We start from the raw sequence: 57,671 nt of genomic DNA, 5'->3' as shown, positions 1-57,671 counted from the left end.
CAATCTCGGTGCGTCCACAGTGCTGCTGACCATACTTGGTTTTGTGGCGATCTATACGGTTCTCTTCATCATCGAGATGGGCCTGATGATCCGCGCCATCAAGGCCGGACCTGAGCCCGACAGCAAGCCGGAAGCAATTCTCGCCCCGGCCAGCATCGCACCTGCGGAGTAAGGATCATGATACTCAGCGATTTGTTGGACTATGAAACCCTGCGCATCATCTGGTGGGTACTGCTCGGCGTATTGTTGATCGCCTTTGCCGCCATGGACGGGTTCGATCTGGGCGTGGACATCCTCATGCCGGTCGTCGGCAAGACCGATGTCGAGCGGCGGATCATCATCAACACGATTGGTCCGGTCTGGGAAGGCAATCAGGTCTGGTTGATTCTGGGCGGCGGTGCCATTTTTGCTGCGTGGCCGCCTTTATATGCGGTGTCGTTCTCGGGCTTTTATCTGGCGATGTTTGCCATCCTGTTCGCGCTCATCCTGCGTCCGGTCGGCTTCAAATATCGCTCCAAGCGCGATAGCGAAGCCTGGCGAGCGGGCTGGGACTGGGCATTGTTCATCGGCGGCTTCGTTCCCGCACTCATCTTCGGCGTTGCGGTGGGCAACGTCCTCCAGGGTATTCCGTTCCGTCTGGCTGACGATCTCCAGATATTCTATGAAGGTTCGTTCTTCGGTCTGCTCAATCCGTTCGCGCTGCTTTGCGGCGTGCTTTCAGTGACGATGCTCTCCATGCATGGCGCCTCGTGGCTGGTGCTGAAGACGACCGGCGATGTTCAGGCGCGCGCGCGGTTCTACGGCAGCGTCGCGTCGGTTCTGACCGTTGTGCTCTATATACTGGCAGGGGTGATCAGCTGGCTCTGGATTTCGGGCTACCGGATCACAAGCGCCATCGTCATGGATGGCCCGTCCAATCCGCTGCGCAAGACAGTGGAACTGGACCACGGCGCATGGTTCGCCAATTATGCGAACTATCCAATCCTGCTGATCGCTCCGGCGCTCGGCATCCTTGGAGCGCTCGCGGTCTTTGTGACATTGCGCAGCCGCGGGGAAATTGCGCCGCTGCTGTTCGGAAAGCTGTCGATCTTCGGCATCATTTCTTCCGTCGGCGTGTCCATGTTCCCGTTCATCTTGCCATCATCTATCGATCCGCGCGCCAGCCTCACGGTGTGGGACTCCTCCTCCAGTCATATGACGCTGTTCATCATGCTGGTGGTAACGGTCATCTTCCTGCCGGTGATCGTTGTCTACACGTCCTGGGTCTACAAGGTTTTGTGGGGCAAGGTCGAAAAGGACATGATCGAAGACGACAGCAACCACGCCTATTAGAGCGGCTGCAGAAGCCGTTCTATCCATTGGTTTTAACGCATTAGCCGACACAAAACCGCTTCACGCTTGTGCCGGAAATGCTCCGATCAGAAAGGAAGCAAGATGTGGTATTTTTCCTGGCTATTGGGACTTCCGCTTGCAGCCGCTTTCGCCGTCCTCAACGCCATGTGGTATGAGCTGATGGACGACCGGGCGCGCAAGCGTCTGACAGCCGACCCGACGGTGGAACTGGCTCGCGAAGGCAAGAAACATCATTGACGCGAATAAGGAACGGCCCGGAAACGGGCCGTTTTCGCCGTTACGACTCATGGTTGGGGGATTGTCAGTTCGGCGACGAAATCATAGGCATCGCCGCGATAGAGCGATTTCGTGAATTCGACCACGCGACCGGACGGCAGATAGGAAATGCGCTCGATGGACAAGCCTGCATCTCCTTCCTTGACGCCGAGAATGCGCGCATCCGGGTCCTTGATGTTGCAGGCCGCAATGCGCTGGACAGCACGAACAGGCCGAAAGCCGGTGCGGCTCAGTTCGGCATAAAGCGATCCCTTGACCAACTCCGGGTCGGGCAGGATTTCGCTTGAAAGGCTGGCTCGTTCGATCGCCAGCGGCAAATCGCTCGCCATGCGCAGACGGCCAAGTCGGGCAACACGAGTTTCGGAAGAAACGCCCAGTTTCATCATCTCTTCCGGTGAGGGATAATAAAGGCCGCGTTCCAGCCATTTGGATTGTGTGGTGATGCCGCGACGCGCCATGTCTTCCGTAAAGGAGGTCAGCATCGAAAGCGATTGCTGCACGCGCTCGCTCGGACGCACGACGAAAGTGCCGGAACCATGGCGACGCACAAGAAGCCCGGCCTTCACCAGATCATCCACGGCCTTGCGCACCGTGACGCGGCTTATATTGGCATATTCGGCAATGTCGCGTTCCGGCGGCAGCGCTTCGCCGTCGGCCAGTTGTCCGGCGCGGATCGCAGCCTCCAGCGATTGGCGCAGCTGCATGTAGAGAGGCCCCCCGGAAGACGGGGCGGAACCTTGCAGGTTCTTTGGCAGGAAGGCGCTGAAATTTCCGCTCATTCACGCGCCTTTCCATTTTGCGGCCCATATCGCTTCAGTGCGAGTTGGAGAGCGCCGGTCAGCGCATCCGCCGCAGGCTTGACGAGAAGTTTCTGCTGATGGGACGGCAGCCATTCGACATAGAGCGGCGCCATGCCGCCGAGCAGGCTGATGCGTTCGGCTCCCTGTTTGATCAGCATTTCGAGCGTTTCGCTGATATAACCGGCGGAGCGCTCCAACAACATGCGCGCCGTGTCGTCGCCCTCGCTGGCATACTGGAAAACACGAGGAGCATATTTGCCGAAGTCGCCGGGTTTTGCCGTCCAGGCAAATTCAACCAGATTGTCGGGATTATTGTCGAACTCATTGAGAAGATCGGTCGTCAGGCATGTGCGCGGATGAATGCCATCATGCACAAGCAGGCTTTCCTGCAGCAGGCTTTGACCGAGTCGCGCGCCGCTGCCAAGATCGCTCAAGGGGAAACCCCAGCCGCCGACCGAATGAATACGACCGTTTTTGCGCGCGATATAGGCCGTACCGGTGCCGAGAATGGCAACGATACCGTCCTGATCACCAAGCGCGCCCTGAAGCGCGATCACGCCGTCGAATTCTACATTGGAGTGCGCGAAGGGGAGGCCGCGCTCAATCGGAAGTCCCACGCCCACGACATTGCCGCCAGCGAGGCCCAGAACCGCGTGACTGGTCGCATAATGCGCCTTGTCCAGCCCGGCATCCTCAAAAGCGTTGTCGACCGCCGCGATCACATTGATCAGCGCCGTCTGCGGATCGGTGACGATATTGGCGGAGCCGCTGCGCCCTGAACCCAGAATCGCCCCATCGCTGCCAGCTACAACAGCGCGGCATCCGGTGCCGCCGCCATCAACGCCAATGAAGAATTCAGTCATGAAGATACCTCCAGCTTGAAGATACCAAAAAAATACCATTAACCAAGCAGTTTTGTCGGCTTGTGAAAAATTTGATTAATTCATTGAAACAATTCGGGAAAACCGACGCTTTTGAATTTTTATGCGCGAAAGTTGTAAACTTCTCTGGACAATTGGTACGTTTTTGGCATTAATTTCAGCAGAAGGGGAGCGCAATGTCGCTGTGGGCCGCTGAGGGCGATGTCACGCGGATTGGGATGGAGACGACCGGCGGGGGCCGGTGCCTTTCCCGTAACGCGTGAAATGATCGTACCGAAACGGTCTGATGTGCTTTCGCCTCTTTTGCGCATCCGCGCTCAAAAAACGGGAGAAGGTCAAATGGTTCGTAATACGTTGAAACTCATGCTGCTGGGCTCCACGCTTCTTGCGTCGGGATCGGCTGCGCTGGCTGAGGACGTCACGCTGACGGTCGAAAGCTGGCGTAACGACGATCTGCAGATCTGGCAGGAAAAAATCATTCCGGCTTTTGAAGCCAAGAATCCCGGCATCAAGATCAATTTCGCACCGAGCGCGCCGACCGAATATAATGCGGCCCTCAATGCCAAGCTCGATGCAGGCTCCGGCGGGGACCTCATTTCCTGCCGTCCGTTCGACACCTCGCTTGAGCTGTTCAACAAGGGCAAGCTTGCCGACCTGACCGATCTGGAAGGCATGAAGAACTTCTCCGACGTTGCCAAGTCCGCCTGGACCACCGATGACGGCTCCAAGACCTTCTGCGTACCGATGGCCTCGGTCATTCACGGCTTCATCTATAATCAGGAAGCCTTCGACAAGCTCGGCCTCAAGGCTCCGGCGACGGAAGCCGAATTCTTCGAAGTTCTGGAAAAGATCAAGGCAGACGGCAACTATATCCCGATGGCCATGGGCACGAAGGATATGTGGGAAGCCGCAACCATGGGCTACCAGAATATCGGGCCGACCTACTGGAAGGGCGAAGAAGGCCGCAAGGCGCTGATCGCCGGCGAACAGAAGCTGACCGACGAGCCATGGGTCGAACCATTCAAGGTTCTCGCCAAGTGGAAGGATTATCTGGGCGACGGTTTCGAGGCGCAAACCTACCCTGACAGCCAGAACCTGTTCACGCTCGGCCGCGCCGCCATCTATCCGGCTGGCTCGTGGGAAATCGGCCTGTTCAACACGCAGGCGCAGTTCAAGATGGGCGCCTTCCCGCCGCCGGTCAAGAATGCTGGCGACACCTGCTACATCTCCGACCACAACGATATCGGCCTCGGCCTCAACGCTTCGAGCAAGAACGCGGAACAGGCAAAGGTGTTCCTGAACTGGGTCGCTTCGCCTGAATTCGCAGAAATCTACGCCAATGCGCTGCCGGGCTTCTTCAGCCTGAACTCGACGGCTGTGAAGATGAGCGATCCGCTGGCGCAGGAATTCGTTTCCTGGCGCGAAAAGTGCAAGCCGACCATTCGCTCGACCTACCAGATCCTGTCGCGTGGCACGCCGAACCTCGAAAACGAAACCTGGGTTCAGTCGGCCAACGTCATCAACGGCACCGTGACGCCGGAAGATGCTGCGAAGAAGCTGCAGGAAGGCCTCGACAGCTGGTACAAGCCTGCGAAGTAAAAACGCGGGGCTTTATGGGCGGCGATCGCGGGGGCACGCCGCCCATATCTTTTCGTCCGGCGCATCGACATGCTGTTTTGCATTCGGTGCAATCCGTGTCAGTTTAAAAAATGACGCGAGCGTGTGGCGAGGGGAAGCTCCGGCTTTCTCCGGTTTGCACGCTTTCTGGTGAGTGACAGCGCCAGCCATCGGTTTATGCATTTCCGACCGCAAGTGGATCATCCTCTGCCGGAAATGCTCTTGAAGAGCGAATGCCCATATGAGCCAATCTGCCGACATGACAGCTATTGTGCACAAGCGCCCGAGGCGTTGGCATATACTTGTATTTCTTCTACCTTGCGTGCTGATTTATACGGCGGTGATGGTGCTGCCGCTCATCGAGACCTTGAGGCAGGCATTCTTCAATGTCGTCGACGGACAGCGCACTTTCGTGGGGCTTGCCAATTTCAAAGCACTTTTCGGCGATCCGAACTGGTCGCGCGATTTCTGGAATGCGTTGAAAAACAACTTTATATTCTTCTGCATTCACATGCTGGTTCAAAACCCGATCGGCATTCTGCTGGCTGCCATGCTGTCGCTGCCGAAGCTGCGTTTCGCCGCCTTCTACCGCACGGCTATCTTCCTGCCGACCCTGCTGTCCTTCGTGATCGTCGGCTTTATCTGGAAACTGATCCTGTCGCCGATCTGGGGCGTGGCGCCGTGGATGATGGATTTGGTGGGCCTGAAATGGCTGTTCGGCCCTTGGCTCGGCAAGGCCGATACGGCTCTCGTCACCGTGTCGCTCGTCTCAGTCTGGCAGTTCGTCGGCATTCCGATGATGCTGATCTACGCGGCCCTTCTCAACATTCCCGATGAAATCATCGAGGCGGCGGAATGTGACGGAATTACCGGCTGGAGCCAGTTCTTCAAGATCAAGCTGCCGCTCATCCTGCCATCCATCGGCCTGATCTCGGTGATGACCTTCGTCGCCAACTTCAACGCGTTCGACCTCATCTATTCGATGCAGGGAGCCTTGGCCGGACCTGACAAGTCGACGGATATTCTGGGCACGTTCCTTTATCGCACTTTCTTCGGCTTCCAGTTGCAGCTTGGCAATCCATCGATGGGCGCGACCATTGCCGCCGTGATGTTCCTCATCATTTTGGCAGGCGTGTCGCTCTATCTGTTCGGCATCCAGCGCCGCATGCGCCGCTATCAGTTCTGAGGACGAGACCATGTCGAAAGCACGCACATCGCCCCTTCGCACCACTCTCGTTCATGCGGCCCTCATCTTCTACATGCTGATCGCCGTGTTTCCGGTTGCGCTGACCCTGATCAACTCCTTCAAGGACCGCAATGCGATCTTCCGCACGCCCTTGCAGTTTCCGACCCCGGAGAGCTTCAGCCTCATCGGTTATGAAACAGTTCTGAAGCAAGGCTCGTTCCTGACCTATTTTCAGAACAGCACCATCGTGACCGTAGCCAGCATTTTCTTCGTGATCCTGTTTGGAGCGATGGCAGCCTTCGCGCTCGCCGAATACCGCTTCAAGGGCAACACGCTGATGGGGCTCTATCTGGCCATCGGCATCATGATCCCCATCAGGCTCGGCACGGTTGCGTTGCTGCAAGGCATGGTGGCGGCGGGGCTGGTCAATACGCTGACGGCGCTTATCCTCGTTTATACCGCGCAAGGGCTGCCGCTGGCGATCTTCATCCTGTCGGAATTCATGCGAACCGTATCCGACGATTTGAAGAATGCCGGGCGAATAGACGGCATGTCGGAATATGCGATCTTCTTCAAGCTGGTGCTGCCATTGATCCGGCCTGCCATGGCGACGGTCGCCGTCTTCACCATGATCCCGATCTGGAACGATCTCTGGTTCCCGCTGATCCTGGCGCCAAGTGAAGCCACCAAGACGGTGACGCTCGGTTCGCAGCTTTTCATCGGCCAGTTCGTCACCAACTGGAACGCCGTCCTGTCGGCCCTTTCACTGGCGATGTTCCCGATCCTCATCCTCTATGTTCTCTTCTCGCGGCAGCTGATCCGCGGCATTACCGCAGGGGCTGTAAAATGAGTTCTGCAATGCAAAATCCCATCCGTGTACTTTCCGCCGGTCTCGGCAATATGGGGCGCAGCCATGCGCTCGCCTATCACCGCAATCCCGGTTTCGAGATCGTCGGCCTCGTCAACCGCACCAAGGTTGCGGTGCCGGATGAACTGGCGGGCTATGAAATTCATCCTTCCTTCCACGAAGCATTGAAGGAACTGAAGCCCGATCTCGCCTGTGTTGCCACCTATTCGGAAAGCCATGCGGATTATGCCATCGCCGCGATGGAGCAGGGCGCGCATGTCTTTGTTGAAAAGCCGCTGGCAACCACAGTTGAAGATGCGCGCCGCGTGATCGACTGTGCGCGCGCCAACGGACGCAAGCTCGTCATCGGTTATATCCTGCGCCATCATCCATCATGGATGCGGCTTATCTCCGAGGCGCGCCAGCTTGGCGGGCCTTATGTCTTCCGCATGAACCTCAACCAGCAGTCCAGCGGCGCAACCTGGGAAACGCACAAGAACCTGATGAACACGACGTCGCCGATCGTCGATTGCGGCGTGCATTATGTGGACGTCATGTGCCAGATCACCGACGCAAAGCCGGTGGAAGTGCGCGGCATGGGTCTGCGTCTCTCCGACGAGATCAAGCCGGACATGTATAATTATGGCCATCTGCAAGTGCTGTTCGATGACGGCACGGTCGGCTGGTATGAGGCGGGCTGGGGTCCGATGATGTCCGAGACCGCCTTCTTCGTGAAGGATGTGATTTCGCCGAATGGCTGCGTTTCCATCGTGATGAACGAGGCCGTGACCAAATCCGACGATGTGGACGCACATACCAAGACCTCGACCATCCGCGTTCACCGTGCCGAGCGTGGAGCCGATGGCAAGTTCCTGAAGCCGGATACGGATCTCTCCATGGCGGATGAACCCGGCCATCAGGAACTGTGCGAACGCGAGCAGGCCTATATGCTCAAGGCCATCCGCGAGGATATCGATCTCAACCGCCATATGGATGACGCGCTGCAATCGCTGCGCATCTGCCTTGCGGCGGATGAAAGTGTGCGCACCGGCAAGCCGGTAAAGCTATAAGGGAATTTGATACGTGGGATCGCTGCTACTCAAATCGGTACACAAGCGCTACGGTGCGCAGGAAGTCCTGAAGGATATCAATCTGGAAGTGCGGGACGGGGAGTTCATCATCTTCGTTGGCCCCTCCGGCTGCGGCAAGTCAACGCTGCTGCGTTCCATCGCCGGTCTGGAGGACGTTTCCTCCGGTCAAGTGCTCATCAATGGCGATGATGTAACCGTCACGCCGCCTTCCAAGCGCGGCATCGCCATGGTGTTCCAGTCCTATGCGCTTTACCCGCACCTGACGGTGAAGGACAATATGGGGCTTGGTCTCAAGCAGGCTGGCATGCCCAAGGCAGAGATCGAAACGCGCGTTTCGAAAGCTTCCGCGATGCTGTCGCTCGATCCCTATCTGGCGCGCCGCCCGGCTGAAATGTCGGGCGGCCAGCGCCAGCGCGTCGCCATCGGCCGCGCACTGGTGCGAGAACCGGAACTGTTCCTGTTCGACGAACCGCTATCGAACCTCGATGCAGCACTTCGTGTTCAGACGCGGCTTGAGATTGCCAAGCTGCACCGCGAGCTCAAGGCGACAATGATCTATGTGACGCACGATCAGGTCGAGGCAATGACGCTGGCTGACCGCATCGTGGTCCTCAATGCCGGTCGTATCGAGCAGGTCGGCTCGCCGATGGAGCTCTACAACAAGCCGGACAATCTGTTTGTCGCGGGCTTTATCGGTTCGCCTCAGATGAATTTCGTCGATGGTGCCCGCATCGGGGACGCCGGAGCGAAAACGGTCGGCATTCGGCCCGAGCATATTTCCGTCAGCCGCGAGAGCGGCAAGTGGAAAGGCAAGGTCATTCATGCCGAACATCTCGGCGCCGATACGATCCTTTACGTCGAAACCGAAGCAGCGGGCCTGATAACGGTGCGGCTGTTCGGCGAGCACCACTACAATGAGGACGATGTGATCTTCATCACGCCCGATGACGGCAAGGTGCATCGGTTCGATGTGAACGGCAAGGCGATCCGCTGAACCGGACATTTCATATTGTCTGACAAAGCCGTACCCTCGCAGGTGCGGCTTTTCTTTTTTAGAGAATCGGCACCGTTTAGGGTATGGATTTTTTGCCATCCGCCGACGGACAAAACGCCTCATGTCCTCTCTGCGCAAAAACAGAATACGCCGTAATAGGTAGAAATAGTACCATATAGTACTGACGTTTTCGTCAATCAAGAGCAATAATATTGCGGCGCATGATAGCGAAACTTTCCACTTAAAATCCCATCTAAACCGCGGAAATAAGCTTGTTTCGTCCAGTGTATGCTGGGCCGTTGTGAAGCATGGGCGAACCGGTTTCACAAAAGAGTGCCGGAGGAACCGAAAAATAATCTTGCTTTATTTTTGAACCCGTTCCACCCTGAATGTGGATGGTGCCGAAGGAGGAAATCGGCACCATGTCGCATGGGAGGAGCAAGACCGGCAAAGTGACAATCACTTGCCGAAAGTGTTTCGGAAAGCTCCGGAACCAGTTTGAAATCCCCCGTTCGACATACCGTAAATTTGCGAGGCCAGTGGCGAGGCCAGTTTCGAGGGTTCCCCGCATGAGCGATGATGTCGTACTATCCCTGCATGTTCCCGAGCCAGAATGGCGTCCGGGTGACGTGCCGGATTTCTCCCATGTCAAAATCCCGCGCGCGGGCAGCGTTCGCAGGCCGGAGATCGATGAAAAGCCGGAAGCGATGCGCGATCTGGCTTTCAGCATCATCCGCGTTCTCAATCGAGAGGGCGAGGCGGTCGGTCCGTGGGCGGGGACGCTCACCGACGACGAGTTGAAAGACGGGCTTCGCCACATGATGATCCTGCGCGCCTATGATGCACGCATGATGATGGCGCAGCGCCAGGGCAAGACGTCATTCTATATGCAGCATCTGGGCGAGGAGGCGGTAAGCTGCGCTTTTCGTAAAGCGTTGCGCAAGGGCGACATGAATTTCCCGACCTACCGTCAGGCGGGCCTGCTTATTGCCGACGACTATCCGCTCGTCACCATGATGAACCAGATTTTCTCCAACGAGCAGGACCCGCTGAAAGGCCGCCAGCTCCCGGTGATGTATTCATCGAAAGAGCATGGCTTCTTCACCATTTCCGGCAATCTGGCAACGCAATATACGCAGGCCGTCGGCTGGGCTATGGCCTCCGCCATCAGCCACGATACGAAGATCGCCGCCGCATGGATCGGTGACGGTTCCACGGCCGAAAGCGATTTCCATGCCGCCTTGGTTTTTGCCTCGACCTACAAGGCCCCGGTGGTGATGAACATCGTCAACAACCAGTGGGCCATTTCCACCTTTCAGGGCATTGCGCGCGGCGGCTCCGGCACCTTTGCTGCACGCGGCCATGGCTTCGGCATTCCCGCGCTTCGCGTCGACGGCAATGATTATCTGGCCGTTCATGCGGTTGCCAAATGGGCAGTGGAACGCGCGCGCCGCAATCTCGGTCCGACCATCATCGAATATGTGACCTATCGTGCAGGTGGGCATTCCACCTCGGACGATCCTTCCGCCTATCGCCCCAAGGCCGAAAGCGATGCATGGCCGCTTGGCGATCCGATCCTGCGGCTGAAAAACCATCTTATCAAGCGCGGCGTCTGGTCGGATGAGCGTCACAAGCAGGCGGAAGCCGAAGTGATGGACCTTGTGGTTGCCGCACAGCGCGAGGCGGAAGCCATTGGCACGCTGCATGACGGCCGCAAGCCATCCATGCGCGACATGTTCGAGGATGTCTATGCTGAAACGCCGCCGCATCTTATCCGCCAGCGCCAGGAAGCGGGGTTTTAATTCATGAGCAAGATGACCATGATCGAGGCGATCCAGAACGCCCACGACATCGCCATGGAGCGCGACAAAAACGTCGTCGTGTTCGGCGAGGATGTGGGCTATTTCGGCGGCGTTTTCCGCTGTACGGCCGGCCTCCAGAAGAAATACGGCAAGGAGCGCTGCTTCGATGCGCCGATCAGCGAGCTTGGCATTGTCGGCACTGCCATCGGCATGGCGGCTTACGGCCTTCGCCCCTGCATTGAAGTGCAGTTCGCGGACTATGTCTATCCGGCCTATGACCAGATCGTCTCGGAAGCGGCACGCCTGCGCTATCGCTCTGCGGGCGAGTTCACCTGTCCTATCGTCGTCCGCATGCCTTCCGGCGGCGGCATCTATGGCGGACAGACGCACAGTCAAAGCCCGGAGGCTCTGTTCACCCACGTATCGGGGCTGAAAACCGTCATGCCGTCCACGCCAGCCGACGCAAAGGGGCTTTTGCTCGCGGCCATCGAAGACCCGGACCCGGTCATCATGTTCGAGCCGAAGCGCCTTTATAACGGACCGTTCGACGGGCATCATGACCGCCCGGTAACATCGTGGAAAAAGCATGATCTCGGCGATGTGCCGGAAGGCTATTACACCGTGCCGCTCGGCAAGGCCGCTATCCGCCGCGAAGGCAGCGATGTGACGGTGCTCGCCTATGGCACGATGGTTCATGTGGCGCTTGCGGCCGCGGAGGAAACCGGCGTCGATGCTGAGGTGATTGATCTTCGCACATTGCTTCCGCTCGATACGGAAACCATCATGGCCTCGGTGAAAAAGACCGGGCGCTGCGTGATCGTGCACGAGGCGACGCTGACCTGCGGCTATGGCGCGGAACTTGCCGCTCTCGTGCAGCGCGATTGCTTCTATCATCTGGAGGCGCCAATCATCCGCGTCACCGGATGGGACACGCCTTACCCCCATGCGCAGGAATGGGCCTATTTCCCGGGTCCGGACCGGGTGGGTCGCGCGCTTACGTCCATTATGGCAGCCTGAGGGGAGGGAAACATGGCACATTTTACAATCAAGCTCCCCGATGTTGGTGAAGGCGTTGCCGAGGCCGAACTTGTCGAATGGCATGTGAAGGTGGGCGACATTGTGCGCGAGGACGATCTTCTCGCAGCCGTCATGACCGACAAGGCGACGGTGGAAATTCCGTCGTCGCGCGGCGGCAAGGTCATCGCCATCAATGGCGAAGTGGGCGAGAAGATCGCGGTCGGGTCCGAACTGGTCCGGCTCGAGATTGAGGGTGGCTCCCCGGAGGAAAAGGCTGAAGAAAAACCGGCTCCGGCGGCAGCGGAAGCAGCGAAGCCGCAACCCGTGCCCGCGCCTGAAACCCCGGTTCTATTGCAGACACCGGTTCCTCCGAAAGCAGCGGCACCGAAGCGCGAAGCCGCAAGCCGCGCTTTCGCAGGTGCGGGTCCGGTTCGGCAGGAAGGCGAAAAGCCGCTTGCGACGCCTTCTGTCCGGCTGCGCGCCCGCGATGCGGGCGTCGATCTGCGCCGCGTTCGTGGCACCGGACCGGCAGGACGTATCACGCACGACGATCTCGACCTTTATTTCCAGCAGGAAACCGGCGCGGCTCCCGCTCTCTCCGGCTACGCGACCGACACTTCGGTGAATGAGATCAAGGTCATCGGCCTTCGCCGCAAGATTGCCGAACGCATGGCCGAAGCCAAGCGCCATATTCCGCATATCACCATCGTTGAAGAAGTCGATGTCACGCAATTGGAGGAACTGCGCAGCCACCTCAATAATGAGAAGAAGGAAGGCCGTCCGCGCCTGACGCTTCTGCCCTTCATCATTCGCGCAATCGTGAAAGCGGTAAAAGAACAGCCGGGACTTAACGCACATTTCGATGACGAAGCGGACATCATCCGCCAGTTCGGCGGCGTGCATGTCGGCATCGCCACGCAGACGCCAAACGGCCTGATCGTGCCAGTGGTGCGCCATGCGGAAAGCATGAGCGTGTTTGCTGCGGCCTCCGAATTGTCGCGCGTTACCGATGCGGCGCGCAACGGCACGGCCAAGCGGGAGGAACTGACCGGTTCCACCATCACCATCACATCGCTCGGGCCCCTCGGCGCAATCGCCACGACGCCCATCATCAATCGCCCGGAAGTCGCGATTGTCGGCATCAACAAGATGGCCGTGCGCCCCATGTGGGACGGGGCGCAGTTCGTGCCGCGCAAGATGATGAACCTGTCGTGCAGTTTCGATCATCGCGTGATCGACGGCTGGGATGCGGCGGTTTTCGTGCAGAAGCTGAAAAGCCTTCTGGAAGCGCCTGCGATGATTTTTGTAGAAGGCTGATCGAATGAGTGAGATTTCCTGCAAACTCCTGATTATCGGCGGCGGCCCCGGCGGTTATGTCTGCGGCATCCGGGCAGGCCAGCTTGGGATCGACACGGTGCTGGTGGAAAAGACGCGGCTTGGCGGCACCTGCCTCAATGTCGGCTGCATCCCGTCGAAGGCGCTTATCCACGCAGCCGACGAGTTCCATCGGCTTTCCGTCTTTGCATCCAAGGGCGCGCTCGGCATCACGGCTGAAAACCCGGCAATCGATTTCGCCAAAACGCTTGAATGGAAAGACGGCATCGTCAACCGTCTCAACAGCGGCGTGGCTGGTCTCCTGAAACGGTCGCGTGTGCGCATGTTCCATGGACAGGCACGTTTTCTCGATGGGAAGACCGTTCTCGTTGAAACCGATACGGGCCGCCAGACCATCCACGCCGAAAACATCGTGATCGCTACGGGTTCCGTTCCGGTGGAAATTCAGGCGCTGCCCTTCGGCGGGAAGGTCATTTCATCCACCGAAGCGCTGTCGCTGGAAAAGATACCGGAAAAGCTCGCCATCGTTGGCGGCGGCTATATCGGGCTTGAGATCGGCACGGCCCTTGCCAAGCTTGGCGCGAAGGTGACTGTGGTTGAGGCGACCGACCGCATCCTGCCGCAATATGATGCGGAACTGACGCGTCCGGTCATGGCACGCCTGAAGGCGCTCGGCGTCGAAGTTCTGACCGGCACTTCCGCCAAGGGACTTTCAAAGGGTGAGACCGGGCTTGAAGTCCTGACTGTCGACGGAACTATGAAAACCATCGAGGCTGACAAGATCCTCGTCACCGTGGGCCGCAAGCCGCAGACCGATGGCTGGGGCTTGAGCGAAATCCGGCTGGATATGGACGGGCGTTTCATTCGGATTGACGAGCGTTGCCGCACTTCGATGCGGGGCGTCTACGCCATCGGCGACGTGACCGGCGAGCCGATGCTTGCGCATCGTGCGATGGCACAGGGCGAAATGGTGGCGGAGATCATTGCCGGCGGAAATCAGGTCTGGGACAAGCGTTGCATTCCTGCCGTCTGCTTCACCGATCCGGAGATCGTCACTGTCGGCCTGTCACCGGACGAAGCCCGCAAGGCCGGTCATGAAATTCAGGTCGGCGTCTTCCCGTTTCAGGCCAATGGCCGGGCCATGACCATCGAGCGCGAAGACGGCATGATCCGTGTCGTTGCGCGTGCCGATAACCACCTTATCCTTGGCATTCAGGCGGTCGGCGTCGGCATATCCGAGCTTTCATCCTCCTTCGCGCAGGCCGTGGAGATGGGCGCAAGACTGGAAGATATCACCGCTACGATCCACGCGCATCCGACATTGAGCGAAGGCTTTGCCGAAGCCAGCATGAAGGCGCTCGGCCACGCCCTCCATATCTGACTTTACGATTTGCGCTCGTGCCGCCAGAAAAAAATGGCGGCACCGGCAACCATGGCAGCAAGCGCGAACCATGTGACTGCATAGGAAAGATGGCTGTTGCGGAATTTCACGACCGTCAGCCCTCCGATGGGCAGCGTCCCAGTGCCGGATTTTGCATCGGCATCGATGAAATAGGGCGCAACCTGCCCCAGATCGAGCTTCTGTGCAAAGGCCGCCACATCGCGTGAGTTCCAGTCATTGCGCGCCGGATCGTTGGGGCGCAGGAAAAACCCGCCCGGTTCCGGCATGCGCAACAGTCCGGTTACGGTCGTTTCTCCGGCGATCTGCGTTTCGCGGCGCGAAGACGGATCGCGCCTGTCGCTCGGAACAAAGCCGCGATTGATGAAGGTCAGCGCACCGTCGGATGAGCGCATCGGCGTCAGAACCCAATAGCCCGCGCCGCGTTCGGTCAGCGCGTGGACCAGAACTTCCTTGTCGTTCAGATAGGTGCCGGTCAGCGTGACGTGACGGTATTCATCATCCTTCTGGTTGACATTGACCCAATCGTCCCGCCCCGGTGCGGCGACCGGCTCGGCATGAACCCGCGCATCGACCCTTGCGATAAGATCGAGCTTCCATTGCAGGCGCTCCACCTGCCAGATGCCAAGACCCATGAAGATGAGGAAGAACACCGCCCCCGGCACCGAAATCAGGCCGAGGAAGAAACGCGAGGTAGTCTTCTGGACCGCTTGTTCATTTTTGGGTGAGGGCATCATCCTGTCCTTCGATCACGGCAGCCAACAGAGCCTGATAGAGAAAGTGGCCTTCTATAGCAAAAATGCAATGGCGAGAAAGGGCGGAACCACAAAAGAACGTGATCGCTGAACTTGTCATCTGCAAGCCGGATTTCCCATAGTGGCGGAAAGAGAATCGAACCATGTCTGAAAAGTAGCTGAAGATGACGGATTGCATCGTTGTGGGTGCCGGTATGGTGGGTGTCGGAGCGGCACTCGCCTTGCAGGAAAGAGGCTGGTCCGTACTTCTCGTCGACCGGAAGCGTCCGGGAACGGAAACGAGCTATGGCAATGCCGGAATTATCCAGACCGAGGCCGTCAGCCCCTATGCCTTGCCACGCGCTCCCTTGGAACTGCTGAAGGCTGCATTGGGCGCCAATAATCAGGTCGCATGGCGGCTTCGCGACATGCCCGGCCAGATCGGCCCGTTGTGGCGCTACTGGCATAATTCGGAAGCCGGACGTCACCGCACGGCATCGCAGTTCTATGCACGCATGATTCGGCGCGCCACCGACGATCATGCGCCCCTGATTGAAGCGTCAGGCGCGGAGAACCTTATCAGGCGGACCGGATTGCGCGAACTGCATCGTTCTGCCCGATCGTTCGAGCTCTCTGCGCGTGACGCGGAACTGAAAATGCGGGAATTCGGCGTTGCCAGCGTCATTGAGGACAGCAAGGCGATCAGCGCCGCCGAACCGGGCTTGAAGACCGGACTGGCTGGAGCCATTCACTGGGCCGACCCTTGGTCTTGCGCCGATCCCGGCGCGCTTGTCCAAGCCTATGCCGACCTGTTCGTCAGGCGCGGTGGCATTTTCGTTCACGGCGATGCGCACAGCCTGCGGCAGGACGGTTCCGGCTGGCAGGTCGATACGGCAGATGGTACGCATACTGCACGCCACGTCGTGCTTGCCCTCGGTCCGTGGAGCCCGGAAATCCTTCGCACTTTCGGCTATAAAATCCCTCTGGTTATCAAGCGCGGATATCATCAGCGTTTTTCCGGCACGGGACCGAAGGTGCCTGTTCTCGATGTGAGCAATTCGACCGTCGCAACACCGATGCGTGCGGGTTTGCGCATCCTGACCGGGGCTGAGCTGACACCGTTGGGCAGCGTGGCGCGGCATGAGCAATTGAACAGGTCTATCAAGGCCATAAGCGAGCTTTTCGACATCGGCGCGCCTGTAGAACAGACGCCATGGTTCGGCAGCCGACCCTGCATGCCGCGAATGCTGCCAGTCGTTGGGGAAGCACCGCGACACAAGGGCTTATGGCTGAATTTCGGGCATGGACATCAGGGTTTCACGCTTGGACCGACGACCGGACGCATTCTGGCGGAACGTATGACCGGTGAAGCAAAGGACGCCGAACTCTACAGTGCGCTCGATCTTCCTCGCTGAGTATCCTCGCGTTTAAAATTACAGCGCCTGCCGCATTCGAGGCGAATGCGTGGCGCTGGAAGAAACTCGATTTATCGTTTCGTGATCAGGCAAGTTTATGGATTTTGCGTCTGCGGTGCGAATAGCCGCCCTTCGACAGGCGCAATACGTTGCAAACCTGTGTCTTGTCGTCAGAAGGCTTTGGCATCTGTTCGTGAATGCGCCGCAAAATCTGCTGCGTAACTGTGCGTTCCTTATCGCTCGCTGCAGGACCGATAATAATGCTCTTCATCGATCATTCTCCCTATATTCTGGGCGCGAGACAGCTTCCGAGACTGCCTCGACCGACTATCAAGAATGTACGAATGAACTAAGTATTAACTAAATTTTACATCTTGACAAGCGCATCGATGCAACAGTCCGCAACCCCTTGCAAAGCATGAAGAAAAGCCGAATCGCGTGTGCGATCCGGCTTCATTTTCGGCAACCCCAATGGTCAGTCGCGGTTGCCAGTCAGGATTTCACGTTTTCCCACATGATTGGCGGGACCGACCAGTCCATCTTTTTCCATCCGTTCGACGAGGGAGGCGGCGCGGTTATAGCCGATACCGAGGCGGCGCTGGATATAGGAGGTGGAGCACTTCTTGTCGCGCATCACCACTTTGACGGCCTGCTCATAGACATCGTCGCCATCTTCAGAGCCCATGGAGGTTGCGTCGAAAACCGCCGCTTCCTGTGCTGCGTCTTCCTCTTCCTCGTCTTCCGTGACGGTTGCCAGATAGTCCGGGCGCCCCTGTTCCTTCAGGTGATTGACCACCTTTTCCACTTCCTCGTCGGAAACGAACGGACCATGGACACGGACGATGCGTCCACCGCCTGCCATATGCAGCATGTCGCCCTGACCGAGAAGCTGCTCCGCCCCCATTTCTCCAAGGATGGTGCGGCTGTCGATCTTCGACGTGACCTGGAAGGAAATACGGGTCGGGAAGTTTGCCTTGATCGTGCCGGTGATGACATCGACCGACGGGCGCTGCGTTGCCATGATGAGGTGGATACCGGCGGCGCGGGCCATCTGGGCAAGACGCTGGACTGCGCCTTCAATGTCCTTGCCTGCAACCATCATCAGGTCGGCCATCTCGTCGATGATGACCACGATGTAAGGCATCGGCGTCAGGTCGAGTTCTTCCTGAATATAGGTAGCCTCGCCCGTTTCCTTGTCGAAACCGGACTGGACCGTGCACATCACGGTTTCGCCCTTGCCCTTGGCGGAGGCAGCGCGGGCGTTGAAGCCCTCGATATTGCGCACGCCGAGGCGGGCCATCTTGCGATAGCGCTCTTCCATCTCGCGCACGGCCCATTTCAGGGCGACAACGGCCTTCTTCGGGTCGGTAACAACCGGCGTCAGCAGATGCGGAATGCCGTCATAAATGGACAGTTCCAGCATCTTCGGGTCGACCATGATCAGGCGGCATTCTTCCGGCTTGAAGCGGTAGAGCAGCGACAGGATCATCGTGTTGATGGCAACCGACTTGCCCGAACCGGTGGTGCCAGCCACCAGAAGATGGGGCATCTTTGCCAGTTCCGCGATGATCGGTTCGCCGCCGATCCCTTTGCCGAGGCAAAGCGGCAGGCGGAAGTTGGAAGCCTCGAACGTGCGGCTGTCGATCATTTCGCGCAAGTAGACGGTTTCGCGGTTGGCGTTCGGCAGTTCGATACCGATGACATTGCGGCCCGGAACGACTGCAACGCGAGCCGAAAGCGCCGACATGGAGCGGGCGATATCGTCGGCAAGGCCGATGACGCGTGAGGATTTGACGCCGGGCGCAGGTTCAAACTCATAGAGCGTGACGACAGGGCCGGGGCGGACATGAATGATCTCGCCGCGCACGCCGAAATCCTCCAGCACGCTTTCGAGAAGTCCGGCGCTGCGCTCCAGCATTTCCTGCGTGATGACATTTCCGTCCTGTTCGGGCGGCATCTGCAACAGGTCCCGCGGCGGGAACTCATAAGCGCCGTGCATGACAGGTGCTTCGGCACGGGGGAGGGGCTGCGGCTGGTAAAGCGCAATCGAAGGCGCGGCTTTGGCCACAGGCGCGGGCGCTTCAACGGCTGGCTCGGGAACTTCCACTTCCTCGACCACGTGCTCTTCCGCTTCCGGAACGGTCAGCACGATTTCATCTTCGGTGGCTTCCCCGGCAATTTCAGGCGCAATTTCAGGCGCAATTTCCGGCTCGGTTGCAACAGGCTGGGGCGCAGGCGCCTCAATCTCTGCCACGGCAACGGGCTGCGGTGCGCTCACTTCGACAGGCGCAGGCACAACGGGCGTTTCCGCAACGGGCTGGACGGGTACTGCTGCTACCGGCTCAGGCTGCTTGTTCCACTCGCGAATGCGGAACTGCGCCAGAATGGATTCAACCGTTGGCAAAGGCTTGCGCGGTTCTGCCGGCACAGCCGAGACAAGAGGCTCGGCAGGGACAAGCGCGGTATCAACGCCGCAGCCTTCCCAGAAAGCGAAGTCGGAAAGATAGGCAAAGGCCGACGGCTGGTCCGGCTTTGCAGGCTCGGTCACGACAGCGACAACATCCGGGATCGCCTCCGGGGCAGCCTCCACAGGCGGAGTGACGACAGCAACGGGAACTGCGGGCATTGCAGGCGGAACAGGTGCAACCGGCGAACGAACCATGCCCTGCGAAACGGTTTTCTGGAGTTCGGCAACAGCCATTGGCTGCTCTTCGGCAACTTTCTCAACGCTGATCGCTGGAGTTGCCGCGGTCGCGTGCGCCTGGCGACGTTCATTAATGTCCGGCAGTTCCTCACCCCGGCGGCGCATAAGCTCGACTTCCGGCGTGCGGGTAAAGCGAACATTCTCACCGAGCGAAAAGTGGATTTTCCAGGCATCATCGCTGGCAGGATTGTGACTTCCCGTCTGGCCGCGAGGCTGCTTCGGGTCCTGAGCGTTCTCTGCACGATTTCCTGTCGATGGGGGGAAATTTTCTCTCAAATTACGCATGATACCTGAACCATAGATACTGTCGCCTGAATGAGCCCAAGTAATAAAAAATGAAGGTTAACAACCCCCTTCCGAAACACCCCAAAAGACAGAAATTTCTGGCTGCCCGATCGCGTCCGTCAAAGGCGGATCGCGATATATGTCACCATCGGTTGCAGGTTAAAAACCAATAATAACAGTCAAATAAATCAGTTTGTTATATTGATTTATGCGAAAGCAGACAATTAAAGGTAGCAGATGCTCCTGTTAATTTTGTCGTTCTGGTCGTTACCGAAGGTAGGGGGTGGCCTATGCGGGCAGACTCACGCGTCAGTCCCGGGCGAGCGCCACCACCGGGTCGAGTTTCGAGGCGTTGCGGGCTGGAATGAAGCCGAAGCCGATGCCGATCAGGCTGGAGCAGACGAGCGCCACCACAATGGAAGCTGGCGAATAAATGAGCTGGAACATCGAGTTGAACTGAGCAAACAGCACGCCGAACCCGCCGGCAATGAGAACGCCAAGGACACCGCCAATCACGCAGACCAGAATCGCTTCGATCAGGAATTGCTGGAGGATATCGCTCTGGCGCGCGCCGATCGCCATGCGAACACCGATCTCGTTGATTCTTTCCGACACGGCGACGAGCATGATGTTCATGACACCGATGCCACCAACGAACAGCGATATGCCAGCGATACTGGAGATGAGAAGGGCAAGGGTTCCCGTGGTGGCCTGAATCGTCTTCTGCAGGCTGTCAGTATTGAAGACCGAGAAATCCTTCTGGCCATGCCTCTTGACCAGAAATGCCGTAATCAGCTTTTCCGCCTCCGCCGGGTCCATCGTGTCCGCGACGCGCACAAGGATCATCTGCAAGGAGCGCGAGCCGGTCATGCGTGTCTGGACGGTGGTATAGGGAAGGTACACCTCGAGCGTCTGCGCGCCGCCCATGCCGCGTTCCTCGGCCTTGACGACGCCGACAATCCGCACCGGAACCTTGCTCAGAAGGATGGTCTTGCCGATGATGGAACCCGCCTCATGCGGAAAGAGGGTCGCCTTGGCGGTCTCGTCCACCACAGCCACCTGTGCCAGATCATCGACATTGCGCTTATCGAAAAAACGGCCCTCAAGCAGCTTGCTGTTGCGCGTGACAAAATATTCCTCGCCCACACCATTCACCGAAACGCTGACTTCCTTGTCACCGACACGGATCGTCGAGTTCGTCGAACCGGAAGGTGTTGCAGCCATCACATAAGGCAGTTTCCCGATCTCGGCAGCGTCCCCGAGATTAAGCGTTGTTATCTGCGCCGCTTTCAGGTCGCCAAATCCCCGGCCCGGGCTGATGTAGAGCGTATTGGTGCCAAGGTCGCTGATCCGCTCCAAAATCTGCTGTTGCGAGCCTTGCCCGAGCGCCACGACGCAGACGACGGAAGCCGTGCCGATAATGATGCCAAGCATCGTCAAAAAAGTGCGGAGCCGATGCGCATTCATCGAGCGAAGCGCCATCGCGAAGGCCTCGTTGAACCGATCCCACATCGCTGCAAAGAGCCTGGGCCTTGCCGGTGGCTGTTCCACCGGCACGGTCGTTGCGGGTCGCTCGGTCTCGCCGTTTCTCGTATCCGAGATGATTTCGCCATCGCGAATTTCAATGATGCGTTGCGCGCGGGCAGCGACTTGCCGGTCATGCGTGACGATGACGATGGTGCGTCCTTCGCGGTTGAGCTCCTGAAGAATGCCGAGGACTTCTTCTCCGCTATGACTGTCAAGCGCGCCGGTTGGTTCGTCGGCAAGGATGACGTCCGCATCGTTGATCAGCGCGCGGGCGATGGAAACGCGTTGCTGCTGCCCGCCGGACAACTGGCTCGGGCGATGATGCGTGCGCTCGCCCATGCCGAGCCGCTGCAGGATCATTTGAGCCTTCAGGCGCCGTTGTTCTTTTTTCTGGCCCGCGTAAATGGCCGGGATCTCGACATTGCCCACCGCATCCAGCTCGCCCAGAAGATGGTATCGCTGGAAAATGAAACCGAAATGCTCGCGCCGCAATTGCGCCAGCTCATCGGCTTCAAGCTCCGACGTGGCGCGGCCGGAAATCAGATATTCGCCCTCCGACGGCCTGTCCAGGCAGCCAAGAATGTTCATCAGCGTGGATTTGCCGGAACCGGACGCGCCGATGATCGCCACCATCTCGCCGCGCTCGATGGTCAGGTTCACATGATTCAGAACCGTCGTGAAATCGTCGCCCGAGGGATAATGTCGGGAAACGCCCTTCAGCGAGAGCAGCGGCGCGTCAGTCATATCAGCTACCAGCCGGGGCGGGGGCGGCAACCTGATTGTCAGTCACGACCTTGTCCCCTTCCTTCAGGCCCGAACGGATTTCGGTGTTCACCTTGTCTGTAATGCCGGTTTCGACCGTGCGTTCTTCGATCTTGCCGGAATCTGTCACCACGCGCACCGTGGCCTTGCCCGCTTCGCCAGTATCCTTGAGGGCCGTTACAGGCGCGATCAACGCATCCTTTGCGTTTGCAAGCAGAATATGAACTTCGGTCGTCATATAGGTTCTAAGCTGCCCGTCCGGATTGGGAACGGTGAAAATGCCCTTGTAATAGATGGCCGAAGCCGTCGCCGTGCTGGAGGAGGAACTGACAGCCGTGGTCGTGAAACTCTTGTCGCTGACAATGGAATCAGGGGCAGGGCCGATCTTTTCCAGCTTTGCATCGTAACGCTTGGAATTTTGTCCCGATATGGTGAAGTAAAGCGGCATTCCTTCGCGAACCTGCGTGATGTCGGCTTCTGAAATGTCCGCTTCGACCGTCATCGTGTCGAGCTGGCCGAGAATGGCAATCGTCGGCGCGCTTTGCTGGGCGTTGACGGTCTGGCCTTCCTGAACCACCGTCGCAAGGATCGTTCCATCGATTGGCGCGGTAATGCGGGTATAGGCGAGATTGGTCTCCGCGATCCGAACCTCGACCTTTGCAGCGGCGATTGCAGCTTCGCTGTTGGCGACCTGCGCTTCCTTCGCCTTCACGGCGCTGACTGCCTTGTCGTATTCCGCCCGCGCAACAGCGTTCTTGCCGATCATCATCTGGTTTCGCGCCAGATCCAGCCTGGCCAGCTCCAGTTCGGCGAGATATTGGGCGCGCGTGGCCTCATTCTGGCGAAGCGAAGCCTCAGCCTTGTTCAGTTCGTTCTGCTGGTTGGTCGAGTCGATCAGCGCCACGACCTCGCCGGCCTTTACCTGCTGGCCCGGCTTTACCTTCAGCGAGAGAATACGGCCCGTCGCCTGCGCGCCGATAGCGACCAGATTTTTCGGCCGTAACGTGCCGGTGGCAAGAACCGAGCTTTCAATGTCGCCGCGCCTGATATCGGTCGTCGCGGGGAGGGGTTCCTCTTGTGTCAGGTAGCGCATGACGAAATACCCCCCGATCAACAAGGCGATCAGGACAGCCAGCCACAGGCGCCAGCGAAAACGGCGTTTCGACTTGGGTTTCATAGTGGTCTCTTATCGGTTGCCAGGGGAGGAAGAGGCTGTGTCTTGGCGATGTGTGGACCTGTATAGCCGTCAATGACTTCAGGCTTCGCAACATCGATGAGCCCGTTCCAACCGCCGCCAAGTGCTTTTTGCAGGGCAACATAATTCAGGACAAGATCGGTCCGGGCCTGATTGAGATTGGTTTCCGCGCTGAGAAGATCGCGCTGTGCGGTCAGTACATCCACGAAGCTCTTTGTGCCCGCACGGTATTGCTCAAGCGTCAGCTCGTTGATCTTGCGGCTGTTGCTGACGATTTTCTGCAACTGACCTACGCGCAAGCGGTTCTGATTGAGCGATACGCTGGCATTCTCGACTTCGCTGAGCGCCGTCAGAATGACCTTGCGATAGGCGATGAACGACTGGTCGCGCGCCGCGCGCGCCGCATCCACGTCTGCGCTCAGTCTTCCGCCCTGAAAGATCGGGACGCTCAGGCTCGGACCAAAGGCCCAGCTGATCGTCGACAGCTTTCCAAGATCGCCGAAATTGGCGCCGCCCGTATTGATGTTGCCTGTAAGGGAAACACTCGGATAGAGCTGGGCCTGTTTCTGTCCGACGCTGGCGGTGGAACTTGCATAGTCGCGCTCGGCTGCGCGAACATCCGGGCGGCTCAGCAACAGATCGGCGGGAAGTCCGGCGGATACCTTGCCGGGAATTGCCGGGATCGGCCGCGACTTGTCCAGAACACCGGCCAGAGCCGAAGACGACCGGCCCGTCAGGACAGACAACTGGTTGAGATATTGGGCATAGCTGATCCGCAGCCCCGGTATCTGCGCTTCCGTTGTCGCGGCCTGTGTCTCCGCGCTCAACAGATCGACCTGCGATATATTTCCGGCCTCAAGCTGGCTCCGCGTCAGCGCCACGGTCTGCCGTTGGGATGCGGCGTTGCGCTGTGCTATCGCTATCTCGGCCTGCGCGCCACGCAAGTTCGCATAATTGGTGGCTATGTCACCGATCAACGTGACGAGTGCTGCCCGCGACTGTTCATTTGCGGATTCAACATTGTAATAGGCTGCTTCCACGCCACGCTTGTTGCCGCCGAAAAGATCGAGTTCCCATTGGGTTTTGAACCCCATGGCCGACTGGTTTGAAGCAAGCGTGTTGCCGCTGTCGGAGCGCGTATAGCTGCCGCTTCCATCCAGTTGCGGATAAAGCGCACCACCAGCCGAGGTGTAGTTGGCGCGGGCTTGCCGCACTTTCGCCTTCGCGGTCGCCACGTCTGGGCTACCCGCAATTCCGTCAGCTATCAGTTGATCCAGAACCGGGTCTTTCAGGTTCTTCCACCAGTCAGCAAGCTCGGGAGCACGCTTGTCCGCCTTGCTGTTCCACCAGGCGGGAGTTAGTACATTGGGCTTCTGATAATCGGGACCAACAGTAACGCATGCGGCCAGCAGGGGCAGGATGCTTCCTAATACGGTCAAGCGAACAAACGATGTCGTCAAAAAATCGGTCCTGAAATTTCCGAGCTGTCATCGATTCAGCATATGACTACTTCGAAAACGAAGCGCCCTTATACCTGCAACGGTTGTGCCTGAGCAGCCCAAGGTAGTGGGAGCTATGGGTCGCGCCGAGTCGCGGTTTGCGGGCATAATGCCACCCTTCGCCTTCGATCATTAGCGGCTGATCAAAGCTTAATGTGGCAATGCACAGAAAATATCAGGATTGTGTCTGGAGCCTGTCAGCGTTCACTGCGGCTAAAAATTTTCCACTTGTCAGAAGGCCGCGTCAGGCGCGCTCCAGCCAATCGGCAAGCGAGCGGCGGTTTGCAGCGCGCCCGCGCATCGGTTCGGCCATGCACATGGAGTTGAGAACGGCTTCCTGCGTGGCCTCAGCCGCTGCGCGGAAAAGCGTGTCTATGCGATTTTCATTCAGAACCGCGATCCCGACCACATCGCGTTCTTCGTCATGATCGAATGTCACCGCCGTCGAAAAGCCGATCGCAATATCGCCGCTGCCATGGCCCCAGAACGCACCAAGACGCGCCAGTCCTGCGCCGCAGCGGCGCGTTACGCGCTTCAACTGACGATGCTCCATCGGAACATCGGTGGCCAGCACCAGAATGACCGAGCCTTTTTCGGGCTGGTCGTCTGCCTTTGGCGAAGGTCTGCGCCCGTCTGGAAGAACCAGATCTCCCGCCCGACCGAAATTGGTGAGCGCCAGAACGCCGAGGTGATGGGTTTTGCCACCCAGTTCAAACCGGCGCGAAGATGTGCCGATGCCGCCCTTGAAGCCGAAACAGCTCATGCCGGTGCCCGCACCGACATTGCCTTCGCCCACATCCGCTCCGGCGATCTTCAAGGCCTCCTGCGCGTCGGCTTCCGTGACGGCCATGGCTTGAATATCGTTGAGCGGGCCGTCATTGCATTCCAGAACCACCGGATTGACGGTCGCCGTGGTGCGCCCGATATCGGGATTGGCGGCAATCGCCTCGCGGATCAGCGCATTGGCGCAGGTTCCAACGCCAAACGTATTGGTGAGCAGGATCGGCGTTTCCAGCGTTCCCAGTTCTTCCACCTGCACAAGACCGGTGCTTTTGCCGAACCCGTTGATAACGTCGCAGGCGGCCAGAACCTTGCGGCGATACATGTTGCCGTCGTGCGGGATGATCGCCGTCACGCCGGTATTGATGTCGCCGTCGCGCAAGGTGCGGTGCCCCACGCGCACGCCCGGCACATCGGTGATGGCGTTTTGTTCGCCCGGCTGCATGATGCCGCAGATGATGCCGTAGTCGCGTGCCTTGCCTGTCATGGTCATTCCCGGTCAGAAGTTGGGGGCGGGGCGTCAGAGACGCCCGGCCTCGATGATGCGTTTGAGGAAAGCCTGCGTGCGCTCGCCCTGTGGATTGCCGAAAATCTGCGATGGCGGGCCTTCTTCATAGACCTTGCCGTTTTGCAGGAAACAGACCTTGTCCGCAACCTCGCGGGCAAAACCCATTTCATGCGTGGCGAGAACCATGGTCATGCCCTTTTTGGCGAGGTCGCGCACGATGTCGAGCACTTCCGATACCAGTTCGGGATCGAGCGCCGAGGTAATTTCATCGAGCAGCAGGAGCGTCGGGTCCATCAGAAGCGCGCGAACGATGGCGACGCGCTGTTGCTGTCCGCCGGACAGGCGGTCAGGATATTCCTTCGCCTTGTGGTCAAGCCCGATGCGCGCGAGCAGCGCCAGCCCTTTTTCTTCAGCTTCCTTCACGGGCATGCCCAGCACCTTTGTCGGCCCCAGCGTGACATTTTCCATCACCGTCATGTGCGGAAACAGATTATATCCCTGAAACACGATGCCGATCTCGCGACGCAATATGTCGAGGTCCACGCCCGGTCCGGTGACGCGGTCTCCATGCAGGCGGATTTCGCCTTCGTCGATGGTTTCAAGCCGGTTGATGCAGCGCAGCAATGTGGACTTGCCGCAGCCGGAAGGCCCGATCAGGCAGACGACCTGATGTTCCTCGATGTTCAGGCTGATACCGGACAGAACCTCCAGCGCGCCATAGCGCTTATATGCCTTGTCGATTTCTACGAGTGCCATTGTCCATTCCCCTTACATGCTCGAGCGCATTTTTCTGCGATCACGTTCGATCAGGCGATCGACGAAGCGGGCCTGCGGAATGGTGATGACGATGAACAGGATGGCGACGGTGGTGACAGCCGACAGGTTGAAGTAGTTCGCGGCGATGATCTTCGACTGGTTGAAGGCATCGATGGTGCCAATAATGGCGACGAGGGCGGTGTCCTTCTGCAAGCTGATGCAATTGTTCATCAGCGGCGGAATGATGCCGCGCACGGCAAGCGGCACAACCACATAGCGCATGGTGCGCGCATAGGAGAGGCCGAGCGAACGCGCTGCCGCAATCTGGCTTGGATGCACGCTTTCAATGCCCGCGCGATAGACTTCGGACGTATAGGCGCCATAGGTCAGCGTCAGCGCGATGATGGCATAGGCATTGGAGGACAGGTCTTTCAGGATCGGCAGGCCGGTCAGCGGCAGGCCGAAACCGATGAGATAAATCGTAATGATGGCCGGAAGCCCGCGAAACAGGTCGCTGTAGAGCGTTGCCAGCACGCGGATCGGCTTGCCAGCCTTGCCCGGCAGCGTGCGCGCAATGGCGATGACGAGCGCCCAGACGAGGATGAGTACGGCCGAGACGAAGAAGATGACGATATTCGTGCCGAAGGCCTTTAGCACCGTGCCTGCCGATTTGGCGATCAGGCTCACGTCGAAGAAGGTCCGGCTGACGGCTGCGTCATTGACGAACATGAACCATGCGCCGGCGCAGATGATGAGAACGGCAACGGCGTAGGAAATCACCTGCCAGGAAAGGTCAGAGGCTTTTGCACCAAGCTCGCGCCCGCGGTAAATGTCCGCGCTCTTTCCGGATTCGCCCGAAATCTGCACGGCGCGCCAGGCAAACCACAGGACGGCAAGCGGCGCCAGCAGCAGCGCCGCGCCAACCGCGACGACGGGCAGTTCGGGCCAGCCTTGCGAGATCGTATAGGCCGAAACGCTATAGACCGTCTGGCCCGCAGCCAGAAGGGTGAGGAAGGAAAAGACGAAAGCGAACAGGGAACGACCGCCATGGGTGCGAACCTTGTTTCGGACACGCCATTGCCGCGCGCGTTCCGCGCTTGCATCCGGTGCCGGATAAGACATGGTTTGTTCTCACTGAAACAGATAGGGAAACGGTCGGTCCGGATCGCAACCGGCACTGCGATTGCGATCCGAAAACCGTCAGATCAAGGCTTCCAGAGCGGAACGTCGGCAGGCGACGTACCCCACGAAGGAAGCAGGTAGGCGGCTTCAAGCTTCTTCAGCGTGCCGTCCTTTTCCATGTCCTCGATCAGCTGATCGATGACCTTCTTGTTTTCCGAACCCTTCGGATAGATGCCCGCGGTCTGACCGCCGGACTCATACTTGCCGACAACCGCCAGCTTTCCGTTGGAATTCTGCACCTGTCCCAGAATGATCGAGAGATCGGTCATCACGGCGTCAACCTTGCCTGCGGCAAGAGCGGTGAACATGGAAGCCGTATCGTCGAACACATCGAGGCTTGCAACCTTCAGCGTATCCTGTGCGAACGGAACCAGCGTCGTGCCAGCCTGCGTTCCGACCTTCACGGTCTTCATGTCAGCTTCCGCAACCGGCTTGTCGGCACGTGCGGCAACACCATAGTCGGAATTCATGTAAGGAACGGAGAAATCCACGACCTTCTTGCGCGGTTCCGTAACCGAGATCAGCGCGAGCGCGATGTCGTAATCCTTGTTCTGACCGGCCACGATGGAATCGAACGACGCATTGACCAGCTTTACCTTATCGAGGCCCAGACGATGCGCAATGTTGACCGCCATGCAGAACTCGTAGCCGTCCTTGATGGTATCCGGCGTATCGCCGTTGAACTGGCCAAGGGCAGGCAGGTTGATGATGACAGTGAACTGGCCTTCAACGGCTGGATTGATCTTGGCCGATCCTTTTTCCCCGGTCAGCGGGCAGTCGCCATAACCTTCGGTGGCTGCCGATGCGGCTCCCGCACCTGCCAGCGCTGCCGCGCTGGCAAAAAGTGCACCATAGGCTGTCTGTTTCAGTAGTCTTTTTATTGTCATTTTCCCCTCTTGCTTTCATTTTTGAGGTTAAGGTTGAAATACCGGCTCCGCTCCCGTGCGAGCCATGTCCATGTAGATCTCCTGCAGACGGCGGGTGAGTGGCCCAGGCTTGCCGTCGGAGACCGTATGATCCTGAATGCCGATGATCGGCGTCACGAAGCTCGATGCGCTCGTGAGGAAAGCTTCCTTCGCGGCCTTCGCCTCATCGACCGTGAACAGGCGCTCCTCAATGCGCAGGTTCTGTTCTTCCGCGATCTTGATGACGGCGCGGCGCGTGCAGCCGGGCAGGATGGAGTGCGAATTCGGACGCGTTACCAGCACATTGTCATTGGTGATGATGAAGGCCGTTGAAGAGCCGCCTTCGGTGACGAAGCCGTCCTCCACCAGCCAGACCTCGTGGAAACCCTTGGCCTTGGCCTGCTTCTTGGCCAGCACCTGCGCCAGAAGCGTGATGGTCTTGATGTCGCGGCGCGCCCAGCGCGTATCCGGGGCCACATCCACACGCACCCCGTTCTGCACCGATGGCGAGTTGGCGAGATTCTTGGCCTGCGTGAACATGACGAAATTCGGCTTGATGTCGTCAGCATAGACGAAATCGCGCTCGGCTTCGCCGCGCGTCACCTGCATGTAGACGACACCTTCATGCAGCTTATTGCGTTTCATCAGTTCGATTTGGGCCGCGCGAATATCATCAAGCGAAGCAGGCAACGGAATTCCGAGTTCCTTGACGGAACGTTCCAGACGGGCAAGATGAAGCTCATTATCGACAAGTCGGCCATCGATGACAGCGCTGACTTCATAAATTCCGTCGCCAAAAAGAAAGCCGCGATCGAACACCGACACTTTTGCTTCGTTCTCAGCGACGAAAGCGCCGTTCAAATAAATTACCCTGGCCAAAACACGTCCTCGGACATCTGTGTGATTGATTGTCCGGACGGTAGGAAAAAACCTTTGGAGCTGCCAATGCTATGTTTTGCAATCACTATGCAGAAATTGCATAAGGGAAGGGCAGTAAGTGAGTAGGGCAGTAAGGCAGTAGGAAAGGGCTGGTTCGGACGTTTCCTAAACATATTGCCCTATTGCCATATTGCCTTATTGCTCTTGCAAGAAAGGCCCACCCAATGGAATTGAAATGGCTGGAAGATTTCATCGCGCTGGCGGCAACGTCGAGTTTCTCGCGCGCGGCAGACACCCGTCATGTGACGCAATCGGCCTTTTCCCGCCGCATCAAGCAGCTTGAGCTCTGGCTGGGCGTCACGCTCGTCAACCGGGCAACCTTTCCGGCGGAGCTTACCCGCGAGGGGAAAACTTTCCTGCCGGTCGCGCAGGAGACCGTTCGCCAGTTCTACAATACGCGCAAGGCGCTCCAGCCAAGCCGTGAGGTCCAGAACCCCGTCCTGACATTTTCGGCCCTGCACACGCTGACGGTCACATTCTTCCCGCATTGGCTGAAACAGATAGAGAATGACATTGGCGGCATCCGCTCGCTGCTCAGCCCGGATCGCGGCGGTTTTGAAGACAATATCGCGACGCTGACGGAAGGAGAGGTGCACTTCTTCCTCACCTATGCGCACAGTTCGGTGCCGATCCTGATCGACCGAACGCAATTTCCCTTTATCGTGCTCGGCACAGAGCGATTGATGCCGGTTTCGCGGCCTTCGTCCACGGGGCCGGTCCTGGATCGCGCCATCGCCAGCGGAGAGGCGCTGCCATACTTAAGCTATGGCGATTTTTCCTTCTTTGGTGCGGCATTGTCGCGGAAATTTTCCTCCGGCACTGCGTTCAAGCGCCAGATCGTCCATGAGAACACCATGTCGATCGGCCTCAAGGCCATGGCGCTTGCAGGTTGGGGCATGGCCTGGCTGCCTGAAAGCCTCATCTATGACGAATTGCAACGCGGCGAACTCGTACCCGCTTCCGCCGATCCTTATTGGGATTTCACGGTCGAAATCCGCATCTATCGCCACGATGCGCCGCTTCCCGCCCATGCGGAAAGCTTTTGGGAATATTTGCAGGCAAAAGATCGGGCTATATCCGAAAAGGACGATTGACAGCGCCCCGCCGTCAGCGCTGTAAAAGACACGCACATCTTCAGCCGATAGCAGGGAACATATCGCGGCATGAAAGTTACCATCGAACAGACGCTCGATCAGGCAGGTACGGGCGCATTCCAACGAGGTCTTCTCGGCGTATTCGGGCTTGTCTGGGCTGCCGATGCCATGCAGGTTCTGGCTGTGGGCTTTACCGGCGCTGCCATTGCAAAGACGTTCGGGCTGACGGTACCACAGGCGTTGCAGACCGGTACGCTGTTCTTCCTCGGTATGCTGATCGGCGCCGCCGTGTTCGGAAGGCTGGCTGATAAATATGGTCGCCGCCGCGTGCTTCTGGTTACCGTCGCTTGCGACGCGGTGTTCGGGCTGCTTTCGGCATTCGCGCCAAATTTCGGCGTTCTGCTTGCCCTGCGTTTCATGACGGGCGTGGCAGTGGGCGGCACATTGCCGGTCGATTATGCGATGATGGCGGAATTTCTGCCTGCCAAAAATCGCGGACGCTGGCTTGTCATGCTGGAAGGCTTCTGGGCGGTCGGCACGGTCGTCATTGCGCTTGCGGCATGGGCGACCAGCCTCGCGGGCGTTGAGGATGCGTGGCGCTATATCTTCATTGTCACCGCAGCACCGGCCCTTATCGGCATCTGGCTGCGCCTGTGGGTGCCGGAATCCCCGATGCATCTTCTCAAATCGGAACGCCCGGAAGAGGCAAAATCGGTGATGAACCGCGTGCTTCGCCGCAATGGCAAGCCGGAACTGCCGCCAAAGGCACGCCTTGAAGCGCCGCTCATGGTGACGAACGAAAAACTGCTTTCGCCCAATCTGCGCCAGCGCACGCTGACGACTCTGGCGATCTGGTTTCTCGTTTCGGTGTCCTATTACGGCATTTTCACCTGGATTCCGGCCAAGCTTGCCGGTGACGGTTTTGGCTTCGTGCGCGGCTACGGCTTCCTTGTCGTGGTGGCGCTGGCGCAATTGCCGGGCTATGCGCTTGCTGCCTATGGCGTCGAGGCATGGGGGCGCAAGAAGACGCTGATTGCCTTCCTGTTCATCAGCGCCGCTGCTTGCGCGCTCTTCACCGTCGCCAACAGTTCGGCAGTCGTGGGCGCGTCCATCCTCGTCATGAGCTTTGCGCTGCTTGGCACATGGGGCGCGCTCTATGCTTTCACGCCGGAGCTTTATCCTACGGGATTGCGCGCAAGCGGAATGGGTGCGGCAGGCGCGATGGCCCGCCTTGGCGGCCTGCTTGCGCCGTCCGCGCTGGCGCTCGTCATCAGCCAGAGCTTTTATGTCGCCGTGGCGCTGTTTGCGGGACTGCTGGCGCTGGCGGGCGTAATTGCCTTCTTCATCGACGTTGAGACGCGGCAGAAGGCGTTGAACTGATCGAAGCAGGACCCGGAATGGTGTGACGGTTCCGGATCTGCTTCAGTCATTCACGCTGTATTCCGCAGCCACTGCTTCCGGTAGGCTGCGTAGGCTCCATTGCCCGGCTTGAAAATCCTGCCGTGCTTTTCGGGAACGGTTGCGCCTGCAAGTAATCCGGCGCCGAGAGCGGTGCCGGTCGATCCGGTGACAGCTTCGACATCGCGACCGGTAAAGTTTGCGAGAGCATCGAGATAGGTGGGGTTTCCGGCAAAAGGACCTTCGACGATAACGGGGCCATCGGCACCCAGCAGATGAAGACAGGTTTCTGTCATCAACGCTGCGTAGATACAGGCGGCAACATAGCGTTGCGCGTCGCTGGCCGTGTCTGCATTGATCCAGCGAAGCTTGGAATGCGGGTAGGGACCGCAACCGGAAACGGCGGAAGGCAGCGTCATGATCTGCCGCTCCAGCACGCGCGCCACAATACCGGGCAGGTCGGCGGCGGGAGGCACGGATAATCCCTCGGTCATGATGTCGAACTCGCGCCCGCCCATGTAGCGCGCAGATGGTACGGCTCTTCCATAGGCATCGACATTGGCCAGCGTGTCGCGTTGCGGGTCCAGTCCGTCGAAATTGCCGCCGACCGCAAAGCTAACCACCCATGTGCCGGTCGAAACAACCGAAAACGGGCCTTCCCGATCCATCAGATGCGCGAGAAGCGATGCATTGGAGTCGTGAATGCCGCAATGGACTGGCACAGGCCGGCTCAGGCCGATTTCCTTCGCAATTTCAGGCAGCACATTGCCGAGCGCATCGAAGGCAGAGCGAAGCGGCGGAAATTTCTCGCGAATGTCCAGCCGGTCAACGAGGGCTGAGAATGCGGATTCCTTCGGTAGCCAAAGATCGGTGTGACAGCCGAGCGACGTCACTTCCGTGGCCGCTATGCCGGTCAGTCGCCACGCCCAATATTGCGGATAGGTGAATATGCGGTGTGCGCGCGCAAAATGGTCGGGAAACATGGTCTTCAAAAAATGAAGCTGCGCACCGAGATTGAGCCCTAGCGAAAGCGACGGCGAGAACGTATCCTCGAAATCCGGCTTGATAGCCGCATAGGCGGCGCGAATTTCCGGCGGATAATCAAGCTCATAGTCGAGGACCGGCATTGCGAGCTTGCCGTCTTCGGCGACCAGCGCTGCGGAAGCGCCATGGGTCGTGATGGAAATGGCGTCGAAGCCGGGCTCTTTGGCGAAAGCGGCGAGGCTTTTCAGAAAAAAGCGCCACAGCGCCTCGATGTCATAATGCGGGTACGGCCCGTCGCGCAGCACCGTATTGGGAATGCGGCTGGCAGCGATCTCTTCGCCGCTCGCGGCATCGAGCACAACGACCTTGGCATTGGTCTTGCCTATATCCAGAATGGCAATGCGCTTCATGGCATGTAAAAGACTGGCTTGAGATCGACGGATACCGGCGAGTTATCGGGGTTCGTCACCATGATATCGGCCATATGCGCCCACCATTTTTTCATCACCGGATGATCGGGCAGGGCAGCCATGCCGTGTTTGGCGCTACGCGTCATCACGCCAAACAGGATGTTCGTTTCCTCATCGAGATAGATCGCATAGTCCGACACGCCCGCCGCATGCAGAAGTTCGACCAGTTCGGGCCAGATCTCATCATGGCGACGGCGATATTCCGCTTCCATGCCGGGATTGAGCTTCATGCGAAATGCATAGCGTTCACTGGTCATGCCGCGCGCCTCGCCTTGAGCTGCCTGATCAGGATCGGCAGTGAAATGGTGATGATAAGCAGCAGGCCGATGAAGATCGACATCACGATGCCCGGCACATTGAGAAGGCCAAGCCCAAAGGTAACAAGCCCCATCACAAAAGCCGCGATCACCACGCCGACGATTGTGCCCGAACCGCCAAGGATCGAGACACCGCCAAGCACGACCATGGTGACGATTTCCAGTTCCCAGCCTTGCGCGATGGACGGGCGCGTGGAGCCAAGGCGCGAGGTCAGGCAGACGGCGGCGATACCGCTCATCACGCCGGTCATCAGGAAAAGCACGAACTTTGTTTTCTCGACAGGAATGCCGGAAAAGCGCGATGCGAACTCATTATTGCCGATGGCATAAACGCGGCGTCCAAAGCTGGTCCAGTGCAGGAGCACGCCGAACAGTACGGCAAACAGGACGAACAGCGCGAACTCGAACGAGATCACCCAGAACACATAGCCCTGGCCGAAATAGGCAAAGCTTTCGGGGTAGCCGCCAAAGGCCTGGTCGCCCAGCACGATATAGGAAATGCCGCGAAACAGGCTCATCGTGCCAATGGTCACGACGATGGACGGCAGTTTCAGCCCGGCCACCAGCCCGCCATTGATCGCGCCGCAGACGAGGCCGGCGCCGATGCCGATCATGACGAGACCGGGCGTCCCGACGCCAGCCTGCGCCGCCGCGCCCATGGCCGTGGACGCAAGCGCGATGATGGCGGCGACCGAAAGGTCGATTTCACCGGAAATGATCAGAAGCGTCATCGCAAAGGCGATCAGTGCCTTTTCGGTGAAATTGAACGTGGCGTCCGAAAGGTTCCATGCATTGAGGAAATAGGGCGAGGCGAAGGAATTGGCGATGAAGATCGCAATTGCCACTCCGAGCAGCAGCATTTCCCAGCTTGCGAAGATGCGCGAGAAAGGCGTTCCGAGCCGGTCCGGGATGTATCGGCGCTGTTCGTTATTCATGCCGGGGCCTCCTCATAAGTCTTGGCGGCCTTGTCGCGCAGGATGATGCGTCCGCGCCGCTTTTCCTGTCTCGCATTGAAGATAACGGCCAGAATGATCACGGAACCGGAAATCGCCATCTGCCAGAAGGGTGAAATGTCGATGACCGGCAGCGCGTTCTTGATGACGCCGAGGAACAGCGCGCCCAGCACCGCACCGGCGACGGTGCCGATACCGCCAAGGGTCGAGATGCCGCCGATGACGCAGGCCGCGACGCTATCGAGCTCGAACCCGGCGGCCACATCCACATAGGCGACGGCATAGCGCGACACCCAGAGATAGCCGCAAAGCCCGGCAAGCGCACCCGACAGAACGAAGGCGAAGAAGCGCGTGCGCCCCACATCGATGCCGGTATAGACGGCGGCGGTCGGGTTGCCGCCCGAAGCATAAAGGGCCCGCCCGAAGAAGGTCCGTGTCAGCAGAACGTAGATCAGCGCCACGATCACAATTGCTGTCCAGCCGAGAAGCGGCAGGCCCAAAACCACCGTGCGCGGCGTGTTGAGAAACGGAGCCGTCATCTGGTGCGCGTTGACCCACGCGCCGCCGGAAAGCACAAACGCCATGCCGCGATAGATGGTGAGCGTTCCGAGCGTGACGACAATTGCCGGAATGTTGAGCTTCCAGACCAGAATGCCGTTGATCGCGCCCAGAACCGCGCCGATGCCGATGGCAAGCACGATGAGAAGCACGAGCGGCAGGCCCGGATAGGTCGCGTTCAGCATCGCGACCGCCATGCCGGTAAAGGCGAGATTGGCGGCGACCGACAGGTCGATGGACTTGGTCAGGATCACCGCCATCTGTCCAAGCGCGATAATGATGAGGATCGACGTATCGTTGAAAATATTCGCCAGATTGCCGGCGCTGGCAAAGCCCGGCGCGCGGCTTGCGAACAGCCCCACCATAAGGGCGATGATGACGAGGAGCAGGAGTTCGCGCTGCTTGAGCAACTGTTTCATCGTCTACTCCGTATTCCCGGTGGCGGCGCGCACCAGCACTTCCGCATCGAGGCTGGCGCGCTCGAATACGCCTTCCATCAGCCCTTCGCGCATGACCATCACCCGGTCCGACATGCCGATGATTTCCGGCAGTTCCGACGAGATCATGATGATGCTGAGGCCCTCGGCGGCGAGTTCGCTGATGAAGGCGTGGACCGCGGCCTTGGAACCGATATCGATGCCCTTGGTCGGCTCATCGAGAATGATGACCTTCGGGCTGGTGGCGAGCCACTTGCCGATGACGACCTTCTGCTGGTTGCCGCCGGAAAGCGTTCCCACCGGCACCGAAAGCGCTGCGGCGCGCAGGTCGAAGCGTTCGGCATATTTGCGCGCCAGCGCCAGTTCTTCCGCCATGCGCAGAAAGCCGTTGCGCGAGGTGCGGGCAAGCGACGGCAGCGAGACATTCTGGAAGATCGGCAGTTGCAGCACCGCGCCGTGGCGTCCGCGCTCTTCCGGCACATAGACGATGCCATGCGCTACCGCGTCGCCGGGACGGCGGATGCTGATTTCGCGGTCTTCCAGCACGATACGGCCGCTCGAAGGCTTGGTGATACCGAAGAGCGACTGCGCGAACTCCGAACGCCCAGCGCCGACAAGCCCGTAAACGCCGAGAATTTCGCCCTTGCGCAGCTCGAAGGAAATGTTGCGAAACTCGGTCGGGTGCGAATAATTCTCGACCTTCAGCACGGGTTCGCCGATGGCGACATCCTGCTTGGGGAAAGCCTGTTCGACGGAGCGCCCGACCATCATGCGCACGATGTCGTTCTGCCGCGTATCGGCAAGCGCGCCGTGTCCGACAGCGTGACCGTCGCGGAACACGGCGTAATTGTCGGCGATTTCATAGACCTCATCGAACTTGTGACTGATGAACAGGATGGCCTTGCCCTGCGCTTTCAGCCGCGCCACGATGCGGAACAGATCGTCCACTTCCTTGCGCGACAGCGCAGCGGTGGGCTCATCCATGATGACGATGCGCGAATCCACCGACAAGGCCCGGGCAATCGCCACCAGATGGCGCTGCGCAATGGACAGTTCCTTCAGCTTGATGCGCGCGTCGACCGTCGTTTCCAGCGACGACAGCAGCGCCTGCGAACGCGCGTAGACAGCCTTCCAGTTGACGAAGCCGAACTTCGTGCGCGGCGCATGGCCGAGATAGATGTTTTCGCCCACCGACAACTCGTCGAAAAGCACGGTTTCCTGATGAATGGCCGTGACGCCGTGGTCGGTCGCATCCTGCGCGGTCGCGAAATGCACCGGCTTGCCGTCGATAAGGATTTCGCCTTCGTCGGGCTGATAAATACCGGTCAGGATTTTAACGAGCGTTGATTTGCCTGCGCCGTTCTCGCCGATCAGCGCCGTCACCTTGCCGGGATAGAGCGCGATGTTCACGTCATCAAGCGCGCGCACGCCGGGAAATGTCTTGGCTATGCCGCGCATTTCCAGAATGGGCTGGTCTGTCGTGGCAAGCACCGGCTGCTGCCCGCCGGGGTGGAAAGCTGCATTCATTGCAGACACCTGAAATCGGTTCCGGGGAATGTGAGGCGGCACGCGTCCAGCGAATGCCGCCCCTGTCATGAATGCGCACCTTTCAGGATGCGCTTCCGATCAGAAGACCTTGGAGAACTCGTCAATATTCGACGCGTCATAGACAAAAGGATCGCTCATCGCGGCTTCGCCGTTTTCGCCGATCTTGATCTTGCCCATGCGTCCGGCTTCGATTTCCGAGCCCGGCTTGCCGTCGGCATCGCCCTTCACGAGATGATAGGCAATCTGGGTTGCCGAATAGCCGAGGTCGATCGGGTTCCAGATCGCGAATTCCTTGGTCGCGCCAGACTTGATGGCGCCAGCCATTTCGGATGGCAGTCCAAGGCCGGTCACATAGACATCGCCGATCTTGCCCGCATCCTTCACCGCCTGCGAGGCAGCCAGCACGCCAACGGTAGTCGGCGCCACGATGACCTTCACATTCGGGTTGGAAGTCAGCAGCCCTTGCGCCTCGCGGTAGCTCTTGTCGGCCAGATCGTCGCCGTAAACGGTCGTCACCAGATTGAGGCCCGGAAAATCCTTGAGCTGCTTCTTCATCTCGCCGATCCAGATATTCTGGTTCGTCGAGGTGGTGGTCGCGGAAAGGATCGCGAAATCGCCCTTACCGTCCGGCAGGTGATCGGCAGCAAGCTTGAGGCACATTTTGCCGATCAGTTCGTTCGAGGACGGGTTCAGGTGAACGATCCGGCCTTCAGGCGCGACGCCCGAATCCCACGAAATCACCTTGATGCCGCGCTGCGCGGCTTTCTTCAGGGCAGGGACGACCGCATCCGGATCGTTGGCCGAAATGGCGATCGCGTCAACGCCCTGCGCGATCAGGGAGTTGATTACCTCGATCTGGCCTTCCGCCGTCGTGGTGGTCGGGCCGGTATAGATGACCTCGACCCCGCCCAGTTCCTTGGCCGCTTCCTGTGCGCCCTTGTTGGCGGCTTCAAAGAAGCCGTTGCCGAGCGACTTTGCGACAAGCGCGATTTTCATGTCGGCGGCCTGCGCGTGGGTAGCCATGAAAGCGACGGCCAGCGCTGTACCCAGTACAAGTTTCTTGAAAAGTTTCATGTCTCATTCCTCCCAGTATAAAGACATATGTTTCGCTTCGTCCGGTTCGCAACCGGAGCGTAAGTCAGGTCCGGCTCAAGCCACCTCGGCGGAACCTCCGCCTTCGTCGCCCCTGCCTGCATTTGCGGAAACCTGCGCCACGATGAGGCGGATGCCCGCATTTTCCACCATGCGCCGCGCTTCATCCGAAATGCCGTCATCGGTAATCAGCGTGCTGACCCGGTCGAGTGGACAAAGGATAAGGCTGGAACGGCGCGTGAATTTCGTTGAATCGACCATCAGGACAAGTTCGTCCGCCTGGCCCATCAGCTTCTGTTCGCTCTGGATAATCAGCGCATCGGACTCCATCACCCCGAGCGGGCTGACACCCTGACAGCCCATGAACATGCGCCGACCGTAAAAATTGCGGATGACGTCGTTGTCGAAAGGCGACAGGATCAGGCTCTGGTCGCGATAGATCGCGCCGCCCGGCACGATGACCGTGCTTTTCGACTGGCGCAGAAGATGCTCGGCGATGGCGAAGGAATTAGTCAGCACCTGCAAGCGGCGCGGGGCAAGATAATGCACCATCTGGAAAGTCGTGGACCCGCCATTGATGATGATGCTGTCGCCTTCTTCGCAAAGCGCCACGGCTTCGCGGGCGATGGCGCGCTTGCGGTCAGCATTTTCCGATTCCGAAACCTTGAACGGGCGGCCTGTCAGATTGCCGAATTGCGGCGGATGGATGGCCTCGGCCCCGCCGCGCACGCGCTTGATGCGGCCCTGCATATGGAGCGATGCAATGTCGCGCCGAAGGGTTGCTTCCGACGCTTCCGTCAGCTCCACCAGATCCTGAATGGTGATCACCGGCTTTTCCTGAACTGCGCTCAGGATGATGCGGTGGCGCTCTCGTTCGTGCATGGCTCCTCCTTTTCCCTGTATCGGGCATAAAGCCTGCGCGTGTCAATCACAAACAATCACAACAGCGCAGAATAATCACATTAATGATTGAAGATGATTGTTTATGATTGACAGCAATTCCTTTCATACGTCATATCTGCCATCAACATGATCGACAGCGCGTGGGGTGAGCACGCGATCTGCGTTTCACGATAACAGAATTGGGAGGATGACATGGCGGCCAAGAGCAGGCTTCTCGAAAACCGGTGGGATGACGCCAAAGCGGCGGCGATGGATGAGCCGGGCAAGCTGCTTTATCGCTCCAATCTGCTTGGTTCCGACAAGCGCATCACCAATTACGGCGGCGGCAACACCTCCGCCAAGGTCGATGAAACCGATCCGCTGACAGGCGAGAAAGTGCAGGTTCTCTGGGTCAAGGGCTCGGGCGGCGACGTCGGCACCATCAAGCTGGACGGTTTTGCCACGCTTTATCAGGACAAGCTCAACGCTTTGAAGGGCATATACAAGGGCGTCGAGGACGAAGACCGCATGGTCGGCTTCCTGCCGCATTGCACCTTCAATCTCAATCCGCGCGCCGCTTCCATCGATACGCCGCTGCACGGGTTTGTGCCCTTCAGGCATGTGGACCATATGCATCCAGATGCGATCATCGCGATAGCCGCTTCCAAAAACTCCCGTGAACTGACAGCCGAGATTTTTGGCGAAGAAATCGGCTGGCTGCCTTGGCGCCGCCCCGGTTTCCAGCTCGGCCTCGACCTCGAAGCCTTCGTGAAGGCGCATCCGCAGGCCAAGGGCGTTGTCCTTGAAAGTCATGGACTTTTCACCTGGGCCGACGATGCAAAAACCTGCTACGAAACCACGCTTGCCATCATCAACAAGGCTATTGAATGGCTGGACCGGAAGACCGCGGGCAAGACCGCTTTCGGCGGCGCTATCGCGCAGAGCCTCCCTGCTTCCGAGCGCCGGGCCGTTGCCGCGCGGCTGATGCCGGAAATTCGCGGGCTGATCGGAAAGGACGAACGCAAGCTCGGCCATTTTGACGATCAGGACGCCGTGCTGGAATTCGTGAACGCGAAGGACCTGCGTCCGCTCGCAGCACTCGGCACGTCCTGCCCGGACCATTTCCTGCGCACCAAAATCCGTCCTCTGGTCGTGGATTTCGATCCGGCGAAGCCCGATGTCGATGCCGTGGTTGCCGGACTCGAGGGCGCGCTGGAGGCCTATCGCGCCGATTACAAGCGCTATTACGAAGCGTGCAGGCACGACAATTCGCCAAAGATGCGCGATCCCAATCCGGTGATTTTTCTCATTCCCGGCGTCGGTATGCTCTCCTTCGCCCGTGACAAGGCGACGGCGCGCATTGCAGGCGAGTTTTATGTCAATGCAATCAATGTGATGCGCGGCGCCTCCGGCGTATCGGAATATCAGGGCCTGCCGGAACAGGAAGCCTTCGATATCGAATATTGGCTGCTTGAAGAAGCAAAGCTGCAGCGGATGCCCAAGCCAAAGAGCCTCGCCGGGCGTGTAGCCTTCATCACCGGCGGCGCTGGCGGCATTGGTTTTGCGACCGCCGAAAGGCTGGCGGGCGAGGGCGCTTGCGTGGTTTTGGCCGATATTGACGCAAAATCGCTCAAAACCGCTCACGAAAATCTCGTAAAACGGTTTGGCGCCGATCAGGTGCGCAGCGTAGAACTGAATGTCACCGACGAAAAGGGCGTGGCAGACGCCTTCATCGAAGCCAGCGTCGAATTGGGCGGCATCGATATTCTGGTGTCCAATGCGGGCATTGCCTCGTCGGCTCCGGTTGAAGCCACCGAACTTTCCATGTGGAACCGCAATATCGATATTCTCGCGACCGGCTATTTCCTCGTGTCGCGAGAGGCATTCCGCCTGTTCCGCCGCCAGAAACTCGGGGGCAACGTCGTATTCGTCGCATCCAAGAACGGGCTTGCCGCTTCCCCCAATGCTTCGGCCTATTGCGCGGCCAAGGCGGCGGAAATCCATCTGGCGCGCTGTCTGGCGCTGGAAGGCGCGGAGGCGGGTATTCGCGTCAATGTGGTCAACCCGGATGCGGTTCTGCGCGGCTCCAAGATATGGGATGGAGAATGGCGCGAGCAACGCGCGGCGTCCTCCAAGATCGATGTCTCGGAACTCGAGGAGCATTATCGCAAGCGTTCCATGCTGAAGCTGAACGTCTTCCCGGAAGACATTGCGGAGGCGATCTATTTCCTTGCAAGCGACGCTTCGGCCAAGTCAACTGGTAACATCATCAATGTGGACGCCGGAAACCAGCAGAGCTTTCTGCGCTGATCCACGAAATTCAGGACATTCTGGGAGGAACCATGTCCGAGCAACGTATCGCGGCAGATTTCATCGCCGAGCACAATTCCGGTTTTGAAGATGCATTGAAGAGCGACTATCAGGCGCTTGGCGAACAGCTTTTGCGCCGCGGGATCGAAATCGACAGGATCACCGACAAGGTAGCAAGCTATTTCGTTGCCGTGCCTTCATGGGGCACCGGCACGGGCGGCACACGCTTCGGGCGCTTTCCGGGCAAGGGCGAGCCGCGCGGCATTTTCGACAAGCTCGACGATTGCGCCGTCATAAACGAGCTTTGCCGCGCAACGCCGAATGTTTCCTTGCATATTCCATGGGACAAGGCTGATCCGAAGAAGCTGAAAGCCCACGCCGAAGCGCTTGGACTTGGCTTCGACGCCATGAATTCCAACACATTCGCGGATGGGGCGGACCAGAAGCTCTCCTATAAATTCGGGTCGCTCACCCATGTCGACCCGGCAGTGCGGGCGCAGGCTGTCGAGCACAACATTGAATGTATCGAAATCGGAAAAGCCATAGGTTCCAAGGCCTTGACGGTATGGCTGGGCGACGGTTCCAACTTTCCCGGCCAGCAGAATTTCACCCGTGCCTTCGAGCGCTATCTCGATTCCATGGGCGAGATTTACAAGGCATTGCCCGATGACTGGCGGCTGTTCTCCGAACACAAGATGTACGAACCGGCCTTCTATTCGACCGTGGTTCAGGACTGGGGCACCAACTATCTTATAGCTTCGACACTGGGGCCGAAGGCGCAATGTCTGGTCGATCTCGGCCACCATGCGCCGAACACCAATATCGAAATGATCGTCGCGCGGCTGATCCAGTTCGGAAAACTCGGCGGATTCCATTTCAACGACAGCAAGTATGGTGACGACGATCTCGATGCCGGCTCCATCGATCCCTATCGATTGTTCCTTGTTTTCAATGAGTTGGTGGATGCGGACTATCGCGGCGTGGCAGACTTCCACCCCGCCCACATGATCGACCAGTCGCATAATGTCACCGATCCGCTGGAAAGCCTCATCTCATCGGCAAACGAAATCCGCCGCGCCTATGCGCAGGCCCTGTTGGTGGATCGCGAGGCGCTGGAAACCTACCAGCAGGCAAACGATGCGCTGATGGCGTCCGATACGCTGAAACGGGCCTACCGGACAGACGTCGAACCAATCCTGGCGGAAGCGCGCCGCCGCACCGGCGGAGCCATCGAACCCATCGCCGCCTACAGGGCGAGCGGCTATCGTGACAAGGTTGCCAGGGAGCGCCCGGAGAGCAAAAGCGGTGGCGGGGCATTCAACTGAAACCCTGCTTGCCACAAAATAGCCGCAAAAAGAACGGGCGTTCGCCACATTTCAACGGCGTTTTTGGTGGCTTTTCGTTCGGAAAATCGCGTTTATTGGGATTTTCTGAACGTCAGATTGAAGCGGAACGGACCCAGTTTTTCATGCTCGCCGCGCTTCAGGGCAAGTATGCCGTGATAGAAGAGGCGGGACGGTCCGCCCCACACAACCACGTCGCCATGATGCAGGATGTATTTTGCGATCGGGTCGGTTCGCTTCAATCCGCCGAATTGGAAAGTCGCGGGCAGGCCAAGCGACACGGAAACAATCGGATTGTTGAAATCCTGTTCGTCTTTGTCCTGATGCAATGAGAGTTTCGCACCCGGTTCGTAACGATTGATGAGACAGGCATCCGGCTCGAAATCAGGATAGCCCGCATCTCTGGCAGCAGTTTGGGCAAGAGCGCGAAAAGCATCCGGCATGGCAGGCCAGGGCAGGCCAGTTTCCGGATCGTGGGCGCTGTAACGATAGCCGGTTCGGTCTGTAACCCAACCGAAATCACCACAATTCGTCATCGCAACCGACATGCGATAGCCGCCGGGAGTGGTCATATGCCGAAAGGGCGCTGCGGCAGAAACATCTGCGACCGCTTTCAGAACAGCGTCCTCGGCGGAAAGCGCAAAGCCGCGCAAAAGCACGGCTCCGGGCGCAAGGATTTCACGCGGTTCAATCTGGTCGAAAAGGTCTTTCATAAAAGCTTTCTAGCACGAGTTTGGAAAGCTGCCTCCCGAAACCTGCTTTCAAACTGAAACAGCTCACGACCCGTGGCAAGCCGGGCCGAATCAGCTTGCATGGCCGGATTTTTCCGGATGTTCCAGCCCGCCCGGTCGCAGCTTTTCGTCGTTCAGCCGCCTTCCCGAGAGACGTGCCAAGTCCAAAATCCGATTTTGCTTATATATGTATAGACAACATATAAAAAAGATGGTCCTATGCAGGGGAGACCACAAAAAATCGCTAAACATTGGAGCCGGAACGGGTAGAAGTTCGGGCACAAATATTGTTTTGCCAAAGGTCCGCAGGGGAACATGATGCAGGTTTTATCGCTTTTCGACCTCAGCGGGCGTAAAGCGCTGGTTACCGGTGCGAGCCGGGGACTGGGACAGGCCATCGCCGAAGCGCTCGCCTCGGCTGGTGCCGACGTCGCAATTACAGCCCGCAAGTCTGGCGACCTTTCGCAAACGGCATCCCGTATCGCCGGGCATGGCCGTGCCTCTGCAAGTCTTTCGCTCGATGTGCGCGATGTCGCTGCCTGCGGTGCAGCGGTCGCTCAAGCCGCAGATGCGCTCGGCGGCCTCGATATCCTCGTCAACAATGCTGGCTATGAAGAAATCCGCCCGTCGCTCGATGTGGACGAGGCGCTTTGGGATCGTATCGTTTCGACCAATCTCAAGGGCGCGTTCTTCTGTGCGCAGGCTGCTGCCCGCCAGATGACGGAGAGCGGGAAGGGCGGCTCGATCATCAATCTCTGCTCGCTGACGTCCTATGTCGGCGTGCCGACCGCCGTACCCTACGGTTCCTCCAAATCCGGCCTCATGGGGATGACCCACGCGCTTGCGACCGAATGGGCGCCGTCCGGCATCCGCGTCAATGGCATTGCGCCGGGCTATTTCCGCACTGCCATGACCGATGTGTTTTACGAGAGTGACGACTGGCAGAAGGCGATGCTGGCCAAAATTCCGCAGGGGCGGTTCGGCGCGATGGAAGACGTTGCGGGCGCCGTGGTTTTTCTGGCAAGCGCTGCTTCGTCATATGTCACGGGACAGGTAATCCCCGTCGATGGGGGGTATCTCGCTTCTATCTGATATTCTAAAGACGAATATCAGCGGATTGCAGAACAGGATTGAAATAACTTCAAAAGCACCTGCCAGTGCTTTCACTGAAATGGGAAATAGCCATGAGTACAACCGAAACCGCAACTGGCCGTAAGGTTTCAAACGGACCGGCTGCCGTATCGGTCAACGATGTCAGCATGATCTATAACGGCTTCCACGCCGTGCGCGCGGCCTCTTTCGATCTCGCCAAGGGCCGTTTCCTGACCATCCTCGGTCCGTCCGGTTCGGGCAAGACGACGCTTCTGCGCCTCATTGCCGGTTTCCAGAAACCGAGCATCGGCGAAATCTTCATCAATGGCGAAGCCGTCAGCGCCGTGCCGCCGCACAAGCGCTCCATCGGCATGGTTTTCCAGAAACTTGCGCTTTTTCCGCATATGACGGCGGCGGAAAACGTCGCCTTTCCCCTGAAAATGCGCCGTTTCGATGCGCGCTCCATCCCCGAGCGGGTGGAACGCTATCTCGATCTCGTTCGGCTCAACGGCCTTGGCAGTCGGCGCGTGCACGAGCTTTCGGGCGGCCAGCAACAGCGCGTCGCCATCGCGCGCGCCCTCGTTTTCGAACCGGACCTGCTTCTGCTCGACGAGCCGCTGGCAGCGCTCGACCGCAAGCTGCGCGAGGAAATGCAGCTTGAATTCCGCCGCATCCAGCGAGAACTGGGCGTCACGACCATCAATGTCACCCACGACCAGCGCGAGGCGCTTGTCGTTTCTGACGAGATTATCGTCATGGATGGCGGCGAAATCCAGCAGATGGCTGAGCCGTCGGAAACCTATCGCAACCCGTCCAATGCCTTTGTGGCAAACTTCATCGGCGTCACCAATTTCATTTCCGGCAAGGCATCTTCGCTCGACGGCAATCTTGTGCGGGTCGATGCAGGAACGCCTCTGGTCGGTATGGCAGGCGAGGGGCGCGGACCAGTCGGCTCCGGCGCGAATGTCTCATGCGCAATCCGCGCCGAACAGATCCGTATCGGCGGCAGCGCGGAAGCCCATGCGGCACTCGACACCGTGCTGGAAGGCATCGTTACCGATGCGATCTTTGAAGGCGAGCGCATCGTCTATGAATTGCGGGTTCCCGCTTTGGGAGACGTGTTGATGCGCGTCTTCGATCACGATCCCATCGGTCACAGCCAGTTTGCGGAAGGCGAGACTGTGCATCTTGGCTGGAACGCCCGCGATCTCATCGTCTTTGCCGCATGATCAAAACATTACGGGGAAACTCCACAGGAGAAACAAAATGAGCAACCTGAAGAAGCCTTTTCTGATCCTCGACCGCCGCCGCTTCCTGCAAGGCGCGGGCGCTCTTGCCGCCGCAGCTGGCACGACGTCGCTCGGCCTGTCGCGCGCCTTTGCCGAAGAACCGGCAAAGCCGAAGGAACTGATCGTGCGCGCATGGGGCGGCAGCTGGGTGGACGCCCTGAAAGCTGGCGTGTCCGATCCGTTTACCGCCAAGACCGGCATTTCCATCCGGCATGACCTGACGGAAGACAATGAAATCCAGCCGAAGCTCTGGGCTGCGGTCGCGCAGAAGCGTGTTCCGCCGATCCACGTCAACTGGGATACGACCACCAACGCGACGAAATCGGCCTTGCGCGGCGTGACGGAAGACCTGTCGGACCTGTCTAACCTCAAGAACACTACCGATCTTGCCAAGCCGGTTGGTCTCGACGGCTATCCGATCGTCAACACCTATGGCTATGTCTATGTGCTGGCCTATCGTCCGGAAGCCTTCCCGGATGGCCCGCCGAAGTCGTGGCACGCATTGCTCGATCCGAAGTTCAAGGGCCGCATCGCGCTTTACAACGATGGCATCGGCTTCCACTTCCCGGCGCAGGTTGCCGGTGGCGGCAAGCTGGAAGACATTCCGGGCAATATGCAGCCCGCATGGGATTTCATCGCCAAGGTGAAGCAGCAGCAGCCGCTTCTGGGCGAAGACCCGGATTTCACCACCTGGTTCCAGAAGGGCGAGATTGATCTGGCCTGCACCATTTCCACCAATGCGCGCGAAGCCCAGAAGAACGGCGTCAAGATCGATTGGACCGTCCCGGAAGAGGGCGCGAAATTCGACACGGACGGCTTGTGGATTCCAAAGGGCCTGCCGGAAAACGAACTTTACTGGGCCAAGGAATATATCAACTTCGCGCTCACCAAGGATGCGCAGCAGGTCTGGCTCGACGGCCTTGGCCTACCGGGCGTCGTGCCGGGCCTGACTCCGCCCGCCGATCTGGTGAACGATCCGGCCTATCCGACCAAGGACGAGGATTTCAAGCATCTCATCCGCATTTCGGCGAAGGTGCAGGTGGAAAACGAGAGCGAATGGTTCTCGAAGTTCAAGGCCATCATGCAGGGCTGATAGGCCCGTTATTGCTGGAGCTGCCTTCAGATTTGGCTTCTGGGGCAGCTCCCAATCAGATATTCAGGAATTAAAACATGCGAGCGGCACGCACTGCCTATCCGGTTGTCTGGCGCATCATGGATGCGCTGGAAGCAATCGCAGCCTTTCTGTGGCCAGCGCGGTTCAATCGCGCCGTGCCCTATCTGATGCTGCTTCCGGCGATTGTTCTGGTGGGGCTGCTGGTGCTGGGCCTGATCCAGATCGCGGATACCAGCCTGCGCACGCTCGACACCTCGACATTCCTGATGTCGGATTATTACACGCTTGCCAATTACAAGCGCGCCCTGACCGAAAGCCTCTTTGCAACCGTGGCATGGCGCAGCCTGTTCGGCTCGCTCGTCGTGACCGTTTTCACGCTCATTCTGGCCTTTCCCTATGCCTATCTCATGGTGCGCACGCCGTCGGCTGCCTTGCGCAAATTCCTGCTGATCGCGCTGTTCCTGCCGTTTTTCATCGGGCAGGTGGTGCGCGCCTATGGCTGGCTCATCATTCTCGGCAATCAGGGCATGGTCAACGAGGCGCTCGGCCTTGTCGGCATCGCACCGATGCGCCTTCTCTATAACTATCCGGCGGTTCTGTTCGGCCTCATTCAATATATGCTGCCATTCGCCGTGCTGATGCTGGCACCGGCGCTGACTGCCATTCCGGAAGAAATGGAAGCGGCGGCAAGCTCGCTCGGCGCAAACTGGATGCGGACTTTCGCCCATGTCGTCCTGCCCATGGCGCGTCCGGGACTGATCGGCGCGGGACTGGTGGTGATGACGCTGTCGCTCACCGATTTCGCCGTACCCGCAATTTTGGGCGGCGGGTCGCAGGATTTCATCGCCAATGCGATCTATGACCAGTTCTTCCGCACCTCCGATCAGGGGCTCGGCGCGACGCTGGCGCTGCTTCTGGTTGGCGTCGGTTCGATCCTCGTCGGGATCGTGTTCATGCTGTTCGGGGCAGGCACGCTTGCCATGGGGAGGGCGCGCAAATGACGTCGCCGCTGTCGAAATCCATAGTCATATGGACATTCGTGATCGCCGTTCTGGTGCTGCTTTCCGCGCCAACCGTCGTGGTGCTTGGAGCATCCTTCACATCCGGCAACATGATTACCTTTCCGCCGGAAGGGTTTTCGCTGAAATGGTATCAGAAGATCGCCGGAACGAGCGACCTTTGGGATGCATTCCTGCGCTCGCTCTATGTCTCCTTCATCTGCACCATCGTTGCCATTCCAGTCGGCACGCTGGCAGGCATAGCGCTCGCCAAATATGCCGTGCGGTTTGAAAAGACGATCCAGATTTATCTGCTGCTGCCCTTCACCATTCCGCTGATCGGTTCCGGCATCGGCCTCATGCTGATCTATGGTCAGGCCGGAATTCTGGGCCAGCTCTGGCCGGTGGGCATTGCAGCCTGTGTCATCAATCTGCCTTTCATGATCTGGGCTGTGACAGCAAGTGCAGCCAATCTCGATGCCGATCTGGAACTTGCCGCGGCCAATTGCGGGGCAGGGCCGATCTCGACATTCTTCTTCGTCACGCTGCCGGTCGTGGTGCCGGGCGTGATCAGCGGCTCGCTTTTGATGTTCATTCTGGCGCTGAACGAATTTCTGGTGAGCCTGCTTCTGGTCGATGCGCGCATCGTGACGCTGCCGGTGCAGATCTACAATTCGATCCGATCCATCATCACGCCCGACCTTGCGGCCATCTCCGTCGTCTTCATCGCCTGTGCCGCCGCCGCCATCTTCCTGCTCGACCGGCTGGTCGGGCTCGACATCTTCCTCAAATCGAAATGACCGGTTGCGTCTCCACCGCAACCAGCAAGGAGCCGATCATGTCCGATGTTTCTTTTCACGAACTGGCAAAGCTGAGCGATGCAGAGCGCACCGAACTGCTCAAGCGTTCGGAGACCGATCTGTCCGGTTTTATCGAGAAGGTGAAGCCGATCATCGAAGCCGTTCGCACCGAAGGCGATGCCGCACTTGTCCGTTTTGCGCGCGATCTCGATAAGGCCGAGGTCGATCCGGCCAACATCAAGGCGACGGAAGCCGAGTTCGATGCCGCCTTCGACAAGGTGGAAAAGGACGTGATCGAGGCCATCCAGTTCGGCATCGACAATATCCGCCATTTCCATGAGGAGCAGAAGCCGGAGGCCATGTGGCTGAAGGAAATGCGTCCGGGCGCCTTTGCTGGCGACCGTTTCACGCCAATCCGCTCCGTCGCGCTCTATATTCCGCGCGGCAAGGGGGCGTTTCCGTCTGTCACCATGATGACCGCCGTGCCGGCCGTGGTCGCTGGCGTGCCTGATCTTGCCATCGTCACCCCGCCGACGCCGGATGGTTCCGTCGATGCCGCAACGCTCGTTGCAGCACGCCTTGCCGGTGTGAAAACGGTCTACAAGGTCGGCGGCGCGCAAGCTGTCGCTGCCGTCGCCTATGGCACGGAAACGGTGAAACCGGCGCTCAAGATCGTCGGCCCCGGCAGCCCGTGGGTGGTTGCGGCCAAGCGCCTGCTCGGCGGCGTCATCGATCCCGGCCTGCCTGCCGGTCCTTCTGAGGCGGTCATTTTTGCCGACGATACGGTGAAGGGCGGGCTTGCGGCGCTCGACCTTTTGATCGAGGCGGAACATGGCCCTGATTCATCCGCATGGCTCGTCACGCATAGCCGCCGCGTCGCGGAGGAAGCGCTGGCCGCATTGCCGGACCATTGGGCGCGCATGACCGAACAGCGCGTCGGCTTCTCCAAAACCGTGCTCACCGGCAAATATGGCGGCATCGTCCTGACGCCCTCCGTGGAGGAGAGCTATCGCTTCATCAACGACTATGCGCCGGAACATCTGGAGCTTCTTTCCACCGATCCGTTCGCGCATCTCGGCCACATCACCGAAGCCGCCGAAATCCTGATGGGACCGCACACGCCTGTCGTCATCGGCAATTTCGGCCTCGGCCCGAACGCCGTTCTGCCGACCAGCCGCTGGGCGCGCACCTATGGCCCGCTTTCGGTAACTGATTTCGTCAAGCGTTCGTCCATCGGCTATGTGACGGCATCCGCCTATCCGGAATTTGCAAAGCACGCCCGCACGCTGGCGCGTTATGAAGGCTTCTCCTCGCACGAGAATGCCGTGTCGGAAATCCGCAAAAACTATCTCTGAGGAAGGCGGCACAATGAAAGCGGTCCGGCTTTATGCGGCGAAGGATTTGCGGGTCGAAACCATCGATCCGCCAGCGGCGCTTGAGCCGGGCTGGGTCCGGCTGAAAGTGGCGGCGGCGGGCATTTGCGGCTCGGACCTGCACAATTACATGACCGGCCAGTGGATCAGCCGCTCGCCTTCGGTCGCGGGCCATGAATTTGCGGGCGTTGTAACCGAAACCGGCGCAGGCGTGACCGGTTTCAAAACGGGCGATACGGTGATCGCGGATTCCCGCTACTGGTGCGGCGAATGCCCGTCCTGCAAAAGCGGCAGGCACAATGTGTGCGAAACGCTGGGCTTCATCGGCGAAGTCTGCGACGGCGGCTTTGCCGAGGAGACAGCGCTTCCTGCCCGCCTGCTCGTTCATTACGATCCGGCCATCAACCCTGTGACCGCCGCCATGGGCGAGCCGCTTTCGGTGGCGCTGCACGCCATCCGCAAGCAGCGCGTGCCAGCGGGCGAAGCGGTCCTCGTTGTCGGCTGCGGCCCGATCGGCGGGCTTGCAGCGCTGCTGCTCTCCCGCCTGCATGATGGTCCGGTGCTGGTCTGCGACCGCAACGACCAGCGCGCCAATCTCGTTTCAACCGTCACCGGCGCAATCAGCGTGCCTCTCGACAAGGCTGCGATTGAAGCTGCGCTGGGCGGCCAGCCGCTCCGCTATGCGATTGACGCCACCGGCAATATCGGCGTCCTCAAGGCCACGCTCGACGTGCTTTCCGGCGGCGGCTCGCTGGCACTGGTCGGCATATCCCATGGCAGGATCGAACTGGACCCGAACATTCTGGTCGAGCGGGAAATCAGCCTGATCGGCTGCCATGCCTATCAGGACGAACTGCATGAAATCGCAAGCCTGCTGCCCGATCTTGAGGCGCAGTTGCTGCAGCTTGTCGACCGGGAAATCTCGCTCGACGAAGTGCCGGAAGCCTATGCCCGGCTGATAGAAGGTGAAGCGAACGGCTTGAAAACGATCATACGGCCCGAGGGGTAATGATCCCGACGCGGCGCGTTCCGACTTCCGGTTTGTTGCATTCCGGCTACATTCGCGCTGCCGTCTTTGGCCTTCATATATCAGCCTCTTGCTTACGCGTTCCAGTCCTGCAAATTCAGCACTCGTGGTCCATCCCGCAGCAGGGATTCCTGGGCCGGATCGGGGAACCCATGAATACCGGGTCAGTCAGTTCTAGACCGCTCGCAGGCATCGCCCTTGCTTGTGGCGGCTACGCTTGTTTCGCCCTTCAGGATGCGATGGTGAAATGGCTTGTCGCGACCTATCAGGTGCCGCAGATCTTGTTCATGCGCAGTCTGGTGATCGTGCTTATTACCGGCGTGCTGATACGGTATCGCCGCCATCCGTCGATTTTCAAAAGCCCTTATCGCAACACCATCGTGCTCCGCGCGGCGCTGATGCTTGGCGCGTGGCTGCTGTTCTACAATGCGGCTCGCCACCTTGAACTGGCGGAACTGACCACGCTCTATTTCTCCGCGCCAATCATGGTCATGTTCCTGTCGATCCTCGTGCTGAAAGAGAAGATCGGGCCGGGGCGGTGGGTCGCCTGCGCAATCGGTTTTATTGGCGTGACTGTGGCCGCGAACCCAACCCATTCGCCCAATCTCATACCCGCCGCCATGTGCATCGTAGCGGGCTTCTGCTGGGCATGGAGCACGATCCTGATCCGGCTCGTCAGCCGCAGCGAAACCACGATGACGCAGATGTATGCCACCAGCCTGCTGTTCGGACTGGCCTGCGCGCTGTCCTTTCCATGGACATGGCAGGAGCCCGACCTTTCAGGCTGGCTTCTGATGATCGGCCTAGGGTCAGGACTCATTGCTCATAGCCAGAAGATAACGGTCGCAGCGAGAGCGATGGCGGAGAGAAAGGCCATTGGGCACCGGTCGTAACGCGTAGCGACACGCCGCCAGTCTTTGAGACGCCCGAACATGATCTCGATCCGGTTGCGCCGTTTGTAGCGGCGTTTGTCGTATTTGATGGTCTTCTTGCGGGATTTTCGACCTGGAATGCAGGGAGTGATCCCCTTCGCCTGTAAAGCGTCACGATACCAGTCGGCATCATAGCCACGGTCGGCCAGCAACCATTTGGCCTTGGGAAGTTCATCAAGCAAGGCGGCAGCACCGGTGTAATCGCTGACCTGGCCTGCCGTTATGAAGAAGCTGATCGGGCGACCACTCGCATCCGTTACGGCATGAAGCTTGGTGTTCATGCCGCCTTTCGTGCGTCCAATCAGGCGGCCCGCGCCCCCTTTTTTACCCGCAAGCTGGAAGCCGTGCGGTGGGCCTTGAGATAGGTCGCATCGATCATGATGGTCTTGTGCTCTGCGGCTTCAGGCACGGCCAGACCTTCCATCATCTGGATAAATACGCCCTTGTCGCCCCAGCGTTTCCAGCGGTTATAAAGCGTCTTCGCCGGGCCATATTCCTTCGGCGCATCACGCCAACGCAGCCCGTTGCGGTTGACGAAGATGATGCCGCTCAGAACGCGTCGATCATCAACGCGCTGGCGGCCATGGCTCTTGGGGAAATAGGGCTGAAGACGAGCCATTTGCTCGTCCGTCAGCCAAAACAAATTACTCATCAGTCGGGCTCCTATACGCCCATCTGAATCACAGCCGTCAGTTCAAATCAATGGGTCCTGACCCTAATTCGGCCTTGATATAGGTGCTGCCATTTTCGGGGCCCATGTAATGGACATTGACCGTATACTTCTTCGAAGGAGGTTGGACCAGAATGGTGTCAATGTACGTTGTGCCGCTGTCAGCCCCTGACAACTTGCTTTTATCAGAAATATGCACGGAATTCGGCACAAGGCCCGAGGCGCTATAGCTTGAAAACTTTATAAAGCAATTGGTCGGGGGGTGCCACTGGCAGGAATTATTTCTGCTGTGACCTGACACGGTTTGCCATCGCTTGATTGTCCGAGTGTCACGTCGCCGGTGACATAAAATTGGTCGATCACCGGCCGGACCGGTTTAGGGTTCGCCCCCTTGAAGTGCACCGTCGCCGAAGAATTAACTGTCGGGTCGCCTTCCAGTTCGGCATTGACCAAAAAGCTGTCATCCTCGTTCGAGGTGTCATAAACGTAGAGGCTAACCTCTCCCTTGCCATCTGTGTTGCTGTAGAAGGGGGAGGCGTATTTCTGAATGCCATCGTCCGAGAATAGTGGCTGGGCACCTCCCGAAGCAGTGAATTTGAGTCTCTGTCCGGAATAAGCCTGACCTCCATTATGGGTCAGGGTCGCCTGCACCACATCACTATCAGTGTTGTTCGCGGTAGCGTTGTCGGTCTTGACGGCCAAATTAAGCTTCGGTTGTTCGACCGTCTTGAAGGTGTATCTTGTTGACGCGGTAAGATCATTGCTGACGGTTGGATACACGCTGATTTCTCCAACCTCGCCAGTGGAGTCGGTGAAATCGGCAGTCGCTACCATAACCGGGTTTGCCTTGATATCCACCGTCTGCTTTCCATTTGCCAGGAATACGGCATTGCCCTGCGTGATGGTAAACGTAAAGACTATGCCCGCAATATTATCTCCGTCGTTTTCCAGCCAGGCTGTGGCGGTATTGGTGGATTTCCCGTCAGCCGAACTGCCATCTACCGTCATCTCCAGGTTGGCGGAAGCATCGACTTTGAGAATAATTCCACTTTCATTTGTTGAATTGGTCATAGAATAATCTCACGATAAAGGTACAAATTTAATCTCGTTGGTCCAATAGGCAGAAGAATTCAAACTCGGATAAAACCCAACTGTATGCATTCCGGCAACAGAAGTCCTCACTCCGAACTCTGCAGTATAATCAACTATACTTATTGTGGGAAATGATGGGCCGCCCACGGATACGGGAAAATGTTTGTTGTAAGTATTCTTCTCAAGGGAAAGATTTTTTGATAAAACGATGTAAACTGTTTCGTCTTTCGTTCTATCTATATATTCCTTGTTAAAGATGATGCTGACGATACATAAGGTATCTCCATCCGAAATCCCCAACGTATTACAGGATACAGATTCGATCGCTGTCGCAACGTCTGGATCTGTCGGCTCGTGATAATCATCAAAAAAGACCGGCTTGCTGATGATTTCTTCGTTTTGGCCCTTATGCGTAATATAAATCTCGTCTTGGGGTTTGCTGGCGCTTGCCTTGTCGATATGTATATTATCAATCCTGATCAGCACCAGCGGGGAAACCCCGTTTTCATCGAAATAGAAATTGCAATATTCTGCGCCCCCCACATCCTGGAAGCGCACCGCACCGCGGCTGCGAGCAGTCAGGTGCATATTGGGAGGGCCACGCAGAACGGCAATATTTGCTGGCATCAAATAAGAATGATCCGAGTTATAGCCGCCTGCACCTGCAGTAATGTCAATCTTGAGCTTCCCCTCCAGGGAATCTTTCTTGACATCAAAATACAACTGTTTACTAATTCCTATATTTTCCGAGCCATCGATGACATGTATTTGGACATTGTGCGACGTTCCGGCCCGAAAGTAATCACCAATCAATACCCTAAACTGCGGGGGCGCGCCCCGTTTTGGCTCCATCCCGCTAGGATCAGCCGGCTTTATCATCTGTGATTGAATTTCTGACCCATCTAATCGTAGATAAGCTACCTGATCCGTTCTAATGTTGTCCCATGCTTCTATGCGTACAGTAATACTATCAGTATAAAGATCGAGATAGAGAGCAGGAGGCGTCACGCTCGTATCAAGACCATCGATGGTAGGCATTAATTCTTCCAATAACATTATATCATCTCCAACAATTTCAAAGCATGTCCGACCGTTTCCTTTGGAGCGCGTTTCGATCTGATTGGATCAGATTGGCGCTCCATTTCTGTTTTGACGCGCATCTTTTCCGAAACCGTTTCACACTTTTCAGGATGCGCTCTAAGCGGGAAAGGGAAGAGGCACCGCGAAGGAGAGTTGAACCGCCCCACAAATCCAGGGCAGTTCAGATCGGCTAAAACCGAGCCACTCGAGCATAGCCGTTTGTTTTCCACGCAACCTGTTCCAAAAACCGGTTCGCATTTTGGAAATGCTTAAACCGTGGCGTGCTATGGTACTATACTGAGCTCTATTGTACGGCTTTTGCTTTGATTGGGGGTGTCTGAGCCATCCGGCTCCACGATTCCAATAGACAGCTCGTAGGTCTGCCCCGGTTGAAAATGATCCGCTGTAGATATGATAAATTCGGGAAGGTGAGCTAATCTGCCCTTATGTGACAAAAGCTGCATTGAGGCGACGGATATGCCGTCAATATAGAGCGTAGCGTATTGTGTGGTGCGAATATTAGTCCATGGTTCACACGTTACAACGATTGTGGGATTGCCAGCGAGGCTGATCTCGCCTCCCTCTGTACGGTGTCCTAATATTAAAGGAGCGATATCTTTAAGAAATTTTGTCATGGATGCCATCCTATATCTGCCTTGTCGCGAGTGTACCAGAAGTTATTTTACAAGATGCCAAAGGCTCTGTTGCCATTTGACTTATTATTTCATAAAACATTTGGTATTGACTTTTCTCTGACGAACTCTTCGGAACTCCGTACCCATTTATATCCGCATACGGTATGGGAATGATTTCGTTGTTACTATCAAGATCGTCAGAATTTATAATCTTTTTATACGTATAGTGCTTCTTCTGGAAACTATCAGTGGCTACATAATCACCTTGCAAGGTAACTTGAAGTTGAATGGTATCGTTGGCTTTCAGCTCATAATGTCCCTCAAGTATCTTCTTGTCATTTGCGAGATCTATTATTGCATTAAATGGAGTAGGGTTATTGTTAGTATCGTGTATACTGTTTATATTGATTACGCCGCCTGTAGGTTGCTTCAAAGGCCCCAGGATAGGATTTATAGGAGCAGGGTCAGGCGGGTTGCTGATAAAAAATTGGGTTTCTATGGATCTGATCAGGTTTCCTTTTTCCGTGCGATGGGTAATTAGACCATTTTTAACTGAACTGCCGGACGTGTCGCTTTTAAGATGAGACGTTTTTGCGGACGTTGTATACGTCCCTCCATGGCTCATAATTTTGTTTGCAGGAGTTTGCCCCTCAAATTTTCCGTTCAGAAACAGTCCTACATTTTCGCCGCTAGCAACGCTCGCGTTGTTTAGCGTAACCGGAAAGGTGGGCTGAGTATAGTCTGACATGTCCCCAGAAATATCCGTGGTCGGGTTTTCCAGATCTGGTCCGGGGCCGGGGCTGAAGATATAAACATATCCAGCCGTTCGCTCTATATTAAATGCCCTGGCGTGGATGTTTATGTATCCATCCCATTGGTTGGTTCCGATATATAGTGCAGTTTTGCCGTCACTATCTGTTTTCTGCGTAATGAATCCTGCACCTGATTTTTCATCAACCCTGACTTGTACAGGTTGCTTTTTGGCATCATAGAATTCGCCCGATTTTTGCTCAAGGGGGTCTCGGACATTGTCAATTTTAAAAGTAACATCGTAATCGGGGACAATTTTGCCGTTTAGGTCCTTCGCCACTAGCTCGATTCTAGCTGTACGATCAGGTCCATCGTCCGGGGTCCCCACCTGCATGCTGACCTGAAGCGCAGTTTCAGGCATGGTTTTCATATCCAGATCGCCCTGATCTGGAGCAACGGAAACAATTTGTGCTGCGTTCGCAGCCCAAGTTGCCGGGTCTCCAGCTTTGCTTCCACTAATCTGGCAACCGCCGTAGCCATTCCCGACCACGATGCTGGTTGCGGTGTATACTTGCGAGTCATCCTGGCTTTGAAGAAGAGGCTGCGTCAACGAAGAGTTCGGTGCAGCCTTCATACTTCCGGACGTCTTGGAGCTGAACGTAAAAGAGTATTGATCATTCGCAGCCGGGGCATCAGTTCCACTAAAAGTTAACGTGGCCTTGATTTCCATTGTTATTGTTGAATTGTCTAAATCATTGACCAATAGCTCAGCGAATTGCGGCTCTATTGAAATATCGACAGCCATTCTTATCTCCGTATAAAATTGAGGATAAACTATATATAATTAATTTACTCATATCATTCGAATTATTTTTGTTATTGTTATTTGTATAATTGATTTATTGATACTACA

50 protein-coding genes and 2 pseudogenes (1 of these 52 running past the window's edge) are annotated in these 57,671 nt (G+C 58.0%); 25 read left to right on the top strand and 27 right to left on the bottom strand.

Going from position 1 to position 57,671, the window contains the following annotated elements; genetic code table 11:
- The 3 genes from F9K78_RS18685 to cydX form a co-directional block, all read left to right on the top strand.
- On the top strand, positions 1 to 172 hold the end of the coding sequence (locus tag F9K78_RS18685) for a cytochrome ubiquinol oxidase subunit I (protein WP_121981608.1). Its footprint begins 1,406 nt before the window's first position; 172 of the gene's 1,578 nt are visible here — the last part of the coding sequence; the start codon falls outside the window, past its left edge; its stop codon occupies positions 170 to 172.
- Between the two features lie 5 nt (positions 173 to 177).
- Complete coding sequence (gene cydB / locus F9K78_RS18680; protein ID WP_121986469.1) at positions 178 to 1,332, top strand: cytochrome d ubiquinol oxidase subunit II; 1,155 nt, start codon at positions 178 to 180, stop codon at positions 1,330 to 1,332.
- A gap of 102 nt (positions 1,333 to 1,434) precedes the next feature.
- Positions 1,435 to 1,590, top strand: coding sequence for a cytochrome bd-I oxidase subunit CydX (cydX, locus tag F9K78_RS18675; protein WP_121986468.1), 156 nt, complete (start codon positions 1,435 to 1,437; stop codon positions 1,588 to 1,590).
- Between the two features lie 47 nt (positions 1,591 to 1,637).
- Here the strand turns inward: cydX and F9K78_RS18670 are convergent, their stop codons facing one another.
- Positions 1,638 to 2,408 (bottom strand): GntR family transcriptional regulator, encoded by a 771-nt coding sequence (locus F9K78_RS18670; RefSeq protein ID WP_121986467.1) that lies wholly within the window; start codon positions 2,406 to 2,408, stop codon positions 1,638 to 1,640.
- Entirely contained in the window at positions 2,405 to 3,292 is an 888-nt protein-coding gene (locus tag F9K78_RS18665; protein ID WP_121986466.1) for a glucosamine kinase nucleotide-binding domain-containing protein, read from the bottom strand. The genes F9K78_RS18670 and F9K78_RS18665 overlap by 4 nt, the downstream gene beginning before the upstream one ends.
- A gap of 357 nt (positions 3,293 to 3,649) precedes the next feature.
- Here F9K78_RS18665 and F9K78_RS18660 point away from each other — a divergent pair, with 357 nt between their 5' ends.
- From F9K78_RS18660 to lpdA, 9 genes are all read left to right on the top strand, one after another.
- On the top strand, positions 3,650 to 4,909 hold the full coding sequence (locus F9K78_RS18660) for an ABC transporter substrate-binding protein (RefSeq protein WP_121981533.1): 1,260 nt from the start codon (positions 3,650 to 3,652) through the stop codon (positions 4,907 to 4,909).
- A 259-nt stretch (positions 4,910 to 5,168) separates the two neighbouring features.
- Positions 5,169 to 6,113, top strand: a complete 945-nt coding sequence (locus F9K78_RS18655; RefSeq protein WP_121981532.1) for a carbohydrate ABC transporter permease — start codon at positions 5,169 to 5,171, stop codon at positions 6,111 to 6,113.
- A 10-nt stretch (positions 6,114 to 6,123) separates the two neighbouring features.
- The gene (locus F9K78_RS18650) at positions 6,124 to 6,963 is read left to right on the top strand and encodes a carbohydrate ABC transporter permease (RefSeq protein WP_121981531.1); all 840 of its coding nucleotides are present in this window, start codon (positions 6,124 to 6,126) and stop codon (positions 6,961 to 6,963) included.
- Entirely contained in the window at positions 6,960 to 8,030 is a 1,071-nt protein-coding gene (locus tag F9K78_RS18645) for a Gfo/Idh/MocA family protein (protein WP_121986465.1), read from the top strand. Before F9K78_RS18650 ends, F9K78_RS18645 begins: the two co-directional genes overlap by 4 nt.
- 13 nt (positions 8,031 to 8,043) lie before the next feature.
- Positions 8,044 to 9,045, top strand: a complete 1,002-nt coding sequence (locus tag F9K78_RS18640) for an ABC transporter ATP-binding protein (protein ID WP_121986464.1) — start codon at positions 8,044 to 8,046, stop codon at positions 9,043 to 9,045.
- Positions 9,046 to 9,614: 569 nt separating this feature from the next.
- The gene (locus tag F9K78_RS18635) at positions 9,615 to 10,847 is read left to right on the top strand and encodes a 3-methyl-2-oxobutanoate dehydrogenase (2-methylpropanoyl-transferring) subunit alpha (protein ID WP_121986463.1); all 1,233 of its coding nucleotides are present in this window, start codon (positions 9,615 to 9,617) and stop codon (positions 10,845 to 10,847) included.
- Positions 10,848 to 10,850: 3 nt separating this feature from the next.
- Complete coding sequence (locus F9K78_RS18630) at positions 10,851 to 11,864, top strand: alpha-ketoacid dehydrogenase subunit beta (RefSeq protein ID WP_122066380.1); 1,014 nt, start codon at positions 10,851 to 10,853, stop codon at positions 11,862 to 11,864.
- A 12-nt stretch (positions 11,865 to 11,876) separates the two neighbouring features.
- Positions 11,877 to 13,181, top strand: a complete 1,305-nt coding sequence (locus F9K78_RS18625; RefSeq protein WP_122066381.1) for a dihydrolipoamide acetyltransferase family protein — start codon at positions 11,877 to 11,879, stop codon at positions 13,179 to 13,181.
- A gap of 4 nt (positions 13,182 to 13,185) precedes the next feature.
- Positions 13,186 to 14,580, top strand: a complete 1,395-nt coding sequence (gene lpdA / locus F9K78_RS18620; RefSeq protein ID WP_121986460.1) for a dihydrolipoyl dehydrogenase — start codon at positions 13,186 to 13,188, stop codon at positions 14,578 to 14,580.
- A 2-nt stretch (positions 14,581 to 14,582) separates the two neighbouring features.
- On the opposite strand, the gene F9K78_RS18615 is transcribed toward lpdA, so the two are convergent.
- A complete protein-coding gene (locus tag F9K78_RS18615; RefSeq protein WP_121986459.1) occupies positions 14,583 to 15,335 on the bottom strand; it encodes an SURF1 family protein in 753 nt (250 codons plus the stop codon).
- Positions 15,336 to 15,517: 182 nt separating this feature from the next.
- On the opposite strand from F9K78_RS18615, the gene F9K78_RS18610 reads away from it, so the two are divergent.
- The gene (locus F9K78_RS18610) at positions 15,518 to 16,747 is read left to right on the top strand and encodes an NAD(P)/FAD-dependent oxidoreductase (protein ID WP_122066382.1); all 1,230 of its coding nucleotides are present in this window, start codon (positions 15,518 to 15,520) and stop codon (positions 16,745 to 16,747) included.
- A gap of 85 nt (positions 16,748 to 16,832) precedes the next feature.
- Here F9K78_RS18610 and F9K78_RS18605 read toward each other — a convergent pair whose 3' ends face one another.
- From F9K78_RS18605 to F9K78_RS18560, 11 genes and pseudogenes are all read right to left on the bottom strand, one after another.
- Positions 16,833 to 17,018, bottom strand: coding sequence for a hypothetical protein (locus F9K78_RS18605; RefSeq protein ID WP_121981522.1), 186 nt, complete (start codon positions 17,016 to 17,018; stop codon positions 16,833 to 16,835).
- A 204-nt stretch (positions 17,019 to 17,222) separates the two neighbouring features.
- A pseudogene (locus tag F9K78_RS18600) lies at positions 17,223 to 19,265 on the bottom strand (DNA translocase FtsK); the annotation flags it as partial.
- 101 nt (positions 19,266 to 19,366) lie between these two features.
- A pseudogene (locus F9K78_RS22385) lies at positions 19,367 to 19,736 on the bottom strand (DNA translocase FtsK); the annotation flags it as partial.
- A gap of 309 nt (positions 19,737 to 20,045) precedes the next feature.
- Entirely contained in the window at positions 20,046 to 22,007 is a 1,962-nt protein-coding gene (locus F9K78_RS18595) for a MacB family efflux pump subunit (RefSeq protein WP_121986456.1), read from the bottom strand.
- Between the two features lies 1 nt (position 22,008).
- Positions 22,009 to 23,202, bottom strand: coding sequence for an efflux RND transporter periplasmic adaptor subunit (locus F9K78_RS18590; protein ID WP_121986455.1), 1,194 nt, complete (start codon positions 23,200 to 23,202; stop codon positions 22,009 to 22,011).
- Complete coding sequence (locus tag F9K78_RS18585; protein WP_121986454.1) at positions 23,199 to 24,680, bottom strand: efflux transporter outer membrane subunit; 1,482 nt, start codon at positions 24,678 to 24,680, stop codon at positions 23,199 to 23,201. The genes F9K78_RS18590 and F9K78_RS18585 overlap by 4 nt, the downstream gene beginning before the upstream one ends.
- 283 nt (positions 24,681 to 24,963) lie before the next feature.
- On the bottom strand, positions 24,964 to 25,986 hold the full coding sequence (locus F9K78_RS18580) for a DmpA family aminopeptidase (RefSeq protein WP_121986453.1): 1,023 nt from the start codon (positions 25,984 to 25,986) through the stop codon (positions 24,964 to 24,966).
- Between the two features lie 33 nt (positions 25,987 to 26,019).
- Entirely contained in the window at positions 26,020 to 26,763 is a 744-nt protein-coding gene (locus tag F9K78_RS18575; protein ID WP_121981516.1) for an amino acid ABC transporter ATP-binding protein, read from the bottom strand.
- A 12-nt stretch (positions 26,764 to 26,775) separates the two neighbouring features.
- Positions 26,776 to 27,885: an amino acid ABC transporter permease gene (locus F9K78_RS18570; protein WP_151682540.1), complete on the bottom strand. Its 1,110-nt coding sequence runs from the start codon at positions 27,883 to 27,885 to the stop codon at positions 26,776 to 26,778.
- An 83-nt stretch (positions 27,886 to 27,968) separates the two neighbouring features.
- On the bottom strand, positions 27,969 to 28,832 hold the full coding sequence (locus F9K78_RS18565; protein ID WP_121981514.1) for an ABC transporter substrate-binding protein: 864 nt from the start codon (positions 28,830 to 28,832) through the stop codon (positions 27,969 to 27,971).
- Positions 28,833 to 28,859: 27 nt separating this feature from the next.
- Complete coding sequence (locus F9K78_RS18560; protein WP_151682539.1) at positions 28,860 to 29,729, bottom strand: D-amino-acid transaminase; 870 nt, start codon at positions 29,727 to 29,729, stop codon at positions 28,860 to 28,862.
- Between the two features lie 224 nt (positions 29,730 to 29,953).
- On the opposite strand from F9K78_RS18560, the gene F9K78_RS18555 reads away from it, so the two are divergent.
- Positions 29,954 to 30,883: a LysR family transcriptional regulator gene (locus F9K78_RS18555; protein WP_121981512.1), complete on the top strand. Its 930-nt coding sequence runs from the start codon at positions 29,954 to 29,956 to the stop codon at positions 30,881 to 30,883.
- Between the two features lie 69 nt (positions 30,884 to 30,952).
- Positions 30,953 to 32,263, top strand: a complete 1,311-nt coding sequence (locus tag F9K78_RS18550; RefSeq protein ID WP_121981511.1) for an MFS transporter — start codon at positions 30,953 to 30,955, stop codon at positions 32,261 to 32,263.
- A 50-nt stretch (positions 32,264 to 32,313) separates the two neighbouring features.
- Here the strand turns inward: F9K78_RS18550 and F9K78_RS18545 are convergent, their stop codons facing one another.
- The 7 genes from F9K78_RS18545 to F9K78_RS18515 all read right to left on the bottom strand — a co-directional run bounded on the left by F9K78_RS18545 (position 32,314) and on the right by F9K78_RS18515 (position 39,522).
- Positions 32,314 to 33,675: an FGGY-family carbohydrate kinase gene (locus F9K78_RS18545; RefSeq protein WP_121986449.1), complete on the bottom strand. Its 1,362-nt coding sequence runs from the start codon at positions 33,673 to 33,675 to the stop codon at positions 32,314 to 32,316.
- Positions 33,672 to 33,992: an L-rhamnose mutarotase gene (gene rhaM, locus F9K78_RS18540; RefSeq protein WP_121986448.1), complete on the bottom strand. Its 321-nt coding sequence runs from the start codon at positions 33,990 to 33,992 to the stop codon at positions 33,672 to 33,674. Before rhaM ends, F9K78_RS18545 begins: the two co-directional genes overlap by 4 nt.
- The gene (locus F9K78_RS18535) at positions 33,989 to 34,987 is read right to left on the bottom strand and encodes an ABC transporter permease (RefSeq protein WP_121986447.1); all 999 of its coding nucleotides are present in this window, start codon (positions 34,985 to 34,987) and stop codon (positions 33,989 to 33,991) included. The genes rhaM and F9K78_RS18535 overlap by 4 nt, the downstream gene beginning before the upstream one ends.
- On the bottom strand, positions 34,984 to 35,982 hold the full coding sequence (locus tag F9K78_RS18530; protein ID WP_121986446.1) for an ABC transporter permease: 999 nt from the start codon (positions 35,980 to 35,982) through the stop codon (positions 34,984 to 34,986). Before F9K78_RS18530 ends, F9K78_RS18535 begins: the two co-directional genes overlap by 4 nt.
- Positions 35,983 to 35,985: 3 nt before the next feature.
- A complete protein-coding gene (locus F9K78_RS18525; RefSeq protein WP_121986445.1) occupies positions 35,986 to 37,527 on the bottom strand; it encodes a sugar ABC transporter ATP-binding protein in 1,542 nt (513 codons plus the stop codon).
- A gap of 99 nt (positions 37,528 to 37,626) precedes the next feature.
- On the bottom strand, positions 37,627 to 38,622 hold the full coding sequence (gene rhaS / locus F9K78_RS18520) for a rhamnose ABC transporter substrate-binding protein (protein ID WP_121986444.1): 996 nt from the start codon (positions 38,620 to 38,622) through the stop codon (positions 37,627 to 37,629).
- A 75-nt stretch (positions 38,623 to 38,697) separates the two neighbouring features.
- The gene (locus F9K78_RS18515; RefSeq protein ID WP_121981504.1) at positions 38,698 to 39,522 is read right to left on the bottom strand and encodes a DeoR/GlpR family DNA-binding transcription regulator; all 825 of its coding nucleotides are present in this window, start codon (positions 39,520 to 39,522) and stop codon (positions 38,698 to 38,700) included.
- Positions 39,523 to 39,735: 213 nt separating this feature from the next.
- Between F9K78_RS18515 and F9K78_RS18510 the strand changes: the two genes are divergently transcribed.
- Both F9K78_RS18510 and rhaI read left to right on the top strand, forming a co-directional pair.
- The gene (locus F9K78_RS18510) at positions 39,736 to 41,832 is read left to right on the top strand and encodes a bifunctional rhamnulose-1-phosphate aldolase/short-chain dehydrogenase (RefSeq protein ID WP_122066384.1); all 2,097 of its coding nucleotides are present in this window, start codon (positions 39,736 to 39,738) and stop codon (positions 41,830 to 41,832) included.
- Positions 41,833 to 41,864: 32 nt separating this feature from the next.
- Positions 41,865 to 43,157 (top strand): L-rhamnose catabolism isomerase, encoded by a 1,293-nt coding sequence (rhaI, locus tag F9K78_RS18505; RefSeq protein ID WP_121986442.1) that lies wholly within the window; start codon positions 41,865 to 41,867, stop codon positions 43,155 to 43,157.
- 92 nt (positions 43,158 to 43,249) lie between these two features.
- On the opposite strand, the gene alkB is transcribed toward rhaI, so the two are convergent.
- Positions 43,250 to 43,888, bottom strand: coding sequence for a DNA oxidative demethylase AlkB (alkB, locus tag F9K78_RS18500; protein WP_121986441.1), 639 nt, complete (start codon positions 43,886 to 43,888; stop codon positions 43,250 to 43,252).
- A gap of 336 nt (positions 43,889 to 44,224) precedes the next feature.
- Here alkB and F9K78_RS18495 point away from each other — a divergent pair, with 336 nt between their 5' ends.
- The 8 genes from F9K78_RS18495 to F9K78_RS18460 all read left to right on the top strand — a co-directional run bounded on the left by F9K78_RS18495 (position 44,225) and on the right by F9K78_RS18460 (position 52,492).
- On the top strand, positions 44,225 to 44,998 hold the full coding sequence (locus F9K78_RS18495) for an SDR family NAD(P)-dependent oxidoreductase (protein ID WP_121986440.1): 774 nt from the start codon (positions 44,225 to 44,227) through the stop codon (positions 44,996 to 44,998).
- Positions 44,999 to 45,090: 92 nt separating this feature from the next.
- Positions 45,091 to 46,227, top strand: a complete 1,137-nt coding sequence (locus F9K78_RS18490) for an ABC transporter ATP-binding protein (protein WP_121986439.1) — start codon at positions 45,091 to 45,093, stop codon at positions 46,225 to 46,227.
- Between the two features lie 37 nt (positions 46,228 to 46,264).
- Positions 46,265 to 47,380 carry an ABC transporter substrate-binding protein gene (locus tag F9K78_RS18485; RefSeq protein ID WP_162929750.1) on the top strand — a complete coding sequence of 372 codons (1,116 nt, stop codon included), beginning with the start codon at positions 46,265 to 46,267 and terminating at the stop codon, positions 47,378 to 47,380.
- 77 nt (positions 47,381 to 47,457) lie between these two features.
- Positions 47,458 to 48,402 (top strand): ABC transporter permease, encoded by a 945-nt coding sequence (locus F9K78_RS18480; RefSeq protein WP_121986438.1) that lies wholly within the window; start codon positions 47,458 to 47,460, stop codon positions 48,400 to 48,402.
- Entirely contained in the window at positions 48,399 to 49,199 is an 801-nt protein-coding gene (locus F9K78_RS18475; protein ID WP_121986437.1) for an ABC transporter permease, read from the top strand. The genes F9K78_RS18480 and F9K78_RS18475 overlap by 4 nt, the downstream gene beginning before the upstream one ends.
- A gap of 38 nt (positions 49,200 to 49,237) precedes the next feature.
- The gene (hisD, locus tag F9K78_RS18470) at positions 49,238 to 50,554 is read left to right on the top strand and encodes a histidinol dehydrogenase (RefSeq protein ID WP_121986512.1); all 1,317 of its coding nucleotides are present in this window, start codon (positions 49,238 to 49,240) and stop codon (positions 50,552 to 50,554) included.
- A gap of 13 nt (positions 50,555 to 50,567) precedes the next feature.
- Positions 50,568 to 51,581, top strand: coding sequence for a zinc-dependent alcohol dehydrogenase (locus F9K78_RS18465; RefSeq protein WP_121986436.1), 1,014 nt, complete (start codon positions 50,568 to 50,570; stop codon positions 51,579 to 51,581).
- 170 nt (positions 51,582 to 51,751) lie between these two features.
- On the top strand, positions 51,752 to 52,492 hold the full coding sequence (locus F9K78_RS18460) for a DMT family transporter (RefSeq protein ID WP_235925477.1): 741 nt from the start codon (positions 51,752 to 51,754) through the stop codon (positions 52,490 to 52,492).
- Here the strand turns inward: F9K78_RS18460 and F9K78_RS18455 are convergent.
- The 5 genes from F9K78_RS18455 to F9K78_RS18435 form a co-directional block, all read right to left on the bottom strand.
- Positions 52,423 to 53,183 (bottom strand): IS5-like element ISKpn12 family transposase gene (locus F9K78_RS18455; protein WP_085947932.1). Its coding sequence is split into 2 segments (ribosomal slippage): positions 52,423 to 52,859 and positions 52,859 to 53,183, totalling 762 coding nucleotides; the frame shifts between segments, so codons are not numbered across the junction. The two genes, F9K78_RS18460 and F9K78_RS18455, sit on opposite strands and share 70 nt — an antisense overlap.
- A 258-nt stretch (positions 53,184 to 53,441) precedes the next feature.
- Positions 53,442 to 54,272, bottom strand: coding sequence for an Ig-like domain-containing protein (locus F9K78_RS18450; RefSeq protein ID WP_151682538.1), 831 nt, complete (start codon positions 54,270 to 54,272; stop codon positions 53,442 to 53,444).
- Positions 54,273 to 54,281: 9 nt separating this feature from the next.
- Complete coding sequence (locus F9K78_RS18445) at positions 54,282 to 55,349, bottom strand: glyceraldehyde-3-phosphate dehydrogenase (protein WP_151682537.1); 1,068 nt, start codon at positions 55,347 to 55,349, stop codon at positions 54,282 to 54,284.
- Between the two features lie 308 nt (positions 55,350 to 55,657).
- On the bottom strand, positions 55,658 to 56,008 hold the full coding sequence (locus F9K78_RS18440; protein WP_151682536.1) for a hypothetical protein: 351 nt from the start codon (positions 56,006 to 56,008) through the stop codon (positions 55,658 to 55,660).
- Positions 56,009 to 56,018: 10 nt separating this feature from the next.
- Entirely contained in the window at positions 56,019 to 57,563 is a 1,545-nt protein-coding gene (locus tag F9K78_RS18435) for a hypothetical protein (RefSeq protein WP_151682535.1), read from the bottom strand.
- Positions 57,564 to 57,671: the final 108 nt, after the last annotated feature.

Origin of the sequence: Brucella pseudintermedia (assembly GCF_008932435.1) — a bacterium.
Classification (GTDB): Bacteria; Pseudomonadota; Alphaproteobacteria; order Rhizobiales; family Rhizobiaceae; genus Brucella; species Brucella pseudintermedia.
This window is presented reverse-complemented; position numbering and strand designations above follow the sequence as displayed.

Excerpts from the sequence above, each read along its gene's own strand:
- cydB (WP_121986469.1), top strand. The coding sequence starts at position 178 with ATGATACTCAGCGATTTGTTGGACTATGAAACCCTGCGCATCATCTGG.
- cydX (WP_121986468.1), top strand. The coding sequence starts at position 1,435 with ATGTGGTATTTTTCCTGGCTATTGGGACTTCCGCTTGCAGCCGCTTTC.
- F9K78_RS18670 (WP_121986467.1), bottom strand. The coding sequence starts at position 2,408 with ATGAGCGGAAATTTCAGCGCCTTCCTGCCAAAGAACCTGCAAGGTTCC.
- F9K78_RS18665 (WP_121986466.1), bottom strand. The coding sequence starts at position 3,292 with ATGACTGAATTCTTCATTGGCGTTGATGGCGGCGGCACCGGATGCCGC.
- F9K78_RS18660 (WP_121981533.1), top strand. The coding sequence starts at position 3,650 with ATGGTTCGTAATACGTTGAAACTCATGCTGCTGGGCTCCACGCTTCTT.
- F9K78_RS18655 (WP_121981532.1), top strand. The coding sequence starts at position 5,169 with ATGAGCCAATCTGCCGACATGACAGCTATTGTGCACAAGCGCCCGAGG.
- F9K78_RS18650 (WP_121981531.1), top strand. The coding sequence starts at position 6,124 with ATGTCGAAAGCACGCACATCGCCCCTTCGCACCACTCTCGTTCATGCG.
- F9K78_RS18645 (WP_121986465.1), top strand. The coding sequence starts at position 6,960 with ATGAGTTCTGCAATGCAAAATCCCATCCGTGTACTTTCCGCCGGTCTC.
- F9K78_RS18635 (WP_121986463.1), top strand. The coding sequence starts at position 9,615 with ATGAGCGATGATGTCGTACTATCCCTGCATGTTCCCGAGCCAGAATGG.
- F9K78_RS18630 (WP_122066380.1), top strand. The coding sequence starts at position 10,851 with ATGAGCAAGATGACCATGATCGAGGCGATCCAGAACGCCCACGACATC.
- F9K78_RS18625 (WP_122066381.1), top strand. The coding sequence starts at position 11,877 with ATGGCACATTTTACAATCAAGCTCCCCGATGTTGGTGAAGGCGTTGCC.
- lpdA (WP_121986460.1), top strand. The coding sequence starts at position 13,186 with ATGAGTGAGATTTCCTGCAAACTCCTGATTATCGGCGGCGGCCCCGGC.
- F9K78_RS18615 (WP_121986459.1), bottom strand. The coding sequence starts at position 15,335 with ATGATGCCCTCACCCAAAAATGAACAAGCGGTCCAGAAGACTACCTCG.
- F9K78_RS18610 (WP_122066382.1), top strand. The coding sequence starts at position 15,518 with ATGACGGATTGCATCGTTGTGGGTGCCGGTATGGTGGGTGTCGGAGCG.
- F9K78_RS18605 (WP_121981522.1), bottom strand. The coding sequence starts at position 17,018 with ATGAAGAGCATTATTATCGGTCCTGCAGCGAGCGATAAGGAACGCACA.
- F9K78_RS18595 (WP_121986456.1), bottom strand. The coding sequence starts at position 22,007 with ATGACTGACGCGCCGCTGCTCTCGCTGAAGGGCGTTTCCCGACATTAT.
- F9K78_RS18590 (WP_121986455.1), bottom strand. The coding sequence starts at position 23,202 with ATGAAACCCAAGTCGAAACGCCGTTTTCGCTGGCGCCTGTGGCTGGCT.
- F9K78_RS18580 (WP_121986453.1), bottom strand. The coding sequence starts at position 25,986 with ATGACAGGCAAGGCACGCGACTACGGCATCATCTGCGGCATCATGCAG.
- F9K78_RS18575 (WP_121981516.1), bottom strand. The coding sequence starts at position 26,763 with ATGGCACTCGTAGAAATCGACAAGGCATATAAGCGCTATGGCGCGCTG.
- F9K78_RS18570 (WP_151682540.1), bottom strand. The coding sequence starts at position 27,885 with ATGTCTTATCCGGCACCGGATGCAAGCGCGGAACGCGCGCGGCAATGG.
- F9K78_RS18565 (WP_121981514.1), bottom strand. The coding sequence starts at position 28,832 with ATGACAATAAAAAGACTACTGAAACAGACAGCCTATGGTGCACTTTTT.
- F9K78_RS18555 (WP_121981512.1), top strand. The coding sequence starts at position 29,954 with ATGGAATTGAAATGGCTGGAAGATTTCATCGCGCTGGCGGCAACGTCG.
- F9K78_RS18550 (WP_121981511.1), top strand. The coding sequence starts at position 30,953 with ATGAAAGTTACCATCGAACAGACGCTCGATCAGGCAGGTACGGGCGCA.
- F9K78_RS18545 (WP_121986449.1), bottom strand. The coding sequence starts at position 33,675 with ATGAAGCGCATTGCCATTCTGGATATAGGCAAGACCAATGCCAAGGTC.
- rhaM (WP_121986448.1), bottom strand. The coding sequence starts at position 33,992 with ATGACCAGTGAACGCTATGCATTTCGCATGAAGCTCAATCCCGGCATG.
- F9K78_RS18535 (WP_121986447.1), bottom strand. The coding sequence starts at position 34,987 with ATGAATAACGAACAGCGCCGATACATCCCGGACCGGCTCGGAACGCCT.
- F9K78_RS18530 (WP_121986446.1), bottom strand. The coding sequence starts at position 35,982 with ATGAAACAGTTGCTCAAGCAGCGCGAACTCCTGCTCCTCGTCATCATC.
- F9K78_RS18525 (WP_121986445.1), bottom strand. The coding sequence starts at position 37,527 with ATGAATGCAGCTTTCCACCCCGGCGGGCAGCAGCCGGTGCTTGCCACG.
- rhaS (WP_121986444.1), bottom strand. The coding sequence starts at position 38,622 with ATGAAACTTTTCAAGAAACTTGTACTGGGTACAGCGCTGGCCGTCGCT.
- F9K78_RS18515 (WP_121981504.1), bottom strand. The coding sequence starts at position 39,522 with ATGCACGAACGAGAGCGCCACCGCATCATCCTGAGCGCAGTTCAGGAA.
- F9K78_RS18510 (WP_122066384.1), top strand. The coding sequence starts at position 39,736 with ATGGCGGCCAAGAGCAGGCTTCTCGAAAACCGGTGGGATGACGCCAAA.
- rhaI (WP_121986442.1), top strand. The coding sequence starts at position 41,865 with ATGTCCGAGCAACGTATCGCGGCAGATTTCATCGCCGAGCACAATTCC.
- alkB (WP_121986441.1), bottom strand. The coding sequence starts at position 43,888 with ATGAAAGACCTTTTCGACCAGATTGAACCGCGTGAAATCCTTGCGCCC.
- F9K78_RS18495 (WP_121986440.1), top strand. The coding sequence starts at position 44,225 with ATGCAGGTTTTATCGCTTTTCGACCTCAGCGGGCGTAAAGCGCTGGTT.
- F9K78_RS18490 (WP_121986439.1), top strand. The coding sequence starts at position 45,091 with ATGAGTACAACCGAAACCGCAACTGGCCGTAAGGTTTCAAACGGACCG.
- F9K78_RS18485 (WP_162929750.1), top strand. The coding sequence starts at position 46,265 with ATGAGCAACCTGAAGAAGCCTTTTCTGATCCTCGACCGCCGCCGCTTC.
- F9K78_RS18480 (WP_121986438.1), top strand. The coding sequence starts at position 47,458 with ATGCGAGCGGCACGCACTGCCTATCCGGTTGTCTGGCGCATCATGGAT.
- F9K78_RS18475 (WP_121986437.1), top strand. The coding sequence starts at position 48,399 with ATGACGTCGCCGCTGTCGAAATCCATAGTCATATGGACATTCGTGATC.
- hisD (WP_121986512.1), top strand. The coding sequence starts at position 49,238 with ATGTCCGATGTTTCTTTTCACGAACTGGCAAAGCTGAGCGATGCAGAG.
- F9K78_RS18465 (WP_121986436.1), top strand. The coding sequence starts at position 50,568 with ATGAAAGCGGTCCGGCTTTATGCGGCGAAGGATTTGCGGGTCGAAACC.
- F9K78_RS18460 (WP_235925477.1), top strand. The coding sequence starts at position 51,752 with ATGAATACCGGGTCAGTCAGTTCTAGACCGCTCGCAGGCATCGCCCTT.
- F9K78_RS18450 (WP_151682538.1), bottom strand. The coding sequence starts at position 54,272 with ATGACCAATTCAACAAATGAAAGTGGAATTATTCTCAAAGTCGATGCT.
- F9K78_RS18445 (WP_151682537.1), bottom strand. The coding sequence starts at position 55,349 with ATGTTATTGGAAGAATTAATGCCTACCATCGATGGTCTTGATACGAGC.
- F9K78_RS18440 (WP_151682536.1), bottom strand. The coding sequence starts at position 56,008 with ATGACAAAATTTCTTAAAGATATCGCTCCTTTAATATTAGGACACCGT.
- F9K78_RS18435 (WP_151682535.1), bottom strand. The coding sequence starts at position 57,563 with ATGGCTGTCGATATTTCAATAGAGCCGCAATTCGCTGAGCTATTGGTC.